Source organism: Enterobacter asburiae (assembly GCF_007035645.1).
GTDB lineage: Bacteria > Pseudomonadota > Gammaproteobacteria > Enterobacterales > Enterobacteriaceae > Enterobacter > Enterobacter asburiae_B.
This window is the reverse complement of the sequence record NZ_AP019632.1, coordinates 3,896,904-3,953,850: the sequence shown is the minus strand read 5'-3', so window position 1 is coordinate 3,953,850 and position 56,947 is coordinate 3,896,904. Positions and strand designations below refer to the sequence as shown.

The 56,947-nt window shown below is 57.3% G+C and carries 53 protein-coding genes and 1 pseudogene (2 of these 54 only partly in view); 15 read left to right on the top strand and 39 right to left on the bottom strand.

The window, feature by feature from the left end; translation table 11 throughout:
• The 9 genes from FOY96_RS18880 to FOY96_RS18840 all read right to left on the bottom strand — a co-directional run.
• A protein-coding gene (locus FOY96_RS18880; protein ID WP_083239558.1) for an SUMF1/EgtB/PvdO family nonheme iron enzyme crosses the window boundary here: on the bottom strand, positions 1-241 show its 5' end (the start). The gene continues 1,295 nt to the left of window position 1, outside the view; only the first 241 of its 1,536 coding nucleotides appear in the window; its start codon is at positions 239-241; its stop codon lies off the left edge, out of view.
• Positions 231-1,412, bottom strand: coding sequence for an ABC transporter permease (locus FOY96_RS18875; RefSeq protein WP_269473759.1), 1,182 nt, complete (start codon positions 1,410-1,412; stop codon positions 231-233). Before FOY96_RS18875 ends, FOY96_RS18880 begins: the two co-directional genes overlap by 11 nt.
• Positions 1,413-1,443: 31 nt before the next feature.
• Complete coding sequence (locus tag FOY96_RS18870; RefSeq protein ID WP_143347582.1) at positions 1,444-2,130, bottom strand: ABC transporter ATP-binding protein; 687 nt, start codon at positions 2,128-2,130, stop codon at positions 1,444-1,446.
• Positions 2,130-4,085 (bottom strand): vWA domain-containing protein, encoded by a 1,956-nt coding sequence (locus FOY96_RS18865; protein ID WP_143347581.1) that lies wholly within the window; start codon positions 4,083-4,085, stop codon positions 2,130-2,132. The genes FOY96_RS18870 and FOY96_RS18865 overlap by 1 nt, the downstream gene beginning before the upstream one ends.
• A gap of 8 nt (positions 4,086-4,093) precedes the next feature.
• The gene (locus tag FOY96_RS18860) at positions 4,094-5,053 is read right to left on the bottom strand and encodes a hypothetical protein (protein ID WP_143347580.1); all 960 of its coding nucleotides are present in this window, start codon (positions 5,051-5,053) and stop codon (positions 4,094-4,096) included.
• Positions 5,054-5,059: 6 nt separating this feature from the next.
• Positions 5,060-7,726, bottom strand: a complete 2,667-nt coding sequence (locus FOY96_RS18855) for a putative virulence factor (protein ID WP_143347579.1) — start codon at positions 7,724-7,726, stop codon at positions 5,060-5,062.
• Positions 7,726-10,731: a virulence factor SrfB gene (locus FOY96_RS18850; protein WP_033144535.1), complete on the bottom strand. Its 3,006-nt coding sequence runs from the start codon at positions 10,729-10,731 to the stop codon at positions 7,726-7,728. Before FOY96_RS18850 ends, FOY96_RS18855 begins: the two co-directional genes overlap by 1 nt.
• A complete protein-coding gene (locus FOY96_RS18845) occupies positions 10,732-12,105 on the bottom strand; it encodes an SrfA family protein (protein WP_269473758.1) in 1,374 nt (457 codons plus the stop codon).
• 248 nt (positions 12,106-12,353) lie between these two features.
• Entirely contained in the window at positions 12,354-13,574 is a 1,221-nt protein-coding gene (locus FOY96_RS18840) for a VWA domain-containing protein (protein ID WP_033144537.1), read from the bottom strand.
• 332 nt (positions 13,575-13,906) lie between these two features.
• On the opposite strand from FOY96_RS18840, the gene FOY96_RS18835 reads away from it, so the two are divergent.
• Positions 13,907-15,028 carry a ribosomal protein uL16 3-hydroxylase gene (locus tag FOY96_RS18835; RefSeq protein WP_143347578.1) on the top strand — a complete coding sequence of 374 codons (1,122 nt, stop codon included), beginning with the start codon at positions 13,907-13,909 and terminating at the stop codon, positions 15,026-15,028.
• 99 nt (positions 15,029-15,127) lie between these two features.
• Here FOY96_RS18835 and FOY96_RS18830 read toward each other — a convergent pair whose 3' ends face one another.
• On the bottom strand, positions 15,128-16,543 hold the full coding sequence (locus tag FOY96_RS18830) for an aminotransferase-like domain-containing protein (protein WP_143347577.1): 1,416 nt from the start codon (positions 16,541-16,543) through the stop codon (positions 15,128-15,130).
• A gap of 176 nt (positions 16,544-16,719) precedes the next feature.
• Here FOY96_RS18830 and FOY96_RS18825 point away from each other — a divergent pair, with 176 nt between their 5' ends.
• The gene (locus FOY96_RS18825; RefSeq protein ID WP_039260956.1) at positions 16,720-16,881 is read left to right on the top strand and encodes a DUF1127 domain-containing protein; all 162 of its coding nucleotides are present in this window, start codon (positions 16,720-16,722) and stop codon (positions 16,879-16,881) included.
• 39 nt (positions 16,882-16,920) lie between these two features.
• Here FOY96_RS18825 and pdxR read toward each other — a convergent pair whose 3' ends face one another.
• Complete coding sequence (gene pdxR / locus FOY96_RS18820; protein WP_143347576.1) at positions 16,921-18,309, bottom strand: MocR-like pyridoxine biosynthesis transcription factor PdxR; 1,389 nt, start codon at positions 18,307-18,309, stop codon at positions 16,921-16,923.
• Between the two features lie 102 nt (positions 18,310-18,411).
• On the opposite strand from pdxR, the gene FOY96_RS18815 reads away from it, so the two are divergent.
• On the top strand, positions 18,412-18,891 hold the full coding sequence (locus FOY96_RS18815; protein WP_014882392.1) for a carboxymuconolactone decarboxylase family protein: 480 nt from the start codon (positions 18,412-18,414) through the stop codon (positions 18,889-18,891).
• On the opposite strand, the gene FOY96_RS18810 is transcribed toward FOY96_RS18815, so the two are convergent.
• Positions 18,878-19,780 (bottom strand): LysR family transcriptional regulator, encoded by a 903-nt coding sequence (locus FOY96_RS18810; protein ID WP_045888817.1) that lies wholly within the window; start codon positions 19,778-19,780, stop codon positions 18,878-18,880. The two genes, FOY96_RS18815 and FOY96_RS18810, sit on opposite strands and share 14 nt — an antisense overlap.
• Positions 19,781-19,880: 100 nt before the next feature.
• Between FOY96_RS18810 and FOY96_RS18805 the strand changes: the two genes are divergently transcribed.
• The 6 genes and pseudogenes from FOY96_RS18805 (at position 19,881) to FOY96_RS18780 (ending at position 24,685) form a co-directional block, all read left to right on the top strand.
• Positions 19,881-21,296: an aldehyde dehydrogenase family protein gene (locus FOY96_RS18805; RefSeq protein ID WP_143347575.1), complete on the top strand. Its 1,416-nt coding sequence runs from the start codon at positions 19,881-19,883 to the stop codon at positions 21,294-21,296.
• A gap of 152 nt (positions 21,297-21,448) precedes the next feature.
• Positions 21,449-21,637: pseudogene (locus FOY96_RS18800) on the top strand (antibiotic biosynthesis monooxygenase family protein); the annotation flags it as partial.
• A complete protein-coding gene (locus tag FOY96_RS18795) occupies positions 21,625-21,936 on the top strand; it encodes an ArsR/SmtB family transcription factor (protein ID WP_269473757.1) in 312 nt (103 codons plus the stop codon). The pseudogene FOY96_RS18800 and the gene FOY96_RS18795, both read left to right, overlap by 13 nt.
• A gap of 148 nt (positions 21,937-22,084) precedes the next feature.
• Positions 22,085-22,555: a MarR family winged helix-turn-helix transcriptional regulator gene (locus FOY96_RS18790; RefSeq protein ID WP_064673177.1), complete on the top strand. Its 471-nt coding sequence runs from the start codon at positions 22,085-22,087 to the stop codon at positions 22,553-22,555.
• Entirely contained in the window at positions 22,552-23,619 is a 1,068-nt protein-coding gene (locus FOY96_RS18785; RefSeq protein ID WP_143347573.1) for an HlyD family secretion protein, read from the top strand. Before FOY96_RS18790 ends, FOY96_RS18785 begins: the two co-directional genes overlap by 4 nt.
• Positions 23,609-24,685, top strand: a complete 1,077-nt coding sequence (locus tag FOY96_RS18780) for a DUF2955 domain-containing protein (RefSeq protein ID WP_143347572.1) — start codon at positions 23,609-23,611, stop codon at positions 24,683-24,685. The genes FOY96_RS18785 and FOY96_RS18780 overlap by 11 nt, the downstream gene beginning before the upstream one ends.
• Here the strand turns inward: FOY96_RS18780 and FOY96_RS18775 are convergent.
• Entirely contained in the window at positions 24,682-25,953 is a 1,272-nt protein-coding gene (locus tag FOY96_RS18775; RefSeq protein WP_048980604.1) for a DUF445 domain-containing protein, read from the bottom strand. The genes FOY96_RS18780 and FOY96_RS18775 overlap by 4 nt on opposite strands.
• Positions 25,954-26,123: 170 nt before the next feature.
• On the opposite strand from FOY96_RS18775, the gene FOY96_RS18770 reads away from it, so the two are divergent.
• The gene (locus FOY96_RS18770) at positions 26,124-26,411 is read left to right on the top strand and encodes a BrnT family toxin (protein WP_010427219.1); all 288 of its coding nucleotides are present in this window, start codon (positions 26,124-26,126) and stop codon (positions 26,409-26,411) included.
• Positions 26,398-26,700, top strand: coding sequence for a BrnA antitoxin family protein (locus tag FOY96_RS18765; RefSeq protein WP_033144548.1), 303 nt, complete (start codon positions 26,398-26,400; stop codon positions 26,698-26,700). Before FOY96_RS18770 ends, FOY96_RS18765 begins: the two co-directional genes overlap by 14 nt.
• Before the next feature lie 30 nt (positions 26,701-26,730).
• Here FOY96_RS18765 and FOY96_RS18760 read toward each other — a convergent pair whose 3' ends face one another.
• Complete coding sequence (locus FOY96_RS18760; protein WP_143347571.1) at positions 26,731-27,369, bottom strand: LysE family translocator; 639 nt, start codon at positions 27,367-27,369, stop codon at positions 26,731-26,733.
• Positions 27,370-27,416: 47 nt separating this feature from the next.
• Positions 27,417-28,160: a helix-turn-helix transcriptional regulator gene (locus FOY96_RS18755; RefSeq protein ID WP_143347570.1), complete on the bottom strand. Its 744-nt coding sequence runs from the start codon at positions 28,158-28,160 to the stop codon at positions 27,417-27,419.
• A 151-nt stretch (positions 28,161-28,311) separates the two neighbouring features.
• Between FOY96_RS18755 and FOY96_RS18750 the strand changes: the two genes are divergently transcribed.
• Positions 28,312-29,682 (top strand): NAD-dependent succinate-semialdehyde dehydrogenase, encoded by a 1,371-nt coding sequence (locus tag FOY96_RS18750; RefSeq protein ID WP_143347569.1) that lies wholly within the window; start codon positions 28,312-28,314, stop codon positions 29,680-29,682.
• Positions 29,683-29,727: 45 nt separating this feature from the next.
• Here FOY96_RS18750 and FOY96_RS18745 read toward each other — a convergent pair whose 3' ends face one another.
• Together FOY96_RS18745 and FOY96_RS18740 are read right to left on the bottom strand one after the other, a co-directional pair.
• Entirely contained in the window at positions 29,728-30,048 is a 321-nt protein-coding gene (locus FOY96_RS18745; RefSeq protein ID WP_143347568.1) for a hypothetical protein, read from the bottom strand.
• Entirely contained in the window at positions 30,048-30,593 is a 546-nt protein-coding gene (locus FOY96_RS18740) for a YfaZ family outer membrane protein (protein WP_143347567.1), read from the bottom strand. Before FOY96_RS18740 ends, FOY96_RS18745 begins: the two co-directional genes overlap by 1 nt.
• Before the next feature lie 411 nt (positions 30,594-31,004).
• Here FOY96_RS18740 and FOY96_RS18735 point away from each other — a divergent pair, with 411 nt between their 5' ends.
• A complete protein-coding gene (locus FOY96_RS18735) occupies positions 31,005-32,363 on the top strand; it encodes an esterase-like activity of phytase family protein (RefSeq protein ID WP_143347566.1) in 1,359 nt (452 codons plus the stop codon).
• A gap of 429 nt (positions 32,364-32,792) precedes the next feature.
• Here FOY96_RS18735 and yjiA read toward each other — a convergent pair whose 3' ends face one another.
• From yjiA to hpaG, 14 genes are all read right to left on the bottom strand, one after another.
• Positions 32,793-33,746, bottom strand: a complete 954-nt coding sequence (yjiA, locus tag FOY96_RS18730; protein ID WP_039262268.1) for a GTPase — start codon at positions 33,744-33,746, stop codon at positions 32,793-32,795.
• A gap of 10 nt (positions 33,747-33,756) precedes the next feature.
• Positions 33,757-33,960, bottom strand: a complete 204-nt coding sequence (locus FOY96_RS18725; RefSeq protein ID WP_003856610.1) for a YbdD/YjiX family protein — start codon at positions 33,958-33,960, stop codon at positions 33,757-33,759.
• A gap of 100 nt (positions 33,961-34,060) precedes the next feature.
• Entirely contained in the window at positions 34,061-36,214 is a 2,154-nt protein-coding gene (locus FOY96_RS18720) for a carbon starvation CstA family protein (RefSeq protein ID WP_047346241.1), read from the bottom strand.
• Between the two features lie 191 nt (positions 36,215-36,405).
• The gene (locus FOY96_RS18715) at positions 36,406-37,323 is read right to left on the bottom strand and encodes a helix-turn-helix transcriptional regulator (RefSeq protein ID WP_143347565.1); all 918 of its coding nucleotides are present in this window, start codon (positions 37,321-37,323) and stop codon (positions 36,406-36,408) included.
• Positions 37,324-37,502: 179 nt separating this feature from the next.
• Positions 37,503-38,015 (bottom strand): 4-hydroxyphenylacetate 3-monooxygenase reductase subunit, encoded by a 513-nt coding sequence (locus FOY96_RS18710; protein WP_047173281.1) that lies wholly within the window; start codon positions 38,013-38,015, stop codon positions 37,503-37,505.
• A 17-nt stretch (positions 38,016-38,032) separates the two neighbouring features.
• Positions 38,033-39,595, bottom strand: coding sequence for a 4-hydroxyphenylacetate 3-monooxygenase, oxygenase component (gene hpaB, locus FOY96_RS18705; protein ID WP_033144556.1), 1,563 nt, complete (start codon positions 39,593-39,595; stop codon positions 38,033-38,035).
• A gap of 232 nt (positions 39,596-39,827) precedes the next feature.
• Positions 39,828-40,718: a 4-hydroxyphenylacetate catabolism regulatory protein HpaA gene (hpaA, locus tag FOY96_RS18700; protein ID WP_094935508.1), complete on the bottom strand. Its 891-nt coding sequence runs from the start codon at positions 40,716-40,718 to the stop codon at positions 39,828-39,830.
• On the bottom strand, positions 40,690-42,042 hold the full coding sequence (hpaX, locus tag FOY96_RS18695; protein WP_048978976.1) for a 4-hydroxyphenylacetate permease: 1,353 nt from the start codon (positions 42,040-42,042) through the stop codon (positions 40,690-40,692). Before hpaX ends, hpaA begins: the two co-directional genes overlap by 29 nt.
• Before the next feature lie 21 nt (positions 42,043-42,063).
• On the bottom strand, positions 42,064-42,861 hold the full coding sequence (gene hpaI / locus FOY96_RS18690; RefSeq protein WP_064673190.1) for a 4-hydroxy-2-oxoheptanedioate aldolase: 798 nt from the start codon (positions 42,859-42,861) through the stop codon (positions 42,064-42,066).
• A 10-nt stretch (positions 42,862-42,871) separates the two neighbouring features.
• Positions 42,872-43,675: a 2-oxo-hept-4-ene-1,7-dioate hydratase gene (hpaH, locus tag FOY96_RS18685; RefSeq protein ID WP_045355040.1), complete on the bottom strand. Its 804-nt coding sequence runs from the start codon at positions 43,673-43,675 to the stop codon at positions 42,872-42,874.
• Positions 43,676-43,796: 121 nt separating this feature from the next.
• Complete coding sequence (locus FOY96_RS18680; protein ID WP_143347564.1) at positions 43,797-44,177, bottom strand: 5-carboxymethyl-2-hydroxymuconate Delta-isomerase; 381 nt, start codon at positions 44,175-44,177, stop codon at positions 43,797-43,799.
• A gap of 9 nt (positions 44,178-44,186) precedes the next feature.
• Positions 44,187-45,038, bottom strand: a complete 852-nt coding sequence (gene hpaD, locus FOY96_RS18675) for a 3,4-dihydroxyphenylacetate 2,3-dioxygenase (RefSeq protein WP_039262285.1) — start codon at positions 45,036-45,038, stop codon at positions 44,187-44,189.
• A 2-nt stretch (positions 45,039-45,040) separates the two neighbouring features.
• Complete coding sequence (gene hpaE / locus FOY96_RS18670) at positions 45,041-46,507, bottom strand: 5-carboxymethyl-2-hydroxymuconate semialdehyde dehydrogenase (protein WP_047060239.1); 1,467 nt, start codon at positions 46,505-46,507, stop codon at positions 45,041-45,043.
• Entirely contained in the window at positions 46,504-47,781 is a 1,278-nt protein-coding gene (gene hpaG / locus FOY96_RS18665; protein WP_143347563.1) for a 4-hydroxyphenylacetate degradation bifunctional isomerase/decarboxylase, read from the bottom strand. Before hpaG ends, hpaE begins: the two co-directional genes overlap by 4 nt.
• Positions 47,782-48,046: 265 nt before the next feature.
• Here hpaG and hpaR point away from each other — a divergent pair, with 265 nt between their 5' ends.
• Positions 48,047-48,487 (top strand): homoprotocatechuate degradation operon regulator HpaR, encoded by a 441-nt coding sequence (gene hpaR, locus FOY96_RS18660; protein WP_023334396.1) that lies wholly within the window; start codon positions 48,047-48,049, stop codon positions 48,485-48,487.
• An 83-nt stretch (positions 48,488-48,570) separates the two neighbouring features.
• Positions 48,571-50,235 carry a methyl-accepting chemotaxis protein gene (gene tsr / locus FOY96_RS18655; protein WP_033146482.1) on the top strand — a complete coding sequence of 555 codons (1,665 nt, stop codon included), beginning with the start codon at positions 48,571-48,573 and terminating at the stop codon, positions 50,233-50,235.
• A gap of 90 nt (positions 50,236-50,325) precedes the next feature.
• Here the strand turns inward: tsr and FOY96_RS18650 are convergent, their stop codons facing one another.
• The 8 genes from FOY96_RS18650 to FOY96_RS18615 form a co-directional block, all read right to left on the bottom strand.
• Entirely contained in the window at positions 50,326-50,841 is a 516-nt protein-coding gene (locus FOY96_RS18650) for a GNAT family N-acetyltransferase (protein WP_143347562.1), read from the bottom strand.
• The gene (opgB, locus tag FOY96_RS18645; RefSeq protein WP_143347561.1) at positions 50,841-53,132 is read right to left on the bottom strand and encodes a phosphatidylglycerol--membrane-oligosaccharide glycerophosphotransferase; all 2,292 of its coding nucleotides are present in this window, start codon (positions 53,130-53,132) and stop codon (positions 50,841-50,843) included. Before opgB ends, FOY96_RS18650 begins: the two co-directional genes overlap by 1 nt.
• Before the next feature lie 270 nt (positions 53,133-53,402).
• Positions 53,403-53,885 (bottom strand): YjjA family protein, encoded by a 483-nt coding sequence (locus tag FOY96_RS18640; protein WP_073001066.1) that lies wholly within the window; start codon positions 53,883-53,885, stop codon positions 53,403-53,405.
• Between the two features lie 83 nt (positions 53,886-53,968).
• The gene (gene dnaC, locus FOY96_RS18635; RefSeq protein ID WP_023334409.1) at positions 53,969-54,706 is read right to left on the bottom strand and encodes a replicative helicase loader DnaC; all 738 of its coding nucleotides are present in this window, start codon (positions 54,704-54,706) and stop codon (positions 53,969-53,971) included.
• The gene (gene dnaT, locus FOY96_RS18630; RefSeq protein WP_029742210.1) at positions 54,703-55,248 is read right to left on the bottom strand and encodes a primosomal protein DnaT; all 546 of its coding nucleotides are present in this window, start codon (positions 55,246-55,248) and stop codon (positions 54,703-54,705) included. Before dnaT ends, dnaC begins: the two co-directional genes overlap by 4 nt.
• 148 nt (positions 55,249-55,396) lie before the next feature.
• Positions 55,397-55,825: an organic hydroperoxide resistance protein gene (locus tag FOY96_RS18625; RefSeq protein WP_023310299.1), complete on the bottom strand. Its 429-nt coding sequence runs from the start codon at positions 55,823-55,825 to the stop codon at positions 55,397-55,399.
• An 83-nt stretch (positions 55,826-55,908) separates the two neighbouring features.
• Positions 55,909-56,361: a MarR family winged helix-turn-helix transcriptional regulator gene (locus FOY96_RS18620; RefSeq protein WP_064673267.1), complete on the bottom strand. Its 453-nt coding sequence runs from the start codon at positions 56,359-56,361 to the stop codon at positions 55,909-55,911.
• 41 nt (positions 56,362-56,402) lie between these two features.
• Positions 56,403-56,947, bottom strand: the 3' portion of a protein-coding gene (locus FOY96_RS18615; RefSeq protein ID WP_143347560.1) for a TetR/AcrR family transcriptional regulator. It continues 97 nt past the right edge of the window; only the last 545 of its 642 coding nucleotides appear in the window; its start codon lies beyond the right edge, outside the window; it ends in the stop codon at positions 56,403-56,405.

Sequence of the window (56,947 nt, the reverse complement as noted above, 5' to 3'; positions counted from 1 at the left end):
ATTGTTCAACGTATCCCCAGTCGTCGCCTTCTTGCCCCAGCGTGATGTTGTAATCTTCCAGCGGTTTATTCAGCGGGATAGCGACTTTGCGAAATGCCATGGCACCGTCGCACGGCATAGGCAATATCACGTCATCGGCCAGAGGTTTTGGGTTCCAGAACTTTTCATCCCAAGTGGCATTCGCCGCGCAGGCGTACCCGAGTCCAATGATAGCCAGGCTCATCGCCAGTTTAGATTTCACGTAAACTCTCCGCAGGTTCGATTTTCAGTGCGCGCAGTGCTCCGATAGCGGCCACGCCTAACGCCACGGCAAGGACACAGAGCAATGCGGCGATAAAATGAAGGGGGTCAAGGTGACAGACGAATGCCTGGTCCGGTAAAGAACTGCCCAACACATGGTTGAACAATGTGCTGCCCAGCAGGTAGATGATCACACCCAGTCCGTATGAGACGCCGGTCAAACACAGCGCCTGAATAATAATAAAAAGCGTCACAGCGCGACGGCGAAAACCCAGAAGGCGCAGCACGGCCATATCTTTGCGCTTACGATCAATGTTGGCGATGAAGGCACCGACTAACGAGGCGATGCACCCTGATGCAGAGATCCAGGCAATCACGCCAAAGATAATCCCCAGCACACGGTCGATGGCACGCACAGACTCAATTTGAGCTGACTGAGTGATAGCCTCAATGTTCTGCGTCTCCAGCCACCGCGCGAGGAGTGAAACGTCATCTATCGAACTGGCATAGATACGTGCTCTTGAATAGCGGGTTCTCTCTCTGGGCGGCTTGCCATCGCTGACCCCCAGCAAGGGAACCTGAAAGCCATCGCGGTAGTCTTCCAGAGCAACAAGCAAAGGCAATGTAATAAAGGCACCTTGACGTGAAAATTTTGCGTCATCCAGCACGCCGGTAACGGTTAAAGCGAACGTGGCGCGTTGGTTTTTCCCTTCGCTTTTTCGGCTCACCATCAGGCGCAGGATATCTCCTGGCTGCACGCCAAGGCGCCGTGCCGCACTGGCGCTGAGTACGGTATCGCTGTCTTTGACCGGTGCTCTGACATCCTGCAAAAGAGGATCGCCTTTGGCCGTCGGGATCACTTCAGCACCCGGGACAAAGTGTTGCCCGTCCCGGACCAGATCGGCCTGAGTGTTCAGCGAACGGGTTAACGGAATCGAAAATCCGACTTCTGAACGGCGGGCGAGCTTATCAAGCCAGGCAAAATCATAATTACCATTACCCGTTATACGTACTTCCCGGGTGCGAGGGTCGTCGAGAAGCTGATGGCGAAGCTGGCTGACAATGCCATTCTTCAATCCGAACAGCAGCAATAACGGTGCGATAACGGCAATCAAAGAGAAGATGATGCACAGCGCGACCTTGCGATCGTGAATGAGATCGCGCAGAGCCATACGGCATAGCAGGGTGCCTGACGCTGGCATATCAGCTGGGTAAGAAGACACTTTTTCCCTCTCCGGTCACGGCCTGATATCGGTCAATCCCAAAATGCGTCACGCGCTGCCAGTCGTGGCTCACAACAATGGCTGCCATATCCAGTGAGCGCACCATGCCGATCATCAGGTCAAACAGCCGGTCTGCATTATCAGGATCCAGCGCCGCAGTCGGTTCATCGGCAAGGAGTAAGCGTGGCTGGTGGGCAATCGCACGGATGAAGGCAACGCGCTGGCGCTCGCCGATAGAAAGCCGGGAAGGCATTTTTGTCAGCAGCGGCCGCACGCCCAGGCTGTCGATGGCCTTATCGAGCCAGGCTGACTGTAGGCTAAGTCCTGCCAGCCTGCGAACCAGAGTGATGTTTTCTATCACGGGTAACCAGGGCAACAAGCCGCCGTGCTGTAGCATAAACCCAAGCTCGCGTGCGCGAAGCGCGGCCAGGACAGGCTCGTTTTCAGCCATGAGCGGTATTGAAATATCGCGACCGGCGAGCCGGTATTCGGCAAGATGCGCTGGGCGGAGGATCGCCCCTATCATCTCCAGAAGCGTGCTTTTACCGCACCCGCTAGGCCCGGTTAGAGCGACCACCTCTCCCTTTTTCAACGAGAGGTGCGGGAGGGCGACGCTATAGCCATGCGTCCCGCCCCGGCTGATCTCCATATCGCGGATCCTCAACATCAGGGCAGGTTCTCCAGAGGTACCGGATAAACGTTATCGCGTGGGTCGCTATCGGGCGCTAATGCCACCCAACGGTCTACATCCTGGTTGTAGCGTTGATAGTAATTAAGCTTGGTATTCAGCCTGCGGATGAAACGCTCCTGCTCAAGGCCATCCCAGCTTTTCCAGGTTTCTTCGTCCAGGCTCAATACTTCACTGAGGTAAGGTAAGCTCTCGATATATTCACCGAGCAGTCCCATCTCTCCGAGGCGGGTCGCATTTTTTCCTTTCGCCTGGTTTGGATCGTTGCCCATGGTTGCCGCCAGAGAACGCAGGCTGGCAAACATGTCATCCGGAGAGATCATCCCCTCATTGGCGGCATTGACGATCTTCTTCATGATATCGCTCAGATCGCTGAGCTCGCTTTTCGTGAGCAGTACGCGCACCTCGGTCGCCGGGATGTTTTGGTCAATCAGATCGCGGTCGCTTATCCATGACTTGAATACCGGTGGTGCCGTGGTGCCTTGCTTTTCACCCAGATAGGCAAGACGCATTGCCTTACTTAACTTGTCGGCATCACTGAGCAGGGGATCTTCTTTCTTACCGGCATATTTAGGGCTTGCCCCCAGCGCGCTCCCCGCCGTTTCTTCGCCGCTCCAGGCTGTTTTAATCTGGCCGGTAATGGCATTCGCCAGGTTATCGACCATACTACCGAAGCTATTTACATCACCTGAATCAATAGGATAGTAGAGCGGTTTGTGCAGGAATGGATTTAACGTCAGCTCCTGATACTGGGCTTCAGCAGAACTGTGATTTTTCTTACCATCAGAGGTTTTCAGATGTAACGCATACAGCGCAACGCCACGATAGGCGGCTTCCTGACGCACTTGGGCGGCATCCAGATGGGTTGACGAGAGCTTATCTGTGCCATCAAGCGCGCCTGCGTCAGTAATCAGTACAACGTAGCGGGCGCCAAACTGCGTCCAGTCCACTTTGTCCAGCGCTGTCATGACCCCGCCGTAAGCATCTTCATCAACCTTGCTGCTGGAAACGGTAGCCTGCTTCAGGTCATGTACTTTAGCGAGGAAGTCTTTACCATCTTTAACGGTATTGGGGTCGACATACATCTTGCTGTCGTATTCAAGACCCGGAACCGCTTTCACGCTGGAGCGGAAAGCTACCAGGCCAAACTTGACCTGATCCTGTAAGTGTTCCTTCTCGATCCTCTTGTAGATCTTATCGATCGCCTCTTTAGTGCGATCGATATACGGCCCCATCGAGATGGTGGAGTCGATCACAAAGACAACCGAGGCGGAGAACCCTTTCATCATGTTCTTTTCATCAGCAGCGGACGCGGCCTTTTTTGCGTGCGACTTTTCGCTGACGGAGGCAACGTTGAGTACACGTACCTGGAAGCCGGTATCGGTAAACACATCATCTGAGCCAAGAACAGGTAAGAGATAAAAGTTTTTTAACTGATCCACCATGTAATCAGGCTCGCGTGCCAGAACCTGCGGGACCGGTTTATGGCTGCTCAAACTGTTGAGCATTGGTTGCAATGTTGCCGCAGGGTTTTTGCTGTTCAGAAGAGACTCAACGTCGGATTTCTCTTTAAAGAACAGCATCGGTTGACGGCCAGCAGGATTGGTAAACGCCAGTGTCAGCTGCATTTTCCAGTCAACGGTGCAGGAGGAATTCATCCAGCCAGCGGTATGACCAAAGCTGTCCGGCCCAACCTGCAGCCACGTGTCCTGACCCAGCGTTGTCCTTTGGTAAACATAGAATCGACTAAAGGCCGGCTGCTCTTTACCTGCTTCACCTGCTTTGGCGGACAGCTGGCAGCCTGGGTAAGTCAGTACCCGCTGGAATAACGCATGTTTACCTTCCTGCAAAAGCGGCTGTTTACCCGCGGCACAGGCGGGGGATGCCAGCGTTGCGGCACACACCAGGCTACTGAACCAATGCATGTATTTCATTGTTTATCCTATTTCTTCAGCTCAGCTAAACGGGCTTTGGCCTCGTTATTCTGCGGGTCCTGATTTACAACCGACTCATACCAATACGCCGCTGTCTCTGCGTCAGGATTGAAGCATCCCCCTGGTTTTGCGGTTTTCGGGTCATATTCTTGTGCATAACGAACGGCCATCTGCGTATCGCCGGACTGGGCTTTATAGGCGTAAAGGCGCTGAGCGATATCGCAATGTTTTGCCGCTTTCGCTTTTGCGATGACGTCCAGCAGTTGTGCACTACTTGGCTGGCTACGCAGGCACCCTTTAACGAACGCCATTTCATTGCCGCTCGCCATTTGTTCATCACCACACGGCCCGGTAATTTTCGCGACGGGCGCGGGAGGTGCCGCTGGAATTGCAGGCTCTGGCTTACGGGTAAACCACCACCCAGCAGCGGCCAGCAGGAGCAATAGAATGGCTAATCCCGCAAATAACGGCAGCTTACTTTTCGGCTTCTGCGGCTGTTGAGATACAGGCTTTTCTGCGACAGGTTCTAAAACGACAGGTTCCGGTTCTTGAACGGACATCGGCTGCACGATGGGAGTATCATTCAGCGTCTGTATATTTTCCGGGAGTGGGTTTTCACCACCGGCCTGGGAGCTAAGTAGCCCTTCAGCGATGGTCAGAATCCCCATATCCTTATTACTTCCATCTTTGATGGTGATGCGATAGGCCGCCTGGCGGTTGGCGAGTAGTGGATCGATCAGAGAAGGGCCGACCTGAACGCAGGGCGTCTCCTCATTTTGTATCAATGGAGGAAGGGCGAGGAAAATCTCGCCACTGACCCAATCACCGTGGCTATCCAGATACAGACGATCCTGATTACGTACTACCGAGATTGTGACGCCCTCGGCATCGCCTTTCCAGCCTTTCAACAAGAGCAATGCGAATCCTGGTTGTATAGGGGTCAGCGTCTTAAGTTCAGGTTTGATCACGTCCAGTTACTCCTTTGCCAATTTAATCTGGCGGAGAATGACGCCCAGATTTTCGTTCTGCGCGACGCTAATCTCGCGTCCGGCAGAATGACCTGCGTTTTCGGTAATGAGTGCTTCCAGGCCAACCAGCCAGTCGATGATAAAGAAGGCACTGTAGTTCAGCTGTTGCGGCGTCAGGCGTGCCAGGCGTTCATCACCTTTCCAGACCACGCTGTCGCACGTTGGTGGACGGGTAAAGATCGGCTGTTCGGGCTGGTTGAGACGGGCCGGGCGTTTCGATTCCGGCATATTTTGATAGCCCAGCCAGGTGATGAAATCGCTCATCACGTGAAGCACGCGTGAAACCTGACGCTCGACCATGCGTTCGCGACGAACGCCAGCCTGCTCGGTATTTTTCATTGCATTGACCAGCGCGTCCTCGACACGTGAACGCAATAACCCCGTGATCAATTCGTCTACCAGCGCTTCGGCAATCGGGCGCGGAAGACTGATGTAGTTGAGCATGGCGGCGGTTTCAGGCAGGCCGCGCAGATGGTTAATCCAGAGCTGAACGCTCTGGTGCGCGAAAGCGATCTCATGGCTGTGCGTCGTCACCGCAGTTGCGCTGCTTTCGAAAGCATCTTCCACACCGATATCAAAGAATCCTGCATCTTCTTCTTCTGCTTCAGGCGCAGACAGGGTCGTTTGCTGCATGTAAAGTGCATGGAGATCGCGGCGTGCCGGAACCAACCGCGCCAGCAGTTCGCCGTGCATGCCGCTGCGTTTTTTCAGGGTGGCAAGGATCTCTTGCGCAATTCGGGATTTTCTGGACAGCTCTTCTTCGCCGTCCGGCTGGTACCAGTTCCCCAGTCCCCCTTCGACCAGTTCGTGGCGGATCTCGTCGAGCTGTTCTGCGATCCGCTCCAGTTTCAGTTCAGGGCGGGCGACGCGGGCCAGATAATCGGCCATTCGGCGCATACCACCGTCGTTGAGGGTGAGCATCGCATCCCAGGCTTCAGCAGGGTTCGCGATGTAGCGAGCGACAGCTTCATCTTCAAGGAAGGTTTTCCGCATCAGTGCGAGCTGCCCGCCATTGTCGTCGTTGAAAGTCGCTTCACTACCTGCGTTCATGCGGATAAAGGGCGTTTGCTGGCGCGGTTTGCGTACCAGGAACGTGTTATTGAACGCCTGACCCTGGCTCCATTCCTGCATCCATTTGTACTGGCCAAAACGCTCGGTCATCGCCATTTTGATCATCCCGCCAAGCCCCCAGGACTGGCGAAGAAGTGCTTCGTCATGGGAAAGGTTTTGGCTAATGCGCAGATCAAACATGGTTAATGCCCAGACTAGGCCAGGTAAGCGACGACCACGCGCGTCGGCATCGGCGCCCTGGGTGTAACGGATCCACTCGTCCAGAACGCCGCCCACTTCTTTGACATCAGACTGTTTTGTTGAGGCCGTACACACCACCAGGACATTCATCTCCTGGTTTTCGGTATAACGTTCAAAAAGATAGGCCACTTTTCCGCGCAAAATTAACTGCGCTAGCGGGTTGCTCTCTGCATTTTTAACCTCGCGAGTGACATCACTCATGGACTCCACCGCCAGACGGCCGCGATAACCCGGGAAATCAAGCAAGTCGACGGCTTCGAAGATTGTTTCGCGAGGCGGAGCCATTAACGGGATATGCAATTCAACGGTAAGCGCAGTGAGCTCTGCCAGCGATAGCGAAATAGACGCACCCGTTTGCCCATTTACCACAGGACAGACTTCAATAGTCTGATCCGACGGAGTATTCAGCCGCTCCAGCATATCGACGTTCATGATGCTATCCCGCTGGATAAGCAGGCCGTTTTCGTTACGAACCAGCGTGCTCAGCGGGGCACGCAGCTCCTGCACTCCACCGAGACGCTGTAGCGTGTTGGCAAAACGGATATAGGCATTGGTTAGTTCTGGTACTTCGCCCCATAAAACGGAGAAAAGCTGGCCGCGATCTTCAACAGAAAGCCATGGTGCGAGGCTTACTGCCTGTGGCCAGTAGGTCAGGGCAAAACGGCTTTGCGTTTTCTCAGCATGGCGGATGAGGTAATCCCAAAAAGAAACTACGTCATCTTCGGTCACGCCAGGGCTGCGGGAGGTCAGGCGTCGTTTCGACAGGGACGTTAACAGATCGCTGATGCGTTTTTCATCGAACTGCCAGTCAAATTTTTCCTGGTTGAAGTCATGGATGAATGCGTTGGCGAGGATCTTCCCCATTTCCACTTCGTTGAAGAGCTGTAACGTGACAGGCCAGCGGTCGTCTGAGCTCTGAGCACTGCGGCTAAACCGGGTAACAAGACCCGTCGCCTCTTTGCCGCCGCCAGGCGGGTTGATGTGGGTCAGAAAATCGAGCTGATTGCCGCCGAGACGTGTTTCCAGCTTTCCGTTTTCACCCGCAGCCAGCGCGGAAATGAGATACGATTTGCCTGCCTGCGACAAGCCAAAGAAGCCGATTGTCATCGGTTTCGCTGCGGCCTGCGCCAATCTGCGTGCTTTGTTACGGCTGCGGCGCAAGTTCATGGTCAGGCGATCGGCTTCAGTGTTCAGGCGCGGCGCGTCCTGACGAACGCTTGCGATCCAGTCAATGGCCCGGCCTGCACCTTGTTCGACGCCATTCCAGCCCTGGATAATGGTGTTGGGATGAATAGTGCTCATTAGCTTTTAATACTCCCGCTATCCAGCCAGTAATGGGTTTCACTCAGCCCATTACCGACCATTGTGTTCAACTGGAATGCAACATCTCTACGACCATAACCGCGCTGTGCGTTTTTCATTTCCATCGAGCCAATCTGGAAGCGCTCCGGACTGACCGGTTCTTCGCTACTACGTCCACGTCCCTGTTCTGCGGTTAAACCGATGCTTATTACAGCATCACCCGACAGCTCGCTTGCCAGGTTCGCACTGGTAATTTTTAGGGTGTAAAGTGCGGTCGATGGCCAGCGTTCGTTATCAAGCTGGCGGAAACCGATACGCACTTCCCCCCGTGCTTCAAAGCCTTTCCCTTCCGGTAACTGGAAATCAGCGGAGTCCAAATCAACGTCGCGATAGGCGACATTGCTGTCTTTAATCACATTGTTTCCATCAAGCATCCCGACATAGCGGATGGTTGAATAAGGCTTAAAGTTCGCAGTGCGGAAGAAGAAGTTGTTGAGCCTGGATTTCTCCGCTAACAGGCACAGCATCGCCCCCACAACGGCTGTCGATTTCGGATCGTCAATGCATCCTTTCTTGTTAAACGGATACCAGCCACCGGTTTCATAACCATGGAGTGGCAGCACGCGAGAAGGGGGAACAGGTTGAAGCTGGCGAATGAGCGCTTGGATTCCCGGCAGGCGGGATGGACGACCGGTTAAAAGTAATACATCGCAGTTGTAGTGCCAAAGCACTTCGCACAACGCGCGCAGGCTGTGGCAAATGTTCATTCGCCCGCTGCGAGGGTCGATAAATTCATTGTGCAGACGCGCAAGATCCAACTCCAGCGGTACATCCAGAATGGAGAACGGTACTTCGCTCGCAAGCTGTCCGGAACGGGCAACGTCGTTGACGTAATCCTGTACTTTCTCGGTTGGAAGATTATCGGCAAGTAGCTCACGGAAGGTGTAATTCAGTATCTCCCGCCCATTTTCCGGGGAGTACTCTTCATAGCGATGCAAAATAGATAACGCCAGAGGCGCGAAGATCTGTAATGTAAGCTGCTGACGTAATACCTGTTTTCCGGCTTCGATCGATTCACTACCGAACAGTTGTGACATCATTGATTCGGCTGCAAGATCGCTGTGGCCGACTTTGGTCATGGCCGCTTTTACTGCTGGCTGGAGGAAAAGCCGTATAACATCCAGCAGTATGTCGTCGCCTGCTACCTTAAACCCTTCACGGAAAAGCTGTTTCGGGGTAATCCGGACGTTAATGCCCTGGCCTTCATCCAGCGTGTAGCGAGAAATGACGAGATCGGTCGTTCCTCCGCCAATGTCAATCGACGCGATTTTTAATGAGCGTGTATCGCTGGTGTCCTTTTGAGTATCGGGACGGCGAGTAGCTGCAAAAAATTCGTCCGTGCGACCGCCAAAGTAGTTCTGCGTTTCGTTATAGAGATATACCAACTGCCCACAGGTGGCTTCGTCCCACTTCACGTGTACGCCTGGATGGGCGTATTTCAAGCACTGCGGGTCATCGCCTTCATAATCCATCTCTTCCCAGCCGAGCGCTTTCCAGACCATGCGGATAGCGTCATGCATGCTCTCCTCAAAGATAGCGCGCTCAGGCTTTGGCATCGCCGGAGGGACAGTCATAATGACATTTCGTAAACGACGCGGTGTGCTGGCGTGGTTCATCTTCAGCCGCTGTGAAGGGCTGTTGATTTGCATGAGAGCCTGGCTTAATACCTCTGACAACATCATCGTCATCAGCGAGCTACGACTGTATACCGGCGTGAAGACGGGCATACGGTCTTCTTCATTTTTCAGGCGAATGAGCAATTTCCCCTGATCGTTGATCATATACAGCAGCGGTGCTGCAGTGGCTAACGGCTCTCTGTCACTTTTCACGAAGGCCTGGCTAAAGCGCCATCCCGGTGAATAGGGTTGATCGTCCCAGAGGTAGCGTTTAGGGCTGGAGATCCCTGTTGAGCCCTCGGTACCCAGGCGTTGAGCCGCCATTCTGAAGGCTTCTCCGCCGACGCGTCCAATGGTTGGCCATGTGAAGGCATCGCTGCGCCCGCTTTTTAGCGAGAAATCCTGCTTGCCGAATTCGGCCTGGGCAAACTCGAGACGGCTGTCAAAAGGCTCGTTATAAACAAATTGCGGTTGGCTCAAATCTCGGAGCTGAAGCTGATAAAGTTGAGAAAGCCCTTTATTGTCGTCACGATGTTCTTCGATCAGGATGCCGCAGCTACGTGAGTTACCAATGTCCAGCACGAGATCTACAGGTATCGCTGAGTCCCGGATTTTTACGTCGTTGACCTGTACTTCAGGAACGACAATCGTCGTCGCCAGGACATGCAGCAGGTTAAGATAATGCGCCTGATGTTCCTTCTGCAGTAGTTGTTCATCAATGTCATCAATATGTTGGCGTAATACTTCGCGAGCCTGAGTACTGAAAATTTCCCGTAGCCATTCATTCACCCATGGCAGTGAGAGAAACTCCCCCATCTCGTGAGGATGGCGTGCCAGAGCAAATCCCGCGCCTGAACGGATATCATCCTCGCCCGGTGCGAGATACTGCGTATTCTCGCGATCCGGGAAAATTTTGGTATCAAAAATCAGAGTAGCGCGCCAGGTATTGCCCTTTTCATCCGGCTCAGGCAGCTCATGGAACTGGACGCGTGACCAGTTATACGGCCCGTGAGCAAAGGCTCGTGGCGGGTTGAAGCGGAAAAATGGCAGCGGTAACCAGAGGCCGCGATAGAGGCGTAGCGACTCTTCGGTCGTCAATGTGTAGTCGGAGTCTGCGTAGCGAGGAGGTTCGCTGTCAGGCTGAGGGATCTGCAGCTTATCTTCCCTCTCATTATAGATAAGCCGCATAATAGCCTCGTCGCCCTGTTGACGAAGAAATTCCCCATATTCTTTACGCGTTGGCAGGGTAAAGGCGAAATCAAGGAACTGGATCCCGCTGTCGCGAATAAGTTTGACCTGTTTTTTAAAATCAGTGAGTTCAGCGAGCATTTACTGACTTGCCTCCTGCTTCATCGAAATAGGGAAAAGTGTTTTGGCGTCGTAACGGCCTTTGCAATCCGCAATGTTTTGCGCGCCGGGAGCACACAGAATTTCTGGCATTTGGTAGCGTGAGCCATCGGAGCACAGTGCTTCTCCCTGATTGTTAATGGCGAGATGACCTGACTGAATGGCCGCGTTGACCGCGCCACGACAGGTCACACCGTCGCCACGGATCATCTTTACTTCGCCCTTACCGTCATTGATTTGGTAACTCAGACTAAGGGGCTTTCCTGTGCGTTGATCCTGAATACCAGCCCCTGCGTGCCAGTTCCCGTCCAGAAAACGGGTGTTTCCTTGGGCCAGTGAAGATGCGGGCAGGGTCAACGGGACTTTAGCGCCAGTTGAGGTATTGGCCGATGGCGCTTCGAGAGCAGGTGCTGTTCCGCCGGGATGAGGGCTATTCGTGGCTGACGCAGGATCCACAGCAGATGCCGTTGCTGCTGCGCTTTGTGACGGCGTTTGTAATGCTGATTGCTCTTGTGACGTTGTGAGTGAAGTGCCCGTGGTGCTTAAAATCTCACTGCCCGTTGTCGAATGCAGGTTCGCCTTAGACGTTGTTGTGCTGATGATGGCCCTTGACGACGGCGCAAGAGATTCGGCTGTTGGAAGGTGGGGCGCGGGCAAAGCGGGTACGGAAGATGAAATACCAGGGATCGTTATGCCTGGCATGCAACCCCGTAAGAACAGTAACGCTAAAAGGAGTAACAGAAGTAGCGGCAGTAGCCAACGCAACCATGCGGGTAAGAGCAACCACCAGCGTCTTTTGGCGTGCCTTTGATGCGTGAAAGTGCGTTCTGGTATCACCGGTTCAATACTGGCTGATTGCGGAGGCAAGGCTGTAGATATGGGACGCAAACAGTCTAACGGCTCGATGCGGGCCTGGTTAGTGGCGTTCACAAATCCCCAAAAACTGATGACCGGCTTTCCACCTACCAGCCACACGTGCTGCTGATCGGGGAATTGCATCGCTTTTTCAAGTAATTTCCCAAAGAGCCGGCGTTCCGGCTGCTGGCTTTGGGCAAATTCATTACTTATCTGGCGAAACGCTGCATGGGTGGTTTCGAGTTGCGCGAGCGCGGCCTGGCGCTCAGCTTCCGTTGCGGCCGTCCATGGAATAACGTCACCGGCCAGCGGGGCATACCAGTCGATTCGATCGCCATGCTCGCTGATTTGCGGGATGGCTAAAGTGTCAGCAACCGCCGTTTGTTTTCTAAGTCGTAGGGTTTCACGCAGCTGTAATGCGGAAATATATACTGCCTGTCCATTCTCACCCATCGACTGATATTTATCGAGCTTGTCACTGCATAGAAAAATTTCTTTCACGCTGCATGCCTTTGCTGTTAAACGAACAAGTGAAAGCAAGTTCCACTGTGGAAAAGGACGCCGCAAATACGCCGGGTAATCTGCGTCAATTGTTTATGGCAACAAAATATTGAGTATTATCGGCAAATGGCCGAAAACGTTTAGACCTAAACTAAACTTATTATTGGGACGTGCGCATATCCGATTGCCGCAAAAAAGTTTCGCTGTGAAACTATATTTCTGGCAATGTATTCATTTTCTCTAATGTGTTAATCACAACCCTGCGGTATATATTCCTTCACGGCGTTGTTCATCATCTTATTAAACTCCTGCGTATTATTGACAGCAAATACCTTTCCACCTGTATTGCTGGCAATACAGTTTCCGGCGCCGGTATTCATGATATCGACAACATTGACCTGTAATCGGGGCTTACGTTTTTTTAGCTCAAGCGCGACATCGCAAGGCGAGCCTCCGCATGTCTCTTCCCCGTCCGTCACCAGTAGAATTATGGCATCACGGTCAACGCCATTAACTCGTTTCCCCGCCTCTTCTAACGCCTCTGCCAGAGCGGTTTTACCCACCGGCTGGATTTTATCAATTAACTTTTTTAGCTCAGCGCGTTGTTCCGGCAGGAAAGCCGGAGTTGCGTTCACCTGGTGGCAATTAGCTGCGGCAATAAGGCTAATGTCCATGTCATTTGGCACGTCATCGATAATGTGTTTAGCGGATTGATGTGCGAGCGTAATGCGACGAGGTTCACGATCGATACCGGGTACAGGTTTATCCTGCATCCACCGCATTATCTCTTCTGGTGTGGCATCCATGCTCATGGCCATAGAGCCAGAAGCATCAAAAATAATAACCATTTCAGGTGCCTGCTGTTTTGTCCGCTGTGCCGGGCAGAGCATTTTGACCTGATGCTCAGGGGCTGGCTGGACGGGAGAAACGGCAGGAGTGGCTACTTTGACAGTCGGCCAGCAGCCGCGCAGGAGAACAAGAGCCAGAAGCAGAGCCAGTGCTAAAAGCCCCAGCCATAACCACCCACGCTTTTTAGCCAGCGGTTCTGCCGGCAACTTAGTTTCAGGCATGATGTCCCAGCCTGTAATCACAGGCTGACCGTCAACGATCCATATTCTTTCTGGTGAGGGCTGTCTGGCTATTTTTGCCAGTAACTGCAGTGTTTCGGGAGAAGTCTGCGCGCTAGTCGAGAGTGTTTGATGAAGTTGAGTGAGTGCCGCCAGCTTTTGTGAGAGGAGTATGGCGATTTTGTCTCGCTCAACGACGTTTAAAGCGTTAAAGCGTTGGGGTTTACCATTTATTTCGCTATACCATTCAACCGCACCATCTTCAGCCTGCTGAGGGCGGGCAAAAAGATTGAGATAAGTTTTAGAAAGGTGTCGGTCAATAAGATTATTTAAGGCAGAAAACGTTGAAATATATTCTTGTAAGCAATGTTCGCTTTCAACAGTCCTTGTGATTCTAATCATTGCCTTTAATGAGCCAGGTATGCAAAAGAAAATAGCTTAGAGCTAAATATAAAGAATGACAATCTCTAATGCTAATCTTGTTCTTAAAATTAAAAAACTACCAGTTTTAAGAGGTAAGATGCCTTGAGTAAAAGTAAACGTCGGACGGGGGAAAAGGTTCAGGAAAAATTATCATTTAAGTTTTACTTTAATACCACTTCACCTAATGACCAGGTTTAATCATTGCCAACACGCGCGTGGCAGGCAAATCATCTGCGCTTGACCCACGACAAAGCAGCCCTCCACGCTCTCCACCATAATCGCGCCTGTTTCCCCTCTCACTGGTGCTACCCATGGCGTATCAACTGAACCTGAACTGGCCGGAATTTCTTGAGAAATACTGGCAAAAACAACCCGTAGTGCTGAAAAATGCCTTCCCGAATTTTGTCGACCCGATTACTCCGGACGAGCTGGCAGGGCTGGCGATGGAGCCGGAAGTCGATAGCCGTCTGGTGAGCCATTTCAACGGCAAATGGCAGGCCAGCAATGGTCCGTTTGAGCACTTTGACGATCTGGGCGAAACCGGCTGGTCGCTGCTGGCGCAGGCGGTGAACCACTGGCATATGCCCGCCGCGGAGCTGGTGCGTCCGTTCCGCGTCCTGCCGGACTGGCGTCTGGATGACCTGATGATCTCCTTCTCCGTGCCGGGTGGCGGCGTGGGTCCGCATATCGATCAGTACGACGTGTTTATCATTCAGGGGATGGGCAGCCGCCGCTGGCGCGTGGGCGACAAGCTGCCGATGCGTCAGTTCTGCCCGCATCCGGCGCTGCTGCATGTCGATCCGTTCGAGCCGATCATCGACGAAGATCTGGCCCCGGGCGATATCCTCTACATCCCGCCTGGATTCCCGCACGACGGCTTTACCCATGAGACGGCGCTTAACTACTCGGTCGGTTTCCGCGGGCCGAACGGTCGCGATCTGATCAGCAGTTTCGCCGATTATGCGCTGGAAAACGATCTGGGCGGCGAGCACTACAGCGATCCGGATCTGACCTGTCGCGAACACCCGGGCCGCGTGGAGCAGTACGAGCTCGATCGCATTCGTCAGATGATGTTCGACATGATTAGCAAGCCGGATGATTTCACAAAATGGTTCGGCAGCTTTGTCTCGACGCCGCGCCACGAGCTGGATATCGCCGCCGCCGAGCCGCCGTACGCGCCGGAAGAGGTGCTGGACGCGCTGCAGGGCGGCGAAACGCTGTCCCGCCTGAGCGGCCTGCGCGTGCTGAACGTCAACGGCAGCTTCTTTATCAACAGCGAACAGCTGGAGACGGTAGACGCGAAAGCGGCGGATGCGCTGTGCCGCTACACCGAACTCGGCCAGGCCGAGCTGGGCGATGCGCTGAAAAACCCGGCGTTTGTTGAAGAGCTCACCGGGCTGATTAACCAGGGATACTGGTACTTCGACGAGTAACCTGCCTGTTGCCCGGTGGCGCTGCGCTTACCGGGCCTACAGGATCGGTTTTCTCCCTCTCTCTGTGGGAGAAGGTCGGGGTGAGGGCATCAGGCCGCACTACTCCTCCATTGCAATTACAATCGCTTCACCCATCTTCTTCAGCGCCTCGCGATTCTTCTCCGTCGGCGGAAGCGCCACGTTGATCCGCAGACAGTTGCGGTACTTCCCGGAGGCGGAAAACAGCGATCCGGCCGCGGCCTGGATCTTCAGCCGACACAGCTGCTTGCTGACGCACACCATGTCGACCTTCTCCGGCAGCTCAATCCACAGCAGGAAGCTTCCCTGCGGGCGCGTGACGCAAATCTCCGCCGGAAAATACTGCCGCACCCAGCAGGTGTAGGTTTCCATATTCTGCTGATAAATCTGGCGCATACGGCGCACGTGGCGATGGTAATGGCCGTCGCGAATAAACGCCGCCACCGCCATCTGCGTGCCCGGCACGTTAAACCCGCCCGCGGCGTATTTCATGTGCATCACCCGGTCGTAATAGCGCCCCGGCACAATCCAGCCGACGCGCAGGCCCGGCGCCACGGTTTTGGTAAACGAGCTGCAGAGGATCACGCGGCCGTCGATATCCATCGAATGAATGGTGCGCGGGCGCGGGTACTCCGCCGCCAGCTCGCCGTAAATGTCATCTTCCACGATCACGATATCGTGCCGCTGGGCCAGGGCTAAAACCTGCTTTTTCCGCGCTTCCGGCATGATAAACCCGAGCGGGTTATTGCAGTTGGGCACCAGAATCACGGCCTTGATCGGCCACTGCTCCAGCGCCAGCTCTAATGCCTCGATGCTGATCCCGGTCTCGGGATCGGTAGGAATTTCAATCGCCTTGATGTCAAACCCGCGCAGCATCTGCATGGTGCCGTGAAACGACGGCGACTCCACCGCCACGATATCCCCCGGCTTGCACACCGAGAGCAGGGCAATCGACAGCGCGCCGTGGCAGCCGTTGGTGATGACAATCTCGTTCGCCGCTACGGTGGAGCCGCCGTCCAGCATCAGGCGGGCGATCTGCTCGCGCAGCTCCAGGCGGCCGTCGAGCACGTCATAGCTCAGCATCTCGGCAGGATTATGCTGCGCGATGCGGCTCATCTCGCGCCACAGGGGCTTCAGGCTCGGCTGGTTAATATCCGGCGAGCCGCCGCCGAAGGAGATCATCTCTTTGTCGGCGCGGGCGTCCAGCAGCATCATCACCTCATCCCACTGGGTGACGTCCACGGGGCGCTGCACCGGGCGCGTCATGGCCGGAACCGGCGGCAGGGCCTTGCGCGGCGAGACAAAATAGCCGGAGCGCGGCTGAGGGGTGATCAGCTGGAGATTTTCGAGGATCTGATAGGCCTGCTGTATGGTGCTGATACTCACGCCGTGCTCCTGGCTCAGCGTGCGCACCGACGGCAGACGTTCGCCGCTGCGATACAGCCCTTGTTCAATGCGTTCTGCCAGAAGGTTGGCGAGATGTTGATAGCGCGTCATGCTGTATCCTTTGTTTTCACCATACAGATTGTGAAACCAGTACAGATTGCCGTAAAAATTGGCATGCAGATACTGTTTTAGCGGATCTGTATGTTAAACAAAAGCTGTTTTTGAGTCTGTATTGCACAGGCCGATTTCCAGGATGATAACCCCACTGGTACAGTGAGGAGAGCATCATGGAATTCTATGAGAACCGTTCAAAACGTCCGTTCGTCGTGTTTGTCTGGATCGGCAAAACGATCTGCAACTGGTATCGCATCAACCGTACCCGGCGCATCCTGAGCCAGATGAGCGACGAGCAGCTCAAGGACGTTGGTTTATCCCGCAATGATGTTTAAACCGTAGGCCGGGTAAGGCGTAGCCGCCACCCGGCGATTTCAGCTCAACAGCGCAAGCGTCTGCCGCTTCGGCCTCTGCAGCAACGCCACCGCCTCTTCATACGACCGTACGTTGTTATAGCCCATCACCAGCCCGTAGCGTTTGCCCGACCCGCGATACCACTCCGAAAGCGCATTCACCTGCAGCTGCTGTTCCTGCCAGCAGCGCGCCACTTCCCGGTCACCGCTGCCTCTGGTCAGGAACGCCACAATATGCATCCCGCCGTCGTTTTGCTCGGTGAAAAACAGATCGCCATACACCTCGCGGAGAGCCGCAATCATCCAGTCGCGGCGGGTCTGATACAGCGCGCGCATCTTTTTCAGGTGACGGAAAAAATGCCCTTCGTTGAGAAACGCGGTGAGGATCTTTTGCGTCAGCACCGGCTGGCCGCTGGTGGTAATGTCCGCGCAGTCGGTAAAGGCCCCGACGGTGCTGGCGGGCATCACCACGTAGCCCATGCGCAGCGACGGCATGATGGTTTTACTGAAGGTGCCCATAAAAATTACCCGATCGTGCTGGTCGAGGCTTTTCAGCGACGGCAGCACCTTGCGGGTGTAGTGAAACTCACCGTCGTAATCGTCTTCGATAATCCACGCCTCGTTCTGGCTGGCCCAGTCGAGCAGCTGCTGTTTACGCGGTAGGGAGAGGGTGACCGCCAGCGGGCTCTGGTGCGACGGGGTGACGATGGCAAAACGGGCGTCGCGATGGTGACGGAGCAGGTAGTCCGTATCGATGCCGCAGCGGTCGACCGGCACCGTGTGCAGGCGCGGCACGATCCGCTTGAGCAGCTGCTGGCCCATAAAATAGCCCGGATCTTCAAACACCACCTTGTCGCTGCGGCTGGCAAGCGTGTCGAGGATCAGCCGCAGGCTGCCGCTATAGCCGCTGGTGATCAGCACCTGTTCGGCGCTGCAGGACAGCCCGCGTGAAATATTAAGATAGCTGGCGATGGCCTGGCGCAGCGGATACCAGCCCAGAACGGGCGGATTGAGCATCTCCTCCTGACGCATGGCGCGCGTCGCCTGTCCCGCCAGCAGCAGCCATTTTTTATACGGAAAGCTGTCAAGGGCCGGGATGCCGGGGCGCAGAAACCCGGCCCGCTCGCGCTGGCTGATGAGCGATGCCGGAAGCGTGCCGGTGGGCTGTTCCGCAGGGGCACTCTTATCCGGCAACAGCAGATCCGGGTTGACCCGCGTGCCGCGCGCCCCTTGGCTCACCAGATACCCTTCCCCCGTCAGAATGGCATACGCCGTTTCGACGGTTTTACGCGCCACCTTCAGCTCTTCCGCCAGCACGCGGATGGCAGGCACCTTATCGCCCGGCTTCAGCACGCCGCGCGTGATGTTGTCGCGATAGCGGGAATAAATCTCGTGATAGCCCGGCTTCATGTCCTACCTCGTTTCACGCTTTTTGTGTCTTTTTACTATGTCATGAACGGCGTAGATTTGCCGCATCGCATGACATATGCCGCACAAAAAAGAGGAAAGACAATGAGCACTCGCGTTAACCACCACAAAGTTACACCCGCCCTCGCCAACGCGCTGTCTGCCCTGAGCATGGAGGTGGCAAAAACCTCCATCGACCCGGCGCTGAAGCACCTGATCGACATTCGCGTATCGCAGCTGAACGGCTGTACCTTCTGCCTGGATATGCACTCGAAAGAGGCCAAAATTGCCGGCGAGCGCGAGCTGCGCCTGTACCATCTGGCGGCCTGGCGCGAGTCCCCGCTGTTCAGCGCCCGCGAGAAAGCCGCGCTGGCATTCACCGAAGCGCTGACCCAGATTGGCGTTCACGGCGTGAGCGACGCGCTGTACCGCAGCGTGGCGGAGCACTTCTCGGACGTGGAGATTTCAGAGCTGAACTTCGCCATCGTGGCGATCAACGCCTGGAACCGTCTGGGGATCACCTCCCGCATGGCGCCGGGCTCGCTGGACGCGGCTTACGGGCTGAACAAGGCTAACCTGGAATAATTCCGCGCTCGCGGATCGTCGCCACCAGCGCCCGCAGGCCTGGCGGGACGTGGCGATGGCCGGGGTAGTAAAGGCGCAGTCCGGCAAAGGGCTGCGCCCAGTCGTTTAAGACGCTCACCAGTTCTCCACGCTCCAGCTCTTCCCGGATATACAGTTCCGGCAAAAATCCCACCCCTAATCCCGCTTTTACGGCGCGGATCGAGGCAAAAAGATCGGACGTCGCAAAGCGCGGGGGGACGGAAAGGGCGTACGTTTCCCCCCGACGCGCCAGCTCCCAGCGGTAGATCCCGCCGTGGGCCATACGCATGCCGATCCCCTGATGCGAAAGCAGATCGTCCGGCGTCTGCGGAATGCCGTGACGGGCAAAATAGTCCGGCGTGGCGGTAACCAGCTGGCGGATCTCCCCGGTCAGCGGCACGGCGATCATGTCCTGCGGCACGGACTCTTCAAGGCGGATCCCCGCGTCGTAGCCTTCCGCGACGATGTCGATCATTCGCGCTTCGCTGACGGTCTCTACGCGCATCTTCGGGTAGCGGATCATAAAGTCGATCAGCAGCTGGTCCAGAAACAGGGTGCCGATATGGTTCGGCACGTTCAGACGCAGCGTGCCGGCGGGTTCCCCGGTGTCGCTGTGGATCTCCTCGCTGGCGAGACGGATCTCCTGCAGGGCCGGGCCGATACGCGCTACGTAGCGCTGTCCGGCGTCGGTGAGCGCCACGCTGCGGGTGGTGCGGTTAAAGAGGCGGGTATCAAGGCGGCTCTCCAGCCCGGCGATGGCGTTGCTTACCGCCGTGGCTGACATGCCCAGCTCCTGCGCGGCGGCGCGAAAGCTGCCGCGTCGCACGACCGCCATCACCACTTCCAGCTCTGTCAGACCTGAACGATGCATAGATTATCCTGAAAATCGAAACAACCCTTGCAGCATAGCGTGGATTATCGGAATGGAGAAGCCGTGACAGACTGTGCTCACACAGCCTGAGGAGGTTTATATGCACACCATCGAACAGATCTTTATTAACGGCGAATTTGTTACCCCGCACGGCAACGAGTGGTTTGATTTGTACAACCCGGCGACGGCGCAGGTCATCGGCCAGGTTCGTCTGGCGGATGAGATTGACGCGGAGCGCGCCGTTGCGGCGGCGAAAGCGGCGTTCCCGGCGTGGTCGCAGACCACTAAACAGGAACGCCTCGCGGCGCTAAAACGTATGCACGCCGCCGTGGCCGCCCGTCACGACGATCTGCTGGAAGCGGTCATTGAAGAGTACGGCGCGCCCGCCTCGCGCTCTGCGTGGATGGCTAGCTATCCGGCGGAGGTGATTGCTCAGGCCATTGAGGCGCTGGAGGCGTTTGAATTTATCACCCCCGCAGGCGCAGCGACGGTGCAGATGACGCCGCTTGGCGTGGCCGGGCTCATCACGCCGTGGAACAGCGACGCGGGGTTTATCTGCGGCAAGCTGGCGGCCGCGCTGGCTGCGGGCTGTACGGCAGTCATCAAGCCGAGCGAAATGAGCGCCCTGCAAACCCGGATTGTCACCGAAGCGCTGCGCGATGCCGCGCTGCCGCCGGGCGTGTTTAACATCGTCACCGGACGCGGCGAAACCGTCGGTGAAACCATCAGCCGTCATCCGGACGTGGCAAAAATCTCGTTTACCGGCTCGACGAATACCGGCAAGGCGATCCTGCGCAACGCGGCGGAGAGCTTTAAGCGCGTTACCCTGGAGTTAGGCGGTAAATCGCCGACGATCCTGCTGGATGATGTGGATCTGGCGCAGGCGATCCCGCTGGTGATTCAGGCCGGATTTATGAACAGCGGGCAGGCGTGCGTGGCCGGAACGCGCATTCTGGTGCCGCAGGCGCGCAAGGCGGAGATCGAAGCCGCATTGGCGCAGGCCGTGGCGGCGGTGAAATCGGGCGATCCGCGCGATAGCGCGACGGACGTCGGCCCGATGGTCAGCGAAAAGCAGTGGCAGCGGGTGCAGGGCTATATCCGTAAAGGAATCGAAGAGGGCGCGCGCCTGCTGGCGGGTGGTGAAGGGAGACCAGACGGCACGCGAGACGGCTGGTTTGTGCGCCCTACGCTGTTTGCCGACGTGAACAACCAGATGACGGTCGCCCGTGATGAGATTTTCGGCCCGGTGCTGTGCGCGATCCCTTATCGTGACGAGGGGGAGGCGATCGCGATTGCAAATGATACCGACTACGGACTGAGCGCGATGGTGCTGGGCGGCGATGCGAACCGCGCGCGACGCGTGGCGCAGCAGATTGTTTCCGGTCGCGTGCTGGTGAATACCCTTGCTCATGAGCCGAAGGCGCCGTTCGGCGGGTTTAAGCACTCCGGCGTGGGGCGCGAGATGGGCGAGTGGGGAATTCGGGCGTTTATGGAGCCCAGGTCGATTCTAAGCTAAAACCTGCCCGGTGGCGCTGCGCTTACCGGGCCTACATCATCCCACAGGCCGGATAAGCGCAGCGCCATCCGGCACAACACTTCGCTCTTTGCCGAAGCATCGTTCCTCTCTACCCTGCATTATCTCCCCAACATCACTACGGAGAGACCATCATGATTGCAGTCATTTTCGAAGCCAAAGCCGCGCCCGCCCATCAGGCGCGCTACCTGCAGCTCGCTGCCGAACTCAAACCTCTGCTGGCGGACATCGACGGCTTCATTGATATCGAACGTTTTCAGAGCCTGACGACCGACGGCAAAATCCTGTCCCTTTCCTGGTGGCTGCCGCAATGGCCGATCCGTCGCGTGTAAAGATGCTGTGCGCGCTGATGGACGGGCGGGCGTGGACAGCCACTGAGCTGAGCGCGGCGGCGGACGTTGCGCCGTCGACGGCCAGCGGGCATCTCGCCCGGCTGGTGGAAGGGCAATTGATCACCTGCCTGGACTGGAGCGAGCGGCGGTTTCATCTTGGCGGTGAGGCGGGCGCGGCGCTGCTCATTCATCTGGAAAGCAAAGGGTGGATCCAGCGGGTGGCGGGGTACAGGGAGGTGGTGGTGACGGCTTCGGGGAAAAGTGCCGTTCAGAGACTTTTTAGCCGCTAAACTCTGCTGCGGGCTGGTGCCCTCACCCCGACCCTCTCCCACGGGGAGAGGGAGACGTCGTTTCGCAATTCCTGCTCTTTTACCTCTCGTTTCTTGATACTTACCCTGATAACTATTATCGTTACCGCGTGTGACGAGAGGTTTCCCCATGAGCGAAGAAGAACTGTTTAGCCGCAGGCCGATGGGCATGCGGATGGCGATGATCGTGCGCCAGTGGCGTGCGGTAATCGACGACGCCATTCTCGATACCGGGTTAACCCAGTCGAGCTGGACGGTGATGATGCAGCTTCATCAGCTCGGGGATAACGTCTCCGTGAGTGAGCTGGCGGAGGTGCAGGGCATTGAACTGCCGCCGCTGATGCGCACCCTGACACAGCTGGAAAAGCAGGGTTACCTGCTGCGCTCCGTATCGCCTTATGACAAGCGCATCCGGCTTCTGACGCTGACGCCTGAGGGAAAAGCCCTATTACAAAGGCTCACTCGGGTGATTGAGACCTATCAGGCGCGCGTATCGCAAAACATCGCGCCGGAACATATCGACATTTTCAGCGCCACCCTGAATCAATTCGCCTGCAATTTGCGGACAATCCGCGAAGAAGATAACAAGACCGAAAAATAATGACCCCTGAACAAAAGTTTGCCCGCTGGGTAAGGGTGAGTATTGCCTCTTTCCTGCTGATGTTTGTCTACTTTATCGTCGCGGATATCTGGATCCCGCTGACGCCGGACTCCACCGTGATGCGCGTGGTGACGCCGGTTTCTCCGCGCGTCTCCGGCTACGTGGCGGCGGTACATGTCCACAACAACAGCCAGGTGAAAAAAGGCGATCTGCTGTTTGAGCTCGACGACACGCCGTTTCGCAATAAAGTGGAAGCGGCGCAAATCGCGCTTGAGCAGGCACGCCTTTCCAACGAACAGCTGGATGCGCAGATCGCTGCCGCGCAGGCCAGCCTGAAAACCGCCGTGCTGACCGCGCGTAACGATAAAGTGACCTTCGATCGCTACCAGAAGCTGAGCACGCTGCAGAACGTCTCGCAGGCGGATCTGGATAAGGTCCGAACCGCCTGGCAGAGCAGCGAGCAGTCCGTCAGCTCTATCCAGGCCAATATCCATAACCTGCGCATTCAGCGCGGCGAGCGGGACGAGCATCGCAACGTGACGCTGCAAAAATACCGTAACGCGCTGGATGACGCGGAGCTTAACCTCGGCTGGACGAAGGTCTACGCCCAGGCGGACGGCACGGTCAGTAACCTGCAGTTAAGCCCGGGCTTTTACGCTTCCTCGGGTTCAGCCGCGCTGGCGCTGGTGAACAACCAGACCGATATCGTCGCCGATTTTCGCGAAAAAAGCCTGCGCCACACCCATCAGGGCACCGACGCCGCCGTGGTGTTCGACGCCTTCCCGGGGCACGTTTTCCGCGCCCACGTGACCAGCAGCGACGCGGGGATACTGGCAGGTCAGGAGGCCGTGAACGGTCAACTCTCCGAGCCGGAAACCTCCAACCGCTGGGTGCGCGATGCCCAACGCATGCGTATTCACGTGACGCTGGATGAAGCGCTGCCAAAGCATCTGCCGACCGGCGCCCGCGCGACCGTGCAGCTCTACAACAGCGAAGGGCCGTTTGCGCGCTTTTTCTCCGGGATGCAGATCCACCTGGTGAGCCTGCTTCACTATGTCTATTAGCACCCTGGCGCGGGTATTTACCCCGCACGGCAACATCGTCTATACGGCAAACGACTTTCGCCAGACCCTGCGCATCGTCTTCGCCGGGATGATTGCGCTCAGCATCTCCAGCTTCTACAACACCAGCTACGGCGTATTTTTCGTGGTCTATCCGATCATGCTGCTGTCGCTGGTGCCGGTGTTTAACCGCCACGTGGCGAAGCAGTTTATCTTCAGCGCCGCACTAAACTGCGTCGAAATGATCTTCATTATCGGCTATCTGTCGCAATGGCCGGTCATCATGACGCTGGTGGTGTTTGCCCTGTACGTGATGCGTTTTCGCTTTATGAGCAAGGGGCCGCTGTTCCTGTTTGGCTCAATGGGCGTGGTGTGCCAGAGCGTGATGCTCAATTTTATGAGCTACCCCACGACCAACTGGCACACGCTGCTGTTTTCCAACATCGAAGCGAGCATCATGGCGGTGTGCCTGAGCGCGCTGATGAACTATCTCCTGCCGGACGTGGAGCCCCGCAGGCCGCCGCCGCTGATTGAGAAAGACGACGCCCGCGTGCGCCACGAGTCGCTGCTCTCCGGCACCGTCGCGACGCTGATATTCGTGGTGTTTCAGATCAGCGACTTAAGCGATTCGCTTTCGGCGCTAATGGCGGGGATTTTAATTCTGTTCCCCATGCACTACCGCGGTTCGGTGATGAGCTCGATCTGGCGCGTGGTCGGCGTGGTGCTGGGCTGTCTCTACATTCTGGTGGTGCAGCTGATTCTCTACGATCACAGCAGCCATATGCTATTGATGATGCCGCTGATCGGCCTCGGGCTGGCGTTTGGCGCGCGCCTGCACGTGATGGAAAAGGTGGGCGCGGGCGTGGGATTTTCCAGCATCACGACCATCGGCATTATGTTCGGGCAGAACATGCACCCGGACACTGACCTGGTGTTCAGCGATCTGTACCGCATCACCTCCGTCACCTTTTCGCTGGTCGCAACGCTGACGATGGTCTTTCTGGTGCACCTGATCCTCAACCGCTTCGAGGCGACGCGCTACGTCATCGCGCCGCCCAAAGTAGATTAATGCCCCAGCACGGCAGGCAGCTGCGAGAGTAAAAACAGGATCAGGCCAATCGTCCCGCCGACCAGCGTGCCGTTGACGCGGATGAACTGCAGATCTTTACCGATGTTAAGCTCAATCTGGCGGGACATGTCTTTGGCGTCCCAGCTTTTGACCGTGTCGCTGATGTGGCGCGTCAGAAACGCCGCGAAATCCGGTGCGAGGCGGTGTGCGGCCTGCTCCAGATGTTCGTTCAGCGACGCCCGCAGGCTGGCGTCGTTAGACAGCGTTTCGCCAAACCACAGCCCGGCGTTGGCGATGCGCTGCTTCACGCGCGAATCCTCGCTTTGCATATCCGCTTTCAGCCACTGGCGCAGGTCGGCCCACATCTCTCCCAGATATCGGTTAAACGCCTCATCGTTTTTCAGGTAGTGCTTGATGTTGTCGGCTTTCGCCGCCATTTCCGGATCGTTTTTCAGGTTGTCGATAAGCTTCAGCGTGGCGCGGTCGAACGCCTGGCGGATCTGGTGCGTGCGGTCGTGGCTGATATCGTCCAGCAGCGCGTTCACCGCGTTCGACACCATCTCCGCGCTTTGATCGCCCAGCCACTCGGTGGGCAGCACCATCGCCTTGCGCGGATGTTCGGTCTTCAGCCAGTGGACAATCTGATCGGCAATAAAGTCCCGCGTGCTCTCCCGCTGAATCAGGGTAATCAGACGGTTGATGATCGCATCCAGCAGCACCTGGTGGCGGTTGTTTTTGGTCATGCTCTCCAGCATAACGGCGCTGGTTTCGGTGAAATCGACCTTGTCGATGGCCTTATGCACCGCCCGTTTGAGCAGCCGCTGAATACGCCCGTCGTCGGTGAGTTCGAGAAAACCGCTCATCACCTGCATCAAGTGCAGCCCGACGCGCTGAGCGTTGTCCGGTTTGCTGAACCAGGCGCCGATCATCTGCGCAGGTTCATAGCGGCGGATGAGTGCCACCAGCGACTGGGTATCAAGAAACTTCTCCTGCACAAACTGGCCGAGATTGTCGCCGATCCGGTCTTTATTGCGCGGGATAATCGCCGTATGGCGCGAGATAAACGGAATGGGCACCCGGCGGAAAAGCGCAACCACGGCAAACCAGTCTGCCAGCGCGCCGACCATCGCCGCCTCGGCAATGGCCTTCACGCCGCGCACCCAGAAGGTCTGCGGCAGGAACAGGGTGGTGATAAACGCCGCGGCGGCAATCAGCAGCAGCGACAGCGCCAGCAGCTTGGCGCGTTTGAGTTCAGCTATTTTTTCCATGGGTTAAGGATAGAGGGAAGCGGGGGGAAAGTGCAAAGAAGGAGAAGGACCTCCGCGTTTCAGCTTCTGGAATGCGCCTTCAGATATTGAAATTGAACGATGTCGACCGGTTCAATTTACGAACGTTTTGTATATGCTTTTTTGTATATACAATAAGGGAAGGGTACACTATGCCAACGGAGTTTGAATGGGATACCAACAAAGCGAAAAGCAATCTCATTAAGCATGGGATCCGCTTTGAAGAAGCTGTTCTGGTGTTTGACGATCCTTACCATTTATCTTTGCAGGATCGTCATGAAAATGGAGAGTTCCGTTGGCAGACCATTGGCCTTGTACATGGTCTAATTGTCATTATGGTCGCACACACGGTACGTTTTGAAAGTGGTGACGAAGTCATTCGAATCATTAGCGCACGAAAGGCGGACCGTAAAGAGAGGAGCCGTTATGAGCATGGTTAAACATAAACGCGGTAGTGCGCCTGAGATGAGTGCTCGCCGTGAGGCTGAGCTCAAAGCACTAGCCGAAAAATCGGAAGCAGAGATTGATTACAGCGATATCCCTGCCACGGGAGATGAACAGTGGTCAGGGGCGGTGCGAGGGAAGTTCTATCGGCCACTCAAAACTCAGGCGTCTGTACGTATCGACGCTGACGTGATGGAGTGGCTTAAACGGCCTGGAAAAGGTTACCAGACGAGGCTCAATGCCATTTTGCGTGAAGCTATGCTGCGCGATCAAAACAAAAAATAAGCAACGGGCGGCGTCAGGCTGCCCGCTATCTCAGCGTATATTTTCCAGTAGCCGCCACAGCACCCACCCGCCAAATCCCATCAGCACCACCCCCGCCGTGCGCTCTATCAGCCACAGCGAACGGCTGAGCTTCTGTTGTACCGCCGATAGCCCCATCAGCGACACCAGCGCGACATCCCACGCCAGCACCACCATCACCATCCAGACGCCGCAGGTCGCCTGCTGAAGCAGCGTGACGTCCGGCCCCAGCAAGGCCGTCATCAGCGCCAGATAGAACAGCGCGTTCTTCGGGTTTAGCAGCGCCGAACCGAGCCCCAGCAGGATCTGCTTTTGCAGCGACGGGAAGCGCTGGTGGGTTTCATTCAGCGCCCGCGCCTGCTGGCGGCTGCGAATCAGATGCGAGCCGATCCACAGCAGGTACAGCGCCCCGCAAAGCTCGATAAGCGTAAACAGCCACGTAAACTGGCGCAGCGCGCTCCAGCCGATAATCACCAGAAGAATATAGAGCGCGTTGCCCGCGGCGATGCCGAGGCACAGTCCGGCGCTGCCGCGTAGCCGATAGCGCGCGGCATAGCCCACGAGCAGGAAGAAATCCGGGCCCGGGCTTAGCAGGGCGACAAAGTGCGCCAGCGCCAGGGCGAGAAAAGCGGAAGGGAAGAACAGTTCCATAGCGACCTCAGTTAACAATCCGAGGTCAGAGTACGGCGCTGCAGAGCCTATTTATTGTCTGATATTGATCGGCCGGTGGCGTACTGGCGCGGCGTGGCGGCGGTATAGCTGACGAAGGTCTTATGAAAATGGCTCTGGTCGGCAAAGCCGCTCTGGTAGCCGACGTCGGCAATATCATCCCCGGCGCGCAGACGCGCCTTGGCGTACTCCACGCGGGAGATGTTGAGAAAGCTGCCCGGCGTCAGGCCGGTGTCCTGCCTGAAGGTGCGGATCAGCGTCTCCTTGCGCAGCGAGAAGCGTTGGGCAAGCTCGTCGAGGGAAGGCGGGCAGGTGAGATCGGAAAGAAACGCCTGCTGAATCTGCTGGCTGGTTGCGCGAAGCGCGTCAGCGTTATCCGCGGCGCGGGGAAGGGCAGAAAGCAGGGTCTCAAGGGACGCCGGAGACAGGGTCTCAACAACGTCCAGGTAATGGGCAAACAGGGTTGGGCTACGAATCACCTGTAGCGCCAGCGGAAGCCCGGTGTCGATGTAGAGCATATGGTAGCTGCGCGGTTGCCCGGCGACGGGGTTGCAGCTGTGCGGCACACCGGCCGGGATCGCGATGAGGTCCCCGGGGTTAAGGATGTACTCTCTGTCATGACACACGCAGCAGGTCTGGCCCTCCACAATCGCGCCGATGGAGAGCTGAGGGTGACTGTGGCGTTTGTACGCCTGCGTACTCTGCCAGGTGCTGCGCAGCTCAAGGCCTGAGGCGCGGTGAAAAGTCTGGCGGATATGTCGGGTATCGGTCATGGGCGCTCCTTCTGAAGATTTTTTATACCACGTCAGCGAACCGTCCGGCAGCGCTTCATTAAGAACCTTCCGGATATACCCAACTTTACGTCCATAGCCAGTCATGTTGACTACCCTTAATACCCTAAGCGGTAAAACAAGGAGATTCGACATGGCTTATCAAACAGTAAATCCTGCCACTAACCAGCTCATCAAAGAATACCCCTCACATACCGACGCGGATATCGAAGCGGCGCTGAAGGCGGCCGATGCGCTTTATCATTCGGACTGGGCGAAAGGCGACATCAGCCAGCGCCTGCCGGTGCTGCATAAGCTTGCCGATCTGATCGACGAGCGCGTGGAGGATCTGGCTAAAATCGCCAGCCAGGAGATGGGTAAGCTCATCGAACAGAGCCGCGGCGAGGTGAAGCTGTGCGCGCAGATCGCCCGCTACTACGCCGACAACGCGCAGCGGTTCCTGGCCCCGGAGAAGTACGACTCTGAGCTCGGTGAAGCCTGGGTGGAGCATCACCCCATCGGCGTGCTGATGGCCGTTGAGCCGTGGAACTTCCCGTACTACCAGCTGATGCGCGTCCTGGCGCCAAACCTGGCGGCGGGTAACCCCGTCATCGCCAAACATGCCAGCATCGTGCCGCACTGCGCCGAGACCTTTGCCCATCTGGTGCGCGAGGCGGGGGCGCCGGAAGGGGCGTGGACCAACCTGTTTATTTCGTCCGAGCAGGTGGCAAACATCATTGCCGACGATCGCGTGCAGGGCGCCGCATTAACCGGCTCCGAAAAGGCTGGCAGCGTGGTGGCGGCGCAGGCGGCGAAGCACATCAAGAAATCCACGCTGGAGCTGGGCGGTAACGACGTCTTCGTGGTGCTGGATGACGCAGACCTTGAGAAGGCCGTGAAAATTGGCGTTAACGCGCGGCTCAACAATGCCGGGCAGGTCTGTACCGCGGCGAAGCGCTTTATCCTGCATGAAAAGATTGCAGAGGCCTTCCTGAGCAAATTCACCGAGGCGTTTAAGCAGGTGAAGATTGGCGATCCGCTGGACGAAAGCACCACGCTGGGGCCGCTGTCGTCTAAAGATGCGCTCGAAACGCTGACCAGACAGGTTAACGAGGCGGTGAAAAACGGCGCCACGCTGCACTACGGCGGCAAACCGGCGCAGCGCGACGGGAGTTTCTTCGAACCGACGATCCTGACGAATATTTCCCGCGATAACCCGGCGTATTTCGAAGAGTTCTTCGGCCCGGTGGCGCAGATGTACGTGGTGAAAAACGACGACGAGGCGGTCGCGCTGGCGAACGACTCCCACTACGGCCTGGGCGGGGCGGTATTCAGCCAGAATATCGAGCGCGCGAAGAAAATGGCGTCGCGGATTGAGACCGGGATGGTGTACATCAACTGGCTCACCGATACCGCGCCAGAGCTGCCGTTCGGTGGCGTGAAGCGCTCCGGCTACGGGCGCGAGCTGTCGGATCTGGGGATCAAAGAGTTTGTGAACCAGAAGCTGGTGGTGGTGCATAAGTAAGAGGTCATAAAAAAACCTGCCAGCCGGCAGGTTTTTTTAAAGAGATTATTGCACTTCGATCTTGTCCCAGCCGCTTTTAAACATGCAGCTGTCAACTAACGTATCCCGGCGATATTCATTCGCGTCTTCAACCGTGTAGCTCGTGGAAATATCCTTTTTCTTGTTCTTTTTGTCCGTTTTTTCCGAGCTGGATCCGGTTACGACGTTATCCGGGGGCAGATCGATCAGCGCCTGCGCTTCGCATTCCGTGAGCTTTTTATTCATTTCCGCATCGCTGACGCCCGGTTTCACCCATTTGTACTGGACGCAGCCGGCGAGCATCAGCGTGAGGCCCAGAACGCAAAGCGCGGTCATGCGGTGTTTCATCAGAAGGTGACTCCACCGCCTACATATGCGCCGTCAATCAGCGTGTGGCCAGGACGACCGTCTTTGCCGTCCACGCTCACGTGGCGGTAGCCCACTTTCAGGGTCACTGGCGTAATTGGCGTCCAGCTTATGCCGCCGTTGGCTTCGACGTAGTTTTTCACGCTGTTGTTCAGGCCTTCTGGTGCGACATAGCCTTCACCGTACACGTGGATGCTGTCGGTCAGGGCAACGTTTACGCCGCCGCCAATCGGGAACGCCACGCCGTTATCGCCTTTTTTCGGGCCGAGGTAGATGGCTTTTGCACCCGCATTCAGCATCACCGGGCCAAGACCCAGGTTGTAGCCTGCGCCCACGCCGCCGGTCTGGGTACCGTCGTCGGTGTTTTTGAGCCAGTTACTTTCCAGATAAACACCGGATGAGGATTTCCCCATTTCCAGATTGAGGTTGGTAAAGTTTTTACCCTGCTCAACGGTGCCGCCCATCGCCAGTGCGGAACCCGATACGGCAGCCAGAGCAGAAAGAAGAAGGATATTCAGTTTTTTCATGTTTTATGCCTCGTCATTAAATTCATCTGGGCGCACCTTAACAAGCGATGTTAATGACTGCAAATGTGATATAAATCGCGTTTTTATACTGATATTGTTAACTTTTTTATTGAAGTTGTTGCAATGATGTTTGATTGTCGGAGTGTCAACAGGGGATGTTTTTAGCGTTTAGGAACCGTTTAGTTTTTTGACTAAACATAAACTGAACGAGGCGGGGATAGTGATTTGAGATGAATTAATTGGGTTTCTAATAATTTCCAAAAATGTTTCGCCTGTCACACAAAACAACAAAGCCTTACATTTCGAGCGATGAATATACGTTCAATCGCGTAGGTCGGTTTCCTTTTCATGTCATTTTTCTGACACGTTTATTCTTTACGTTGTTGGCTTCACTAACTGGATGCTAACAATATGAAAAGAAAAATTATTCCTGTACTTATCGGCTGTGCGCTCTCTTTCTCTGGCCTGGCGGCGCAGCCCACTGCTGAGCGCTATGTCGTCAGCTTCCCTGAAGGCTCCCACGTGAGCTACAGCGGCGCGTTTGCCAGCGCGTTTCCAAACGGACTCCCTGTGGGAATCGGTTCTGGCCTGCTGTTTACGGGCAAGCAGGGCGACGCCCTGACCTTTGTGACCGTGACCGATCGCGGTCCAAACGCCGATGCGCCCAAAATGGGTAAAAACGAAGCCAAAATATTTGTCACGCCAGATTTCGCGCCGCTGCTGATGACCATCCGCGTTCAGAACGGCATAGCGGAGGCTGTCGATGCCCGCCCGCTGCATGATGATAAAGGCGAGATCAACGGTCTGCCGCTGCAAAGCGGCGTGATTGGCTCCACCAATGAAGTGGCGTTCAGCGATACCCTCAAGATCCTGAAGGGTGACAACCGCGGGCTGGACACGGAAGGCATCACCCCGGACGGCAAAGGCGGCTACTGGCTGTGCGACGAATATGGCCCGTTCCTGATTAACGTCGACAGCAAAGGGAAGATCCTGGCGATCCACGGGCCGCAGGCCGCGGAAGGGGAGAAATCCATCGCGGGCGGCCTGCCAAACATCATCAAATGGCGCCAGGCGAACCGGGGCTTTGAAGGCCTGACCCGGATGCCGGACGGGCGGATTATCGCCGCCGTGCAAAGCACGCTGGATATTGACGGCAAGAGCAAAAAGCAGGCGCTGTTTACGCGTCTGGTGAGCTTCGACCCGGCGACCGGGAAAACGGCGATGTACGGTTACCCTATCGACAGCGCGGCCTACAGCAAAAACAGCGACGCCAAAATCGGCGACATCGTGGCGCTCGATGACCAGCACATCCTGCTGATTGAGCAGGGAAGCGATAAAAACGACGGGATGCGTAACCTGATTTACAAGGTGGATCTCAGCAAGGCGAGCGACCTTTCCGCCTTCGACAAGCCGGGCGAGTACCCGGAGTTTGATGATGAGAAAACCCTGGTGCAGCGCGGCATTACCCTTGCGGCTAAAACACAGGTCGTCGATCTGCGCGCGCTGGGCTGGCTGCAGGAGAAGGCCGAAGGGCTGGCGTTGATCGACAGCAAAACGCTTGCGGTAGCGAACGATAACGACTTTGGCGTGAAGGTGGCGATGCAAAACCCGGTCGAGGGCAAGAAGCTCAAGGATTATCGGGTGAACGCGGAAGGCAAGCTGACGCTGGATGATAAGCCAGTTGAAACCACGCTCAGCGTGAAGCCGCTGAAAAAGCCGGAGTCGGACAGCGAGCTGTGGATTGTGACGCTGCCGGAGGCGGTGAAATAAGTATCCCCACAAAATAATGCCTGCACAGACGCCCCCTCTCCCTTGAGGGAGAGGGCTGGGGTGAGGGGGAACATACGGCTCTAGTGGTCATTCCGTTCACTTCATGTTCCTTGCTACTCTGTAACGGCATGACCGGTGAACGTGCCAGGGTGGCTCAATCGCCACCACCCTGGCGACCCGGGCTCCCGGCGGTAAATCGCCGCTTCGCGGTGCCCTCAGCTTATTCCTTCAGGCTATCGGGTCGGGCATGAGCCTGCATCCCTGCAGGCCACGCCCTCTCGGCGCATCCCTGCGCCTCGCCCCGGCCTTACGGAAACGCTTCGGCGATTTACAGCCGGACCAGGGCGTCGCTGTAAGTCATTAATTAACCTGAAGCAACGTTCATCGCTTCAGGTTAATAAATTACTGGGCAGAGGGGATGCATGGCTGTTATTTCTTCAGACCCGCAAACGCCGCCCGAATTTCTTCTTCCGGGAGTTGGATACCGATAAACACCATCACGCTGTGCGGCGCTTCCTCGCCCCAGGGGCGATCCCAGTCGGCGCTGTACAGGCGCTGCACGCCCTGGAACAGCAGGCGGTTCGGCTCGCCGTCAATCCACAGCATCCCTTTGTAGCGCAGCAGCTTGTCGGCAAACGACAGCAGCAGGTTTTCCATCACGCGCGAAACCTCGCCGATGTCCACCGGGTAGTCCAGCTCCACCACTATCGACGCCACGTCGTTTTGCCTGTCTCCCATAAAGTGGAAGCGCGGTTTTGCGGTGACGTTCTCCTCCAGCATAAAGCCGTTGGTGTTGAACAGCTGAGACAGATCGATGTCGCCATGCGTCACCGTGTAAACCGGCGCGCGGGAGTTAATGCGCGTCAGGCGCTCGCGCAGTTTTTCGCTTTCGCCCGCCACGTCGGTTTTGGTCAGCAGGATGCGGTCGGCGTAGCCCACCTGAGACTGGGCGATGGTGAACTGGTTCATCTGCTCGTCGGCGTGAACCGCGTCGACCAGGGCAATCACGCCGTCCAGCAGGTAGCGCTGGCAGAGGATCTCGTGAGAGAAAAAGGTCTGAATAATCGGGCCGGGGTCGGCCATGCCGGTGCACTCGATCACCAGGCGGTCAAAGTCGATCTCGCCGCGATCGCGGCTGTCGAGCAGGTCCAGCAGGGCGTCTTCTAATTCGTTAGAGCGGGTGCAGCAGATGCAGCCGTTGGTCAGGGTTTTGATCTGGGTGGCGCGATCGCCGATCAATTGATCGTCAACGGAGACCTCGCCGAATTCGTTTTCGATGACGGCGATTTTGAAGCCGTGCTGTTCGTTCAGGATGTGGCGCAGCAGGGTGGTTTTACCGGCGCCGAGGAAACCGGTCAGCAGGGTAACGGCAATCGGGGTCATGGTCTCTCCTTTAGCAGCAGCGAACGCCGCCTTCTCCACTTCCGCCGTAGCGCGCTTCCTGGCGCTCGCGGAAGAATTCGGTGTAGGTCATGTACGGCTTATCCGGATGGTTGGTCTTCATATGCTCAACGTAGTTGTCGTAGTCCGGAATGCCAATCAGCATTTTCGCCGCCTGACCGAGGTATTTTTTTGCTTCGCCTAAGTTACCAAACATTGTGGGTTCCAGACAGAAAAAGCCCGGCGATGTGAGTCCGCTGGGCTTATGTTCCCCTCACCCCAGCCCTCTCCCAAAGGGAGAGGGGGAGGATTGCGGATTAATGGTGTGAAGAGGTCTTCACGCCGCCTTCCGGCACCGGCACGTACGGGGTTTCTTTATCCGTACGGCCGTCGGCGTTGCGCACTTTCAGCCAGGTTTTGATGCCGTAGAAGATGATGCTGTACACCACCACCAGGAACAGAATGCTCAGACCCGCGTTGGTGTAGTTGTTCACCACGATATGGTTCATGTTGGCAATCTGCTGCGCGGTCAGGTCCGCGCCGCCTGCGGCAATCTTCTCTTTGTACTGGTTAGCCATGAAGAAGAAGCCTTCCAGCTGCGGGTTGGCGCTGAACAGCTTCAGGCCAAGCGCCCAGGTGGTGCAGAGCAGCAGCCACAGCGCAGGAACAACGGTTACCCAGATGTATTTGGTGCGCTTCATCTTCACGAGGACCACGGTACCGAGCACCAGAGCAACGGCTGCGAGCATCTGGTTAGAGATACCGAACAGCGGCCACAGGCTCTTCACGCCGCCGAGCGGGTCGACAACGCCCTGATACAGCAGGTAGCCCCACAGGCCTACGCAGCCCGCAGTACCCAGAATGCCCGCCACCAGAGAGTCGGTTTTCTTCAGGAACGGCACGAAGTTACCGAGCAGGTCCTGCAGCATGAAGCGGCCCGCACGGGTACCGGCGTCCAGCGCGGTCAGGATGAACAGCGCTTCGAACAGAATACCGAAGTGGTACCAGAAGCCCATGTCCGCCCACGGCAGCACCTTGTGGAACACGTGTGCGATACCGACGGCCAGCGTCGGTGCGCCACCGGCGCGGTTCAGCACGGACGGTTCGCCGATGTCTTTCGCCGTCTGCATGATTTGCTCAGGCGAAATCACGAAGCCCCAGGAGCTGACGGTCGCCGCCGCGTGTGCGCTCGCGTCCTTCAGCTGCGCCATAATCAGCGCCGCGTTGTCACCGCCCATTTCGTGCAGGTTTGGCATGGTAATGCCGAGGCCCGCAGGCGGGGTGTTCATCGCGAAGTAGAGACCCGGTTCGATAATGGAGGCTGCAACCAGCGCCATGATCGCCACGAAGGACTCCATCAGCATCGCGCCGTAGCCGATCAGACGCGCGTCTTTCTCGTTCGCCAGCAGTTTAGGCGTGGTACCGGACGCAATCAGGGCGTGGAAGCCGGAGACCGCACCGCAGGCGATGGTGATGAACAGGAACGGGAACAGGGCGCCTTTCCACAGCGGGCCGGTACCGTCGATGTACTGGGTTACTGCCGGCATTTTCAGGTCCGGGTTAATCACCAGGATACCGATCGCCAGACCAACGATAACGCCGATTTTGAGGAAGGTCGCGAGGTAGTCACGCGGGGCCAGAATCAGCCAGACCGGCAGCAGCGCGGAGATAAACGCATAGCCAATCAGCGCGAAGGTAATGGTAGTGTCCTTGAAGGTCAGCGCCGGGCCCCAGTACGGGTCGTGCGCAATCACGCCGCCGAAGTAGATAGACGCTACCAGCAGCACGATACCAATCACCGACACTTCACCCACGCGGCCCGGACGCAGGAAGCGCATGTAGATACCCATGAACAGCGCAATCGGTACGGTTGAGCAGACGGTGAAGACACCCCACGGGCTTTCGGCCAGCGCTTTCACCACGATCAGGGCCAGCACCGCAAGGATGATGATCATAATCAGGAAGCAGCCGAACAGGGCGATCGTCCCCGGCACGCGGCCCATCTCTTCTTTGACCATCTCACCCAGAGAGGCGCCGTTACGGCGAGAAGAGATAAACAGCACCATAAAGTCCTGCACCGCACCCGCCAGCACCACGCCGGCGAGCAGCCACAGGGTACCCGGCAGGTAGCCCATCTGCGCGGCCAGCACCGGGCCGACCAGCGGGCCTGCGCCCGCGATAGCGGCAAAGTGGTGACCAAACAGCACGTAGCGGTTGGTTGGCACGTAGTTCAGGCCGTCATTGTTAATGACCGCCGGGGTGGCGCGCGTCGGGTCGAGCTTCATGACCTTCTGCGCGATGTACAAGCTGTAGTAGCGATAAGCAACAAGATAGACGGAAACGGACGCAACCACGATCCACAGGGCGCTTACGTGTTCGCCCCGGCGTAATGCGACAACCGCCAGACAAAAAGCGCCGAGGATCCCGAGTAAGGCCCAGGGCACGTGCTTCAGTAGTTTTTTAGTATCCATAGTAAGACCTGGTTTTTTATGTAAAGAAAAAAGGGTCAGGGTTCGTTGTGAGGAGGTATTGATTAATGCTGGAGCGATCGTGCCAGATCCTCGCGCGTGTAAAGGACGGTAAATGAATGAGTGGTTGAAAGTGCCGGGTGAGCGGTCAAAGGGGGCGACGAGCGGTTCCGGCTCGCCGCCAGGGGGCGAAATTATGTGATTGAGATCACTTGATTATTCGGGTTACGCTCCACCGCCAGATAGTTCTCCAGCGTTCTAATCAGTTTTTCCTTCAGCCAGTTCGGTTCCAGAATCTGAATGTGGGGCAGCCAGTAGAACAGCAGCGGTAGGATCTGGTTCTCGTGCGCCGCCTGACAGCGCAGCGTGACGCCGCCCTGCTGCTCCTCCAGCAGCTCCTGTTCCGGCAGAAGATCGCGGCGCAGGAAGTAATGTGAAATATTATCTTTGATAAATATTTTCACCGCGAAAGTATTTTCAGACACCCAGGGATCGAGGCTTTTCTCCAGCAGCTCAAGGACATTTTCTTCGGGCGTGAAGGTCGTTTTATGAATATCAAACCAGCTAATCTGGCTCAATGAGAAGGATTTCAGGCGGCTATTTTCGGTGGCTTGTAAATACCATATATTTTTTTTGTTAATGAGTTTATAGGGATTAATCAGACGGGTTTTTCCCTTATAAACGATCTGACAAACATTATGGTTTTTAATCGATCTCTCGATTTTCGTTAAATGACGGCGAATATCGCGTTCTACCGTGTGTTCTGCCTCATTGCCAAGAATAAGAATATGGTTTTCGTCAACGCGCGTTTCAAGCTTTTGCCAGAATTCCATATTTCTTTCAGGGAAAAAGCTGTCAGCATTCAGGAAGTTAGCAAGGGTGTGATGTAAGCCTTGTCCGCCGGGTGATTGCGCAGAATGGATCAGCCGATATAGCCCGTTACCGGTATGCTCAACAATGGGAGAGAGGGCATTTAAATCCCGGTAGACGGTACGCTCGGTAATTTTAAATTTTTCCATTAGCGCACTGCGGTTTACCACACCGTTTAAATGTAGCTCAACCAGAATATCGACCAGACGTTCAGCCGAGCGGCTCCGCGTCGTTTTAGCCATAAGGTCATCCTGTATATTTAGGTATGCGCTGAATGATGCGGATGCACTGACAAAGGGTGTCAGTATTCAGTCACAGAAAATTTCTCTTATGGGTATATAACGGCGTGATTTAGCGGAAACCTTAGGAGTTTTTGTAGAAAGCGGCGCTGGCCGAAGAAAAAGGCCAGCGCGAGGGGGGATCACACGGCGGCTTCCGCCTCCAGCATGACCGGATGGAAACGGCGCTTGAAGTAGATCAGACCGTGTCCCGCGTCACTCAGAATAATGTTCTTAACTTCAACAAGGTAGACAAGATGCGTGCCGATGGTTTGCACCTGGCTAATCTCGCCCTCAAGGCTGGCGAGAGCGCCCTTGAGCACCGGCTGCGCCAGCGGCCCTTTCTGCCAGCAGGAGAGGGCAAAGCGCTCCTCCATCGTCATACCGGTCATCCCGGCGAAATGGCGAGCCATGATCTCCTGTTCGTGGTTCAGTACGTTAACGCACAGTCTGCCGTTACCCTGAAATACCGGGTTCATGGCGCTGTTGGCGTTGATGCACACCATAACCGACGGCGGGGTGTCCGTGACCGAACAGACGGCGGTAGCGGTAATGCCGCAGCGGCCCGCCTCGCCCTCGGTGGTGATCACATTAACCGCCGCCGACAGGCTACTCATCGCGTCGCGAAAACGCAGGCGTTGTTCATCTGAATGCATTGCAACCTCCCGCTGCGCTATTTCAGCAGCTTGTCGAGCATGTTGATATCGCTGTTGTTGTGCAGGTGCGGCACCGTCCAGCCGTGCTGGTCGTATTCGGACATGCAGCGGTCGACCATCGCCATCATTTTGTCCATGTTGCCGGAGCTCTGCGCCTGGCGCAGACACTGCAGGCGGATCTCATCCTGGCTGCCGGAGTAGTTGATTTCGTACAGCTCGTGACGGCCGCCGAACTCGCTGCCGATGGCGTCCCACATCAGCTTCAAAATCTTGATGCGTTCGACGTGATCCATGCCGTTGGAGCCGCGCACGTATTTCGCCAGATACTGGTCGATCTGCGGGTTGTTCAGATCCCGGGCGCTGGACGGCAGGTAGATCAGCCCGGACGTCACGTTACGCTCGATGATGTTCTTGATCTTCGCGTAGGCCATCGGCGCCATCACGCGGTAGGTTTGCAGCGCGGCGTGATCCGGCAGATACGCGCCGTTGACCCACGGGGTGGCTTCGGAGCACATGGAGTCGCTCAGCGCCCAGAACATGTTGCGCCAGGCCACCACTTCGCCGAGATCCGCCTGCACGCCGCGGAACTCCAGGGTGCCGGTGCACTCCAGGGATTTCTTCAGCAGGGCGGTGATGAAGTCGAGCTTTACCGCCAGACGCACGCAGGCCTGCAGCGGGTACATCCGCGCAAAGCCGCCTTCCATCGTCCAGCGACGGCAGCGGTCGAAATCGCGGTAGATCAGCACGTTTTCCCACGGGATCAGCACATGATCCATCACCAGGATCGCGTCGTTCTCGTCGAAGCGGCTGGAGAGCGGGTAGTCGTACGGGGATCCGGTTGCGCCTGCCACCATCTCGTAAGAGGCGCGGGAGATCAGCTTCACGCCTTCGGCATCCATCGGCGCGACGAACATCAGCGCGAAGTCCGGGTTTTCGCCCATCACCTGCGCGGAGCCGAAGCCGATCATGTTGTAGTGGGTCAGCGCCGAGTTGGTTGCCACCACTTTCGCGCCGCTGACGATAATCCCGGCGTCGGTCTCTTTCTCCAGCTTGATGTAGACGTCTTTCACCTCGTCCGCCGGCTTGTGGCGGTCGATCGGCGGGTTAACGATGGCGTGGTTGAAGTACAGGCCGGTTTCCTGAATGCGGGTGTACCAGTTGCGGGCGTTCTGTTCGAACTGGCCGTAGAAGGCCGGGTTGGCTCCGAGCGCGCAGCCGAACGCGGCTTTGTAGTCCGGCGTGCGGCCCATCCAGCCGTAGCTCAGGCGCGACCACTCGGCGATGGCGTCGCGCTGCTGGCGCAGGTCGTCGGCGCTTTTCGCCACGCGGAAGAACTTGTGGGTATAGCCGCCGCTGCCGGTGTCGGTGCCCCAGCAGAGCGTGTCCTGCATCTCCGGCTTGTGCAGCGCGTCGTACATCTGTGCGATGGAGGCCGCCGCGTTGCGAAACGCCGGGTGGGTGGTGACATCTTTGACGCGCTCGCCGTAGATGTAAATCTCACGGCCGTCCTGCAGGCTTTTTAAATACTCTTCGCCGGTTAACGGACGTTTGGCATCAGCGCGGAAATCTTCAGGCTTCATAGGGACCTCGTATCGGAATAGGGTTGTTAAATTTATGTTTTGTTTTTGTTGTTTAATTGAAGCCTGAGAGGGGCGGAACGTGAAGGGACGATTGGGACAACGGCGGGTACTTTTCGGGCGGGATTGGGATTTGTGATCGTTGTCCCCTCACCCCGGCCCTCTCCCCAAAGGGGCGAGGGAGAAATCGTCCCCTCTCCCCTATGGGGAGAGGGTTAGGGTGAGGGGTAAGGTTTTACGACACCGGTACTTTCTGCGCCCGATACGCGCTCGGCGAGCACCCCACTAAGCGATTAAAAAAACGGGCAAAATAGGCCGGATCCTTAAACCCCAGCTGCCAGGCAATGTCGCTGACCGCGCTGTCGGAGAAGAGCAGCAGCCGCCTGGCTTCCCGCAGCTGGCGGTCGAAGATCAGCCGCTTCGGCGGGCGGTTGGCGAAGCGGCGGCAGATATCGGTCAGGCGGGATTCGGTCAGGTGCAGCTCGCTGGCGTATTCCGGCACCGTCCAGTGCTGGTGGTAGTGGGCATCTATCAGCTGGGTAAAGCGCTGGAACAGCTTCAGCTCGCCGCGCATGCCGCCCGAAGCGTGGTCGTCGAGCTTCGCGTTGCGCAGCAGCAGGGTAAACACCGCCTGCGCCAGCAGGACCAGAGTATGTTCGCGCCCCGGCAGCTGTTCCGTGGATTCCCGGGCGATAAGCTGCCAGTAGTGCTTCAGCGCCGCCAGCTCGTCCGGCCTGTCGGCCAGCGAGAGGCAGATCCCCGGCAGGCCAAACGCTTCCCGCGTGCCGGGGTAGAGCACCTCCAGCAGCGGCCAGATCAGATCCTCGCGCACCGTCAGCACGTGTCCGTCGCTGTCGGATTCGGTGATAAACGCGTGCGGCACCGACGGCGGCGTGAGGACGAACAGCGGAGCCTGCACCGAGTAGCGGTGATCGTCGAGCTGGAGCTCAATCTGCCCGGTATCGAGAAAGTGCATCTGAAAATACTGGTCGTGACGGTGCGCCTGCATGTCGCGGCCAAAAAAGGCCGCCATGCGCGCGAACGACTGGTAGTGCACATCGTCGGTGCCCAGACTTTCGTCGTACTCCTTGCTGATATCAATGTTGGCGATAGGGCTCTGGCACATGCTCGTTCCTCTGTTGATCCCGCTGCGTCATCGGGATGCGCGTCAGCACCAGCGCGCCGACCACCAGCAGCCCGGCCACAAACCACAGCCCGGAGCTGAAGCTGCCGGTCGCGTCGCGCAGAATGCCGATCAGCAGCGGGCTGACGGCGGATCCGACGTTGCCGATGGCGTTGATCACCGCCAGCGCCACCGCGCGGGACTGCAGGCTAATCACCCGATCCGGCGTGGTCCAGAATATCGCCATGGCGGTAAAGGATCCGGTTGAGGCCATAATGATGCCAAGCAGCTGGATCAGGCTGTGATCGGTGGCCGAGGCCAGCATCCATCCCGCCGCGGCGAAGAGGTACGGCAGGATGGTGTGCTTTTTTCGCTCTTTCAGCCTGTCGGAGCGTCGGCTCCACCAGATCATCCCGAGAATGGTGCAAAACTGCGGGATCGCCGCCAGCAGACCGATGACGATATTGCTGCTCCCCGTGTTGAAGCTTTGCAGGATCTGCGGCGTCCAGATGTTGATGGCGCTGAGCGTGTTGGTCAGGCAGAAGTAGGCCAGCGTGTAGAGCAGCACCGCCGGGGTCAGCACTTCGCGCAGCGTCGATCGCGGCGTGACGGACTGTGCAATGGCGACCTCCTGCTCGCGGGCGATCATCGTTTTCAGCGCCTGCTTTTCGTCGTCGTCGAGCCAGGTAGCTTGATCCGGCGTGTCGTTGAGATAAAACCAGGTCACCACGCCGAGCACCACCGACGGCAGCCCCTCCAGCAGGAACAGCCACTGCCAGCCCTTCAGGTTCCACAGCCCATCCATCGCCAGAATGTAGCCGGAGAGGATCGAGCCGAGCATCATGGTCACCGGCATGGCGATCATAAACAGCGCGTTGGCGCGGGCGCGGTGATAGGCCGGGAACCACCATGTGAGGTAGACCAAAATCCCCGGCAGGAAGCCCGCTTCGGCAATGCCCACCAGCATGCGCAGAACGTAGAGCGTTTCAGGGCTGGTGGCAAACATGGTGCAGGTGGAGGCGATGCCCCACACCACCATGATCCCGGCGATCCAGCGCCGCGCGCCGATCTTCGCCAGCATGATGTTGCTCGGGATCCCGCACAGCACGTAGGTGACGTAAAACAGCGTCGCGGCCAGGCCAAACATGGTCGACGTGAGGCCCAGATCTTTGCCCATCGTCAGCCCGGCAAAGCCGATGTTGATACGATCGAGAAACGAAAAGACAAACAGGATAAAGAGAAAGACGATCAGGCGTCGGAACAGCTTGTTAATGGCGCGATGTTCAACAGCTTTATTATCATGGGTTTGCAGGGTAGAGGTCGTCATGGTGCGCTCCAGATCTTACGTTTAGTAGACGGATTTATTGTTATTAACTGACGTAACCGGTTGTTCGATAAAGCGTGCCGCCAGCGCTTCGGCGCCGCGGGCGAGCAGGGTGGTGTCGACGCCGACGGCGACAAACAGCGCGCCAAGCTCGAGGTAGCGTTTCGCCAGCGGCTCGTTCGCCATCAGGATGCCGGGCGCTTTGCCCGCGCTGAGGATCTGCGCGATAGCCTGCTCGATGGCGGCCTGCACCTCCGGGTGCTGCGGATTGCCGGCAAAGCCCATGTCGGCGCTCAGATCCGCCGGGCCGATAAACACGCCGTCGACGCCTTCAACGTCGAGGATCTGCGGCAGATTTTTTAGCGCCTCGCGGGTTTCAATCTGCACCAGCACGCACATGGCGTCGTTGGCCTGCTGCAGGTAATCCGGGATGCGGTTCCAGCGCGAGGCGCGCGCCAGGGCGCTTCCGACCCCGCGAATGCCCGCGGGCGGGTAGCGGGTGGCACGTACCGCCAGCCGCGCTTCGTCGGCGTTTTGCACCATCGGCACCAGCAGGGTTTGCGCGCCCACGTCCAGCAGCTGTTTGATCTGCACCGGGTCGTTCCACGACGGGCGCACCACCGGCTGGCTGGGATAGGGCGCGATGGCCTGTAATTGGGTTAAGACGGTTTGCACGCTGTTCGGCGCGTGCTCGCCGTCGATCAGCAGCCAGTCGAAGCCTGCCCCGGCCAGCAGCTCGGCGCTGTAGCTGCTGGTGAGCCCCAGCCATAAACCGATTTGCGGACGGCCCGCCTTCAGCGCCGCTTTGAATGCGTTTTGCATGGTTGTCTCCTTACACAAAGCGGCAGCTGATGGAGCCCATGTTGCCGTAGTCGACGTGGAAGGTGTCGCCTCTGCTGGCGGGCACCGGGCGGGTAAACGAGCCGCCGAGAATAATCTGGCCGGGCTCAAGCTGCACGTCGTACGGTGCCAGCTTGTTCGCCAGCCACGCCACGCCGTTCGCCGGGTGGTTAAGCACGCCTGCGGCGACGCCGGTCTCTTCGATCACGCCGTTGCGGTAGAGCAGGGCGGAGATCCAGCGCAGATCCAGCTCGTCGGGCTTAATCGGACGACCGCCGAGGATCACCCCCGCGTTGGCGGCGTTATCGGAGATGGTATCGAACACCTTGCGCGGGCGCTGGGTTTCCGGGTCAACGTTGTGACAGCGGGCGTCGATCAGCTCCAGCGCGGGGATCACATAGTCCGTAGCGTTGTAGACGTCGAAGATGGTGCAGTTCGGGCCGCGCAGCGGTTTTGCCAGCACAAAGGCCAGCTCGACTTCGATGCGCGGGACGATGAAGCGATCGACCGGGATGTCGCTGCCGTCGTGGAAGAACATGTCGTCCAGCAGCGCGCCGTAGTCCGGTTCGCTAATCTGCGAGCTGGCCTGCATCGCTTTGGAGGTCAGGCCGATCTTATGGCCCTTCAGCACGCGGCCTTCGGCGATTTTCAGGCTGACCCATTCGCGCTGAACGGCGTAGGCGTCTTCAATGGTGATCTCCGGGTAGTCCAGCGAGATCGCGCGGATCTGCTCCCGGGTTTGTTCCGCCTGATGCAGGCGGTGGGCGATCAGGGTATGGGTGTGTTTGTCGAGCATGGCGATATCCTGTTTTATGTTTTTTTCTCCCTCTCCCCGTGGGAGAGGGACGGGGTGAGGGCATCAGGCCGCAGAGATTTCCCCTCACCCTAACCCTCTCCCAAAGGGAGAGGGGACGGTATTACTTAAACAACGCGTGCACGTTGTTCTGTTTGTAATTGAGCGTTGGGTGCAGCTCGTCGAGCTCGAACGACAGCGCCAGATAGCGGTCGGCCATCAGCTCCGCGAAATGTGCCTTGATCAGCGCAAACAGCATCTCCCCCACGGCTTCCCGGCTCTCCAGGCTGCGCCCGGAGCCAATCTTCAGCGTCATATGCACAAAGGCGTAATCGTGCCTGCCGTCGGCCATCTGCCAGGTGTCCAGCCAGTGGGCGCGGCTGCGGATGCCGCCGATGGGGAAGATGCCCGTGGCGGCCAGCGCCTCATTCACTTTGGCAAACAGCCCCGGCAGGTCGGCCTGCTCGCGGATGTTGTCGGTACATTCAGCAATAAAGTGCGGCATGGTGGCTCCTTACGCGGGCAGCGGGAAAACGGCGTTAACCTGGCCGGTGCCGGAGCTGGCGAACAGCTCGGTGAGGAACTCCACCTTGCCGTCGTATTTGTCCCAGCCGAGCATCCCCAGCAGCATCACCGTGTCGTGCATGTTGCCCTCGCCGTAGCAGTAGTCGGCGTACTCCGGCAGCATGCTGCAAAACTCTTTGAACTGCCCCTCGCGCCACAGCTTCACCACGCGTTCGTCCATCTGGCGGTCGAACTCGCGGGTGTAGCTGTTCATCCCTTCCTCCGCGCGCTGGTCGTCGATAAAGCGGTGCGACAGCGAGCCGCTGGCGAGCACCGCCACGGTGCCGTCGTATTTTTCGATGGCGCTGACGATGGCCTCGCCCAGCCTGCGGCTGTCGGCGAAGTCGTGGACCGTGCAGAACGCCGAGATGGAGACCACTTTGAAGTGTTTATCCGCGTTCATGTAGCGCATCGGCACCAGCGTGCCGTACTCCAGCTTGAGGCTCGGGATGTTGTGCGCTTTGGCGCGCACGCCGAGCTTCACCGCCTCGTCGGCGATCAGCTGGCCGAGCGCCGGGTTGCCGTCGTAGTCGTAGGTCATGTCGCGGATAAAGTGCGGCAGCTCGTTGCTGGTGTAGACGCCCGCAAAATGGTCCGCACAGTTGATGTGGTACGCGCTGTTCACCAGCCAGTGGGTGTCGAACACGATGATGGTGTCCACGCCCAGCTCGCGGCAGCGCTTGCTGATTTCTTTATGCCCGTCGATGGCCGACTGGCGGCAGCCGTGGTTTTTCCCCGGCAGCTCGGAGAGGTACATCGACGGAACGTGAGTGATTTTTGCCGCTAACGCTAATTTACCCATGGTCAGATCCCCCACTTTGGAATCGGATGGTCGCCCATGGAGATGCAGACGTTCTTCATCTCCGCGAACACCTCGAAGCTGTACTCACCGCCCTCGCGGCCGGTGCCGGAGGCCTTCACGCCGCCAAACGGCTGGCGCAGGTCGCGCACGTTCTGGGTGTTGACGAACACCATCCCCGCTTCGATATTCCGCGCCAGGCGCAGCACTTTGCTGACGTCCTGGGTCCAGATGTACGACGCCAGGCCGTACTCCACGTCGTTGGCCAGGCGCAGGCCTTCCGCTTCGTCCTTAAACGGCAGCAGGCAGGCCACCGGCCCGAAGATCTCCTCCTGCGCCACGCGCATGCGGTTGTCGACGTCCGCCAGCACGGTTGGTCGCAGGAAATTGCCGCCCTTCAGGTGCGCAGGCAGGTCGGTCGGTTTGTCCGGGCCGCCCGCCAGTAGGGTTGCACCCTCTTCAATGCCGAGGCGGATGTAGCCGGAGACTTTCTCCCAGTGCTGCTTGCTGATGAGTGCGCCGATCTGGGTGTTCGGATCGGTCGGGTCGCCCACGCGCAGGCGGTTGGCGCGCTCGGCAAAGCGCTTCACGAATTCCGGGTAGATGCTCTGCTGGATGAAGATGCGCGAGCCGGCGGTGCAGCGCTCGCCGTTGATGGAGAAGATGGTGAACAGGGCGGCGTCCAGCGCGCGCTCGATGTCGGCATCTTCAAAAATCAGCACCGGAGATTTGCCGCCCAGCTCCATGGAGTATTTCTTCAGCCCGGCGTTTTTCATGATGTTGCGTCCGGTGGCGGTGCCGCCGGTGAAGGAGACGGCGCGCACGTCGTGATGGCGCACCAGCGCGTCGCCTGCCGTCGCGCCGTAGCCCTGCACCACGTTGAGCACGCCCGCCGGAATGCCCGCCTCCAGCGCCAGCTCGCCCAGACGGTCGGCGGTCAGCGGGGAGAGTTCAGACATCTTCAGCACCGCGGTGTTTCCGAGTGCCAGGCACGGCGCGACCTTCCAGGTGGCGGTCATAAACGGCACGTTCCACGGCGACACCAGCGCGCAGACGCCCACCGGCTGCACCAGGGTGTAGTTGAGCATCTTGTCGTCGACCGGGTAGGTTTTGCCGTTCATCTGCTGGCACACCTCGGCGAAGAACTCGAAGTTGTGTGAGGCGCGCGGGATCAGCACGTTTTTGGTCTGGTGGATCGGCAGGCCGGTGTCGGCGGTTTCCATGGCGGCGATCTCGGGCACGTTCTGGTCGATCAGGTCACCCAGACGACGCATCAGGCGCGCGCGCTCCTTCATCGGCAGGTTGGCCCATTTCGGGAACGCCTCTTTGGCGGCGGCGACGGCCTGGTGAACTTCAGCTTCACCGCCGGCGGCGACTTCCGCTAATACCTCGCCGGAGGCCGGGTTGGTAGTGTGGAAGTACTCGCTTCCGGCGACGTTTTTACCGTTGATCCAGTGGTTAATCTTTTTCATTTTGCAGTCTCCTCGCTGACAATCCGGTTCACCAGGCGTCCCACGCCTTCCACTTCCACCACTACCTCATCGCCCGGCACCACGTCGGACAGCCCCTTCGGCGTGCCGGTGGCAATCATGTCGCCCGGCTGCAGGGTCATAAAATCGCTCAGGTACGCAATCAGGTACGGGATGCTGAAAATGAGATCGGCGGTGGTGCCTTCCTGGCGCAGCTCGCCGTTGACGAAGGTGCGCAGGGCGAGGTTGTGCGGATCGGGGATGGCTTTTTTTGGCACGATGTTTGGGGAAATGGGGGTCAGCCCGTCCCGGCTTTTCACCCTCAGGTTCGGTCGGTAGTAGTTTTCCAGGTAGTCGCGGATGGCGTAGTCGTTGCAGACCGTATAGCCCGCAACATAGTCCATCGCCTCGGCTTCGCTGACCTTACGCGCGGTTTTACCGATGACCACCACCAGCTCCGCCTCGTAGTGCATGTATTCGATATTGTTCGGGCGCACCGACGTCTGGCCGTCGCCGTTGAAGGTGTTCGGGGCTTTGATAAATACCAGCGGCTCGGTGGGCGGCTTGAAGTCCAGCTCGCTGGCGTGGTCGGCATAGTTCAGACCGAGGGCAAACAGCGTGGCGTGCGGCGGCGTGCTGTGCGCAATGGCGACGTCGCGTTCATCCACCACCGGGTTTTCCAGCGGCGGAAAACCTTCCGCCAGAACGCGCACGCGATCGCCCGGGCGGATCTCCACGCGGCTTTGCGGGGTGCCGAGCAGGATCGCATCGCCGGGATTGAGGGTGGCGAACTCGCTCAGGGCGCTCAGCAGTTCGGCGGCGCTGCGCTGAAGATCGGCCGTGCTCCAGTGGTCCGCTTCGCGGCCGTTGATCTCGGTGATGATGGTCAGGTTATCCACGTTATCCACGGCGACAAGTTCGCCGAGCGGGCAAAATCCGTCCCGGCATTTGGCCTTGATGGCCGGGCGGTAGAAGCTCTCTTCCGGCAGGCTCACCTCGTTGGCGAGCGCATATCCCGCGATGTACTCCGCGGCGTCCTCCACGCGCACCTTGCTGGCGGTTTTGCCCACGACCAGCGCCACCGTCGCGCCGCTTAATACCGTTTCCCCGTGCGGGAAGGGGATCGGCTCGCCCGCGCGGATCACCGTGTTATGCGGTTTGATAAACCACACCGCTGTTTTCGGCGGCGTGTTGTAGGGCGCTTTTTCAAAGGCCTCACGCCAGGCTTCACGCTGGCTTTGATGGTTGAGGGCGACGGCAAAAACGGTACCTTTCATTCATATACTCCTCACCCCGGTGGTCCGGGTTGTGATTTCATTAATATGTTAATGATCTGGTTTTATGCTTTTGCTGTTTATTTCGCAATCAGAAGTGAAATATTTGTGATGGGAATAACAATAAATTTACATATTGGGTTTTATTGATAATAAAATCATGTTCTTAATAAAATTGATGGGTTTCTGTTAGACTTTTTGACGGAAAACGTGTTGTTTATAAAAACATCTTTTAGGGATTGTTTACTTGTTAATGATGGGAAAGGCTATGCATGATTCATTAACCATCGCGCTGCTGCAGGCGCGGGAAGCGGCGATGTCGTACTTCCGCCCGATCGTGAAGCGCCATAACCTGACCGAGCAGCAGTGGCGCATTGTGCGCGTGCTGGCTGAACATCCGTCGATGGATTTTCACGATCTGGCGTTTCGCACCTGCATCCTTCGCCCGAGCCTGACGGGCATTCTGACGCGGATGGAGCGCGACGGCCTGGTGTTGCGCTTAAAGCCGGTGAACGACCAGCGCAAGCTGTACGTGTCGCTGACCAAAGAGGGGAATGCGCTATATGAACACGCCCAGGCGCAGGTCGAAGAGGCGTATCAGCAGATCGAGGCGGAATACACGCCGGAGAAGATGAAACAGCTGACGGCGCTGCTGGAAGAGTTTATTGAACTCGGAAACCGGCATAACGCAGCGCGGGAAGAAGAGTAAAAACCACAAATTCCAGGATGATTTTCGTAAAGTTTTCCCTTTCCAGGCCGAAAATTCTGTATCTGTCTGAGGAAAGAGAAAACATGTTAAACCGTATCAAGATTGTCACCAGCTTAATGCTGGTTTTAGCGATATTTGGCCTTTTACAACTCACGTCCGGTGGTCTTTTCTTTAATGCCCTTAAGAATGACAAAGAGAATTTCACCGTCCTGCAAACCATTCGCCAGCAACAATCCACGCTGAACGCCAGCTGGGTAGCGTTGCTGCAAACCCGTAATACCCTGAACCGTGCGGGTATCCGCTACATGATGGATCAGAGCAATATCGGCAGCGGCGCGACCGTTAACGATTTGATGCAAATCGCGTCTACGTCTCTGAAACAGGCGGAAAAAAACTGGGCTGCCTACGAAGCCCTGCCGCGCGATCCGCGTCAAAGCGATGCGGATGCCATGGAGATCAAGCGTAACTATGATATTTACCACGGTGCGCTGGCGGAGCTGATTCAGCTGCTGGGTGCCGGCAAAATCAACGCCTTCTTCGACCAGCCGACCCAGAGTTATCAGGACGGTTTTGAGAAGCAGTATGTGAGCTACCTGCAGCAGAACGACAAGCTGTATCAGACGGCGGTCGAAGACAGCAACAGCTCCTACAGCCAGGCTATCTGGGTGCTGATCAGCGTCCTGATTGCCGTGCTGGTGGTGATCGTGGCCGTCTGGCTCAACATCAAGCAGACGCTGATCTCTCCGCTGAATCGTCTGATCGACAACATTCGCCATATCGCCAGCGGCGACCTGGTGAAGCGCATTGAGGTTCAGGGCACCAACGAGATGGGTGAACTGGCCGACTCGCTGCGCCATATGCAGAGTGAGCTGGTGCGTACCGTCGGCGACGTGCGTAACGGCGCGAACGCGATCTACAGCGGCGCGAGCGAAATTGCGATGGGCAATAACGACCTCTCTTCCCGCACTGAACAGCAGGCCGCTTCCCTGGAAGAGACCGCTGCCAGCATGGAGCAGCTGACGGCAACCGTTAAGCAGAACGCCGAAAACGCCCGTCAGGCGAGCCACCTTGCGCTGAGCGCCTCTGAAACCGCGCAGAAAGGCGGCAAAGTGGTGGATAACGTGGTCCAGACCATGCGCGATATCGCGGGCAGTTCGCAGAAAATTGCCGACATTATCAGCGTGATCGACGGCATTGCCTTCCAGACCAACATTCTGGCACTGAACGCGGCGGTAGAAGCGGCGCGTGCGGGCGAGCAGGGCCGTGGTTTTGCGGTGGTGGCAGGTGAAGTGCGTAACCTGGCCCAGCGCAGCGCCCAGGCGGCTCGCGAAATCAAGAGCCTGATTGAAGACTCCGTGGGCCGCGTGGAAGTGGGCTCAACGCTGGTAGAAAGCGCCGGTGAAACCATGGGTGAGATCGTGAACGCGGTGACCCGCGTAACGGACATCATGGGTGAAATCGCCTCTGCGTCTGACGAGCAGAGCCGCGGTATCGACCAGGTGGGTCTGGCGGTCGCTGAGATGGATCGCGTGACCCAGCAGAACGCCTCGCTGGTTGAAGAATCTGCCGCAGCGGCGGCCGCCCTGGAAGAGCAGGCGAGCCGTCTGACTCAGGCCGTGGCGGTATTCCGCATTCAGCAGGAGCAGATGAAAGCGCGCGAATTCGCTGCGGCTAAAGCGGTTTCCACGCCGGTGATGGCGCGTAAAACCGCGACGGCCGATTCAGGCGATAACTGGGAAACGTTCTAACCCGGTGCGTTGTGCCGGGTGGCGGCTACGCCTTACCTGGCCTACGGAAGGTTGTTGCAGGCCCGGTAAGCGCAGCGCCACCGGGCGATATCAAAGCGGCAGACGCATGGCACAGCGGGAGTTATACGCTAAGCCGTGCGCTGCTTCTTCTTCACGTTTTTCACGCAGTTCAGGCGTGAGTTCAGCTACGTATTCAAACCCCAGCTTTGCATAGAACGGCGCGTTCCACGGTACGTCCCTGAACGTCGTCAACGTCAGCGACGCCAGCCCCAGCGTGCGGGCATGGTCTGCCACGCAGGCGATAAGCTGCCTGCCGATCCCTTTTCCCTGCCAGTCCAGATCAACCGAGAGTTCGACAATAAACAGTGATGAAGGGTGGACCTCGGCAAGGATAAACCCGACGGGCTGGTCGTTCGCCAGCGCCAGCCAGCTTAGCCCACGTTCGGCATACTCAAGGTGCTGCTCAGCGGAAATGACCTCACCGTCGGCAAGCCAGGCGAGACACGGGTCTTCACGAAAGCGCTCGCCCGCCGCGCGTTCAATGGCGGGCAGGGAGGCAACGTCGCCGGGACGCGTAGGGCGGACGGTGAGGTTAAGGTCGACCATTAGCCTGCGCGACTCACAATTTTAATTTCGACCATGCCAATGCCGAGCTCGCGCGGTGAATGGCCGAGAATATTCCCTTCATTGGTGGACTGCGGATCCGGCGGCACGATCACCAGGGTATTGCTGCGCGATGGGTTCTCAAAATGCAGCGTGTGCGTGCTCACGTCGTTCCCGAGCGTCAGCATCTGCTCCTGGCTGCCCACGCGAACCGGTACGGGCTTGTTAGCGTTGGGGCCATACGCTCTGGCGATGATCACCAGGTCGAATTGTTCCGGCAGGGGATGGGCGTACTCAATTTTCACCTCATTGCCCAGCTGCGCGTTGGACCAGCGCCCCCAGGACTCCGGACGCGAGATGCCGCTAAACTGCTTCACTTCCTCGGGCGCGCCGGCCACGTTAAAGATAAAGCTGTCCGCTTTGTAGCGAATGTCGTTATCGCTGATTTTCAGCATGTCGACGTTACGCTGATAGCGCGCGGTATCAATCACCGTATCGTTAAACGCGGTTTTGCCTTTCCACTGGGCTTTATCCACGTGCTGTACGGTTTGCTCCCCGCCGAGCTGACCCTGAGAGACGCACCAGTCGGTAGAAAGCGCCAGCGGCTGCGACCAGAGCTGGCCCATCTTGTAACATCTGTCGACCCAGACGAAATTATCGCGTGGGGCAAAATCTGCCAGCTGATAGCGCAGCGGCGCGGAATATTCGCTTTCCGGCAGCGGCTCGACGCGCCCCGCCGACACGCGCACCAGCAGCGGCAGACGGAAGCTGCTGCCCGAGAAGGCAATCGTGTTTTTATCCCGATCGACGGTGAAGTCCTTCATCTCTTTCGGGAAGTTCCACAGGCGGATGATGTCTGGCTTCCAGGCGAGGATTTTATCCTTCATGTTGAGGAAGACTTCCGACAGGGATTGCCCCGACAGCGTGCTGCGGCCCAGGCCAATAAAGTTGTCGCCTCCCAGAATGTCCAGCACGGTTGCGCCGTTATCCATGGAGTTGCGTTTGGTGGCAATGACCTCCTGCTGCGGCTGGTCGCCGCGCAGGACGAAGAACAGGTTGCTGCGATCCTGCTTGTTGAGCCGATCCCAGGCGCTGTTTTTCATCGCCAGATGGTCAGACGAAACGACGATGACGGTGTTTTTAAACCAGGGCGAGGCTTTGATTTTCTCGACCAGCGCGGCAATGTGCTCCTGGCTGCAGGTCACGGCGCTGAAAGACGTGTTGTTTTTGCCATCCACGTCATAGCTTTTGCGTTTGCAGCTGCGCGAGACGAACCCGTCCGGATGGTGGGTATCCACCGTCAGCGCAAAGAGGGAGAAACGCTTGCCCGCGCGGGAAAGCTCCTCGAATTTCTTCCAGGTTTCGTCGAGTACCGTATCGTCATAGAAGCCCCAGTCGTTACGGTAGCTCGGATCGGCAACCGTCGTTTTTAACTCCTCTGAGCCATACAGGTGGTCAAAACCGTGGGATTTCAGGAACACGTCTTTTCCGGCAAAGCGCAGGTTTGCCCCCTGCATAAAATAGTTTTCGTAGCCGGAGTTTTTCAGAATATCGCCGAGGCAAATATTCTGTGGGAAGAACGTCGACATTGAGGCTGAGGCGTTACCTTCAAAAGGCGCGAACAGCGGGATACCGCACTGGGAGGCAACCATTCCGGCAATCGTATAGTCCGTACCCGGCAGCTGCATGGTGTGGCTGAAGTCGAGCCCTTCGTTTTTCAGCGCGCCCAGGTCTGGCGTCAGGTTCGGGAAGGCATCGTTATCAAAGTACGTGCGTTCCAGGCTTTCACCGTAGATGTAGACCAGGTTGAGCTTCGGGCTGGCGATCGTTTTGGACGGTTCTTTGTAGTAAGCCGCGAAATCCGGATCGCCGTCGCGCGACTGGGATTTCACCAGCTCGGTGATCTGATGGAACGCCGGGCTGGCGTCGACGGAGGCCAGCGCCAGGAATAACGCCAGCAGGCTGTAGCCATGATGGTGCGGAAGATGGCGACGTCGACGCAGCACCCAGGCCAGCGCGCCAAAAATCGTCACCAGCGCGACGATAAGGCCGAGCCCCGGAAGAATGTACTTGCCCACACCCGCGCCCGTCAGGCTGTTCGTTAGCGTGTAGAGCACCGCATCGTTAATACCGTCACCGGTAAAGTAGTCGCTGGCGTATAAGGTAATGTTTAAAATAATAAAAATGCCGAGTACCACCAGCGTGGCGATAAACCACCAGGTGTGACGGCCGGCTTTCCAGGCGTAAACGCCGACAGAAGCCAGAAAAAGGATAAGAGACATGAATTCTGACAACAGCATATCCTCATGACGCCAGGTGCTTCGCTGGCTAACTGTTTATTTTTTGGGTCATACAATGTAATTGCGATGTCGTTAAGCTGCAATTTTAGTGTCACGAAAGTGTGCTGTTGTTAGGATTTGGTTTAGAAAATCGTTTTTATGAAGAAGGTCGCATCCTGACAAACGGACGCTGAGACGGTGGCAGGTGGGAAAAACGTTCGTTTAGCGCCGCGTTGCAAGACTATCGCATTAAACGCGGCGTGTTGTGGCAGAAAATGGGGTAGATCAGGAGATGAAATTAACGCCTTGTTTCAGCACCAGATCGCAGGCTTTGGTTTTCACCTGTTTTGCCAGAGAAGAGTTGCCGAGGGTGCTCAGGTTAAGCTGCTGCCCGTTTTGCGCGTTAAGCAGGCCCTGAATGCCGTCCATATAGTTGGTGTCCGCTTTTTGCTCCTGGGTATCCAGACCCAGTTTACCCAGCACCTGGTTTTTCACGTTTTGCGCGTCGGTCACGGAGGCCAGCTTTTGCTTCGCGCAATATTCCAGAATCCCCGCCGCGTTGTTCATCGTGCCTGCGCTAAGGCTCTGAGAGCTGTTGCCCAGCAGGCTGGTGAGGGAAGAGGCGGAGAGTCCACCCTGAGAGCTGCTGCTCTCTTTGGTCAGCTCATTTGCCGCGCTTGACAGGGACTCCTGCCAGGACGCCGCTTGCGCTGCGCCGGTCACCAGCAGCGCGCCTAAAAAGGTGCTGATTAGAATCTGTTTTTTCATCATGGCTCTCTCAAAAAGGTCCGTTTTGGGCCGAAGGGGTTCCAGTATATACCTGTGCCCAGGCGGCGATTCCTGGAACTGTCTTAATACTCTTTGCCGGTAACGCGGCTGCGGTAACTTTCCCAGTCGAAGATGACATAAAGACTATTACCCAGCTTCATGCGGTCCATGACGCGTTCACCCAGTAAGCGGGTCATCTCGTCGATATTGTGGTTCGTCAGCATGCCGGTGGGGCGTTTGGACGAGGAGCGGCGGTCGACAATCTGGTTGATGATCACTTTTTCATAGCGGGATTCTGTCTGAACGCCAATCTCGTCGATGACTAGTAAATCGACATTGCTCAGATCGTTGAGCAATTGCTCTTCGCTGGTTTCGCGGTTGCTGAAGGTGTCTTTCATCGCGGACATGATATCGGCCACGGTGATGATAAGAACCGATTTACCCCGCAGAAGCAGCTCGTTGCAGATGGCGGCTGCAAGGTGGTTTTTTCCGGTACCCGGCTTGCCGCTAAAGATGAAGCTGGCGATATTGCCGTCGAATTCATCCACGTACTGACGGGCGGCGGCAAGGGCGTTCATTTGTCCGTTGGTTTCGACTTTATAGTTATCGAACGAGCAGTTCTGGTGCAGGGGACGGATACCGGAACGGTTAAAGGTGCGCTGCATTTTCATCGCCCGGTTTTCCCTGGCGAGCGCGGCGGCGCGGATCTCACCTTGCTCTTTTTGCCACGCCAGCAGCTCTTCACCCGTGGTGAAAGCGGGCTTCACGTTGGCAGGCATCATTTTTTGCAGACGTTTCATCAGGTCGCCGACGTTCTTCATTTCGCACCTCGGAATCCGCTGGGGATCTGTTTATCCGGTTCGGAAAACGCGTTGATATCGCGTTTGGGCTGGCCGTTGTTGCCGGCGCGGGTAATTTGAAGATGACGCGCGAGCTTTTGCTGCCATTGAATATGGGTGAAGACTTTACCTTCCGCCTGCCACCAGGCGGTAAACGCGGCGAGCTCTTCCGCGGTGGCCGGCTGGGTTAGCGCAATGCCCCACAGCGCGGCCTGCCGCTGAAAATCCGCATCCGGCTGCCAGCCCGCGTACAGGGCAAATTTTCCCATCGGAACGGTCACGGGGACGTTAACCGGTTCATCAAAGAACTGGTTGTCCAGCGTGATATCGCTCGCCGGGCGTGACAGTTGCGCTTCAATCTCCAGAAGCTGTGCCAGGCGTTCCGGCGTGATTGCGTAGAACGCCGGCGCGTTGTCGGCAAAAACCGCAACCGTGCCGCCTTCGGCATGGGTCAACACACCGCGTGGGTCGCGCATAAAGGCATCAATGCCAGCAATGCTGGTGGTCAGAATTCTGGAGGACATAACGCTTACTCTACTGATTACTACGGGCGTGATATGGGCTTATGGTAGCACAGAGAGAGGAAAGGGAAGGAGGGGATTTCCCCGGTGGCGCTGCGCTTACCGGGGCTACGGTCGTAGGCCTGAAAAGCGCAGCGCCATCAGGTATTTATCACGCGATGATGTTCAGGGTCACGTCGATGTTGCCGCGGGTCGCGTTAGAGTACGGGCAAACAATGTGCGCCGCATCGACCAGCTTTTTAGCTTCCGCAGGATCCATACCCTCAACGTGGATGTTCAGTTTTGCTTCGATACCAAAACCGGTTGGCAGCGGGCCAATACCCACTTCGCCTTCAATAAAGGCATCTTTTGGCAGGGTAAATTTGTCGCGTGCAGCCACGAACTTCATCGCGCCCAGGAAGCAGGCAGAATAGCCCGCAGCAAACAGCTGCTCAGGGTTCGTTACTTCTCCGCCCATGCCGCCCATCTCTTTTGGCACGCCCAGTTTTACGTCCAGTACGCCATCGGAAGAGGTCGCGCGGCCGTCACGGCCACCGGTTGCTTTTGCTTTGGCGGTATACACTACTTTTTCTAAAGACATGGCAGGTTCCTCATCTTGCTTTAATGTGTGCTATTAAATAGCGTGCGATATATATGGGTGATAATCACGCGTAAAGTATAGCTTTACGCGCGGTGTAGCTGTTGTCGCAAAAGTTCGAGCTGCTGTTTGAGCGCCAGCAAAGTGTCGGTATCACACTGCGCTGCGCAACCCACCGCATGGGGAATACCCAATGCCTGCTGCTGAAGTTCACGTCCCGCTTCACTCAGGGTGACGGCGACCTGACGTTCGTCTTTGCGCGAACGGTGACGGTTGATTAACCCACCGTTTTCCAGCCGTTTTAACAGCGGCGTCAGGGTTGCAGAGTCCAGAAACAGGCGTTCGCCGATGTCCGACACCGTGACGTCATCCTGCTCCCACAGTACCAGCATCACCAGATATTGCGGGTAAGTCAGGTTCAGCGGTGCCAGCAGTTGCCGGTACAGCTTATTAAGCGCCAGATTTGCCGAATAGAGAGCAAAGCAGAGCTGGTTATCCAGCTTGAGCGCAGCGGTTGCGTCGTTCGTTTTCGCGTTCATGAGATCAATATAGGTAGTGTGCGATTTAATTGCAAGCAATTTTATGGGCAGGTGTAGCGGAGCGCCACCTGAACGGCCATTTTGCGGTAGTGCTGGCGCTGAGCCTGTTCGTCCGCCCCATCTTCAAACAGGAGCGTGAAGGTGTAGCTGTTGGCAACGTAATGAAAGCTGAAGCTGCTTATCAGGCGGTGAAGATCGCGGGCGTCAACCGTCTGGCTGAAGAGCTGCTTTTCTTTGCCCCGGTGCAGGATGCCCTCCAGCAGGTCGAGCGCGCTACGGTTGACCTGGCGAAGATAGCTCGACTGCTGCATAAAGCGGCCCCGCTGCATGTTTTCCATGCAGATAATCCGGATGTAGTCCGGGTGGTCGGCATGATAGTCAAAGGTGGCTTCAACCAGGTTGACCAGCGCTTCGACGGGGGGCATTCCCGCCAGGCTTAGCGCTTTTTCACTGGCGCGAATCTGGGTGTAAACATGTTCCAGAATCAGCAGATAGAGATTCTCTTTATTCTTAAAATGATAAACCACCATGCGTTTGGTGGTACCCGCTTTCTCCGCGATCTGCTCCATGCGGGCACCGTTCAATC

Coding starts and splice junctions, on each gene's coding strand:
- FOY96_RS18775 (WP_048980604.1), bottom strand. CDS start 25,953: ATGGAAAAAATAGCTGAACTCAAACGCGCCAAGCTGCTGGCGCTGTCG.
- tsr (WP_033146482.1), top strand. CDS start 48,571: ATGTTAAACCGTATCAAGATTGTCACCAGCTTAATGCTGGTTTTAGCG.
- hpaA (WP_094935508.1), bottom strand. CDS start 40,718: ATGTGCCAGAGCCCTATCGCCAACATTGATATCAGCAAGGAGTACGAC.
- FOY96_RS18760 (WP_143347571.1), bottom strand. CDS start 27,369: ATGGAACTGTTCTTCCCTTCCGCTTTTCTCGCCCTGGCGCTGGCGCAC.
- FOY96_RS18835 (WP_143347578.1), top strand. CDS start 13,907: ATGGCGTATCAACTGAACCTGAACTGGCCGGAATTTCTTGAGAAATAC.
- FOY96_RS18755 (WP_143347570.1), bottom strand. CDS start 28,160: ATGACCGATACCCGACATATCCGCCAGACTTTTCACCGCGCCTCAGGC.
- hpaI (WP_064673190.1), bottom strand. CDS start 42,861: ATGCAAAACGCATTCAAAGCGGCGCTGAAGGCGGGCCGTCCGCAAATC.
- FOY96_RS18825 (WP_039260956.1), top strand. CDS start 16,720: ATGGAATTCTATGAGAACCGTTCAAAACGTCCGTTCGTCGTGTTTGTC.
- FOY96_RS18815 (WP_014882392.1), top strand. CDS start 18,412: ATGAGCACTCGCGTTAACCACCACAAAGTTACACCCGCCCTCGCCAAC.
- FOY96_RS18680 (WP_143347564.1), bottom strand. CDS start 44,177: ATGCCGCACTTTATTGCTGAATGTACCGACAACATCCGCGAGCAGGCC.
- dnaC (WP_023334409.1), bottom strand. CDS start 54,706: ATGAAGAACGTCGGCGACCTGATGAAACGTCTGCAAAAAATGATGCCT.
- FOY96_RS18710 (WP_047173281.1), bottom strand. CDS start 38,015: ATGCATTCAGATGAACAACGCCTGCGTTTTCGCGACGCGATGAGTAGC.
- hpaE (WP_047060239.1), bottom strand. CDS start 46,507: ATGAAAAAGATTAACCACTGGATCAACGGTAAAAACGTCGCCGGAAGC.
- FOY96_RS18620 (WP_064673267.1), bottom strand. CDS start 56,361: ATGAACGCGAAAACGAACGACGCAACCGCTGCGCTCAAGCTGGATAAC.
- FOY96_RS18810 (WP_045888817.1), bottom strand. CDS start 19,780: ATGCATCGTTCAGGTCTGACAGAGCTGGAAGTGGTGATGGCGGTCGTG.
- dnaT (WP_029742210.1), bottom strand. CDS start 55,248: ATGTCCTCCAGAATTCTGACCACCAGCATTGCTGGCATTGATGCCTTT.
- hpaX (WP_048978976.1), bottom strand. CDS start 42,042: ATGACGACCTCTACCCTGCAAACCCATGATAATAAAGCTGTTGAACAT.
- hpaD (WP_039262285.1), bottom strand. CDS start 45,038: ATGGGTAAATTAGCGTTAGCGGCAAAAATCACTCACGTTCCGTCGATG.
- FOY96_RS18740 (WP_143347567.1), bottom strand. CDS start 30,593: ATGAAAAAACTGAATATCCTTCTTCTTTCTGCTCTGGCTGCCGTATCG.
- FOY96_RS18840 (WP_033144537.1), bottom strand. CDS start 13,574: ATGATTAGAATCACAAGGACTGTTGAAAGCGAACATTGCTTACAAGAA.
- hpaG (WP_143347563.1), bottom strand. CDS start 47,781: ATGAAAGGTACCGTTTTTGCCGTCGCCCTCAACCATCAAAGCCAGCGT.
- hpaB (WP_033144556.1), bottom strand. CDS start 39,595: ATGAAGCCTGAAGATTTCCGCGCTGATGCCAAACGTCCGTTAACCGGC.
- FOY96_RS18790 (WP_064673177.1), top strand. CDS start 22,085: ATGAGCGAAGAAGAACTGTTTAGCCGCAGGCCGATGGGCATGCGGATG.
- FOY96_RS18805 (WP_143347575.1), top strand. CDS start 19,881: ATGCACACCATCGAACAGATCTTTATTAACGGCGAATTTGTTACCCCG.
- FOY96_RS18735 (WP_143347566.1), top strand. CDS start 31,005: ATGAAAAGAAAAATTATTCCTGTACTTATCGGCTGTGCGCTCTCTTTC.
- FOY96_RS18795 (WP_269473757.1), top strand. CDS start 21,625: ATGGCCGATCCGTCGCGTGTAAAGATGCTGTGCGCGCTGATGGACGGG.
- FOY96_RS18870 (WP_143347582.1), bottom strand. CDS start 2,130: ATGTTGAGGATCCGCGATATGGAGATCAGCCGGGGCGGGACGCATGGC.
- hpaH (WP_045355040.1), bottom strand. CDS start 43,675: ATGCTCGACAAACACACCCATACCCTGATCGCCCACCGCCTGCATCAG.
- FOY96_RS18745 (WP_143347568.1), bottom strand. CDS start 30,048: ATGAAACACCGCATGACCGCGCTTTGCGTTCTGGGCCTCACGCTGATG.
- FOY96_RS18715 (WP_143347565.1), bottom strand. CDS start 37,323: ATGGCTAAAACGACGCGGAGCCGCTCGGCTGAACGTCTGGTCGATATT.
- FOY96_RS18780 (WP_143347572.1), top strand. CDS start 23,609: ATGTCTATTAGCACCCTGGCGCGGGTATTTACCCCGCACGGCAACATC.
- FOY96_RS18865 (WP_143347581.1), bottom strand. CDS start 4,085: ATGAAATACATGCATTGGTTCAGTAGCCTGGTGTGTGCCGCAACGCTG.
- FOY96_RS18650 (WP_143347562.1), bottom strand. CDS start 50,841: ATGGTCGACCTTAACCTCACCGTCCGCCCTACGCGTCCCGGCGACGTT.
- FOY96_RS18725 (WP_003856610.1), bottom strand. CDS start 33,960: ATGTTTGGTAACTTAGGCGAAGCAAAAAAATACCTCGGTCAGGCGGCG.
- yjiA (WP_039262268.1), bottom strand. CDS start 33,746: ATGACCCCGATTGCCGTTACCCTGCTGACCGGTTTCCTCGGCGCCGGT.
- FOY96_RS18855 (WP_143347579.1), bottom strand. CDS start 7,726: ATGAGCACTATTCATCCCAACACCATTATCCAGGGCTGGAATGGCGTC.
- FOY96_RS18875 (WP_269473759.1), bottom strand. CDS start 1,412: ATGGCTCTGCGCGATCTCATTCACGATCGCAAGGTCGCGCTGTGCATC.
- FOY96_RS18720 (WP_047346241.1), bottom strand. CDS start 36,214: ATGGATACTAAAAAACTACTGAAGCACGTGCCCTGGGCCTTACTCGGG.
- pdxR (WP_143347576.1), bottom strand. CDS start 18,309: ATGAAGCCGGGCTATCACGAGATTTATTCCCGCTATCGCGACAACATC.
- hpaR (WP_023334396.1), top strand. CDS start 48,047: ATGCATGATTCATTAACCATCGCGCTGCTGCAGGCGCGGGAAGCGGCG.
- FOY96_RS18830 (WP_143347577.1), bottom strand. CDS start 16,543: ATGACGCGCTATCAACATCTCGCCAACCTTCTGGCAGAACGCATTGAA.
- FOY96_RS18770 (WP_010427219.1), top strand. CDS start 26,124: ATGCCAACGGAGTTTGAATGGGATACCAACAAAGCGAAAAGCAATCTC.
- FOY96_RS18750 (WP_143347569.1), top strand. CDS start 28,312: ATGGCTTATCAAACAGTAAATCCTGCCACTAACCAGCTCATCAAAGAA.
- FOY96_RS18625 (WP_023310299.1), bottom strand. CDS start 55,825: ATGTCTTTAGAAAAAGTAGTGTATACCGCCAAAGCAAAAGCAACCGGT.
- FOY96_RS18765 (WP_033144548.1), top strand. CDS start 26,398: ATGAGCATGGTTAAACATAAACGCGGTAGTGCGCCTGAGATGAGTGCT.
- FOY96_RS18640 (WP_073001066.1), bottom strand. CDS start 53,885: ATGAAAAAACAGATTCTAATCAGCACCTTTTTAGGCGCGCTGCTGGTG.
- FOY96_RS18850 (WP_033144535.1), bottom strand. CDS start 10,731: ATGCTCGCTGAACTCACTGATTTTAAAAAACAGGTCAAACTTATTCGC.